At 72.4% G+C, this 57,671-nt stretch carries 45 protein-coding genes (2 of these 45 cut by a window edge); 22 read left to right on the forward strand and 23 right to left on the reverse strand.

The annotated features are described in order from the left end of the window. Positions 1–188, reverse strand: the beginning of a protein-coding gene (locus tag MILUP08_RS11920; RefSeq protein WP_007457895.1) for an ATP-grasp domain-containing protein. Its footprint begins 910 nt before the window's first position; only the first 188 of its 1,098 coding nucleotides appear in the window; its start codon is at positions 186–188; its stop codon lies beyond the left edge, outside the window. A gap of 235 nt (positions 189–423) precedes the next feature. On the opposite strand from MILUP08_RS11920, the gene MILUP08_RS11925 reads away from it, so the two are divergent. Further along, positions 424–987 (forward strand): acyltransferase, encoded by a 564-nt coding sequence (locus MILUP08_RS11925; protein WP_007457897.1) that lies wholly within the window; start codon positions 424–426, stop codon positions 985–987. 41 nt (positions 988–1,028) lie between these two features. Then, the gene (locus MILUP08_RS37095) at positions 1,029–1,679 is read left to right on the forward strand and encodes an acyltransferase (protein ID WP_272944006.1); all 651 of its coding nucleotides are present in this window, start codon (positions 1,029–1,031) and stop codon (positions 1,677–1,679) included. Here MILUP08_RS37095 and MILUP08_RS34460 read toward each other — a convergent pair. After that, positions 1,565–2,866, reverse strand: a complete 1,302-nt coding sequence (locus MILUP08_RS34460) for a glycosyltransferase (RefSeq protein WP_007457899.1) — start codon at positions 2,864–2,866, stop codon at positions 1,565–1,567. The two genes, MILUP08_RS37095 and MILUP08_RS34460, sit on opposite strands and share 115 nt — an antisense overlap. A 231-nt stretch (positions 2,867–3,097) precedes the next feature. On the opposite strand from MILUP08_RS34460, the gene MILUP08_RS11940 reads away from it, so the two are divergent. Further along, complete coding sequence (locus MILUP08_RS11940) at positions 3,098–4,201, forward strand: glycosyltransferase family 4 protein (RefSeq protein WP_007457901.1); 1,104 nt, start codon at positions 3,098–3,100, stop codon at positions 4,199–4,201. Then, positions 4,198–5,475, forward strand: coding sequence for a glycosyltransferase family 4 protein (locus MILUP08_RS11945; RefSeq protein ID WP_007457903.1), 1,278 nt, complete (start codon positions 4,198–4,200; stop codon positions 5,473–5,475). The genes MILUP08_RS11940 and MILUP08_RS11945 overlap by 4 nt, the downstream gene beginning before the upstream one ends. An 83-nt stretch (positions 5,476–5,558) precedes the next feature. On the opposite strand, the gene MILUP08_RS11950 is transcribed toward MILUP08_RS11945, so the two are convergent. Further along, positions 5,559–6,794, reverse strand: coding sequence for a glycosyltransferase family 4 protein (locus tag MILUP08_RS11950; protein WP_007457905.1), 1,236 nt, complete (start codon positions 6,792–6,794; stop codon positions 5,559–5,561). 221 nt (positions 6,795–7,015) lie between these two features. Here MILUP08_RS11950 and MILUP08_RS11955 point away from each other — a divergent pair, with 221 nt between their 5' ends. Genes MILUP08_RS11955 through MILUP08_RS11965 form a run of 3 tightly spaced genes read left to right on the forward strand, consistent with a single transcriptional unit; the run spans position 7,016 to position 10,798 of the window. After that, positions 7,016–7,948 carry an NAD-dependent epimerase/dehydratase family protein gene (locus MILUP08_RS11955; RefSeq protein ID WP_007457906.1) on the forward strand — a complete coding sequence of 311 codons (933 nt, stop codon included), beginning with the start codon at positions 7,016–7,018 and terminating at the stop codon, positions 7,946–7,948. An 8-nt stretch (positions 7,949–7,956) separates the two neighbouring features. Further along, positions 7,957–9,360 carry a lipopolysaccharide biosynthesis protein gene (locus MILUP08_RS11960; protein ID WP_007457908.1) on the forward strand — a complete coding sequence of 468 codons (1,404 nt, stop codon included), beginning with the start codon at positions 7,957–7,959 and terminating at the stop codon, positions 9,358–9,360. After that, positions 9,350–10,798, forward strand: a complete 1,449-nt coding sequence (locus tag MILUP08_RS11965; protein WP_007457910.1) for a glycosyltransferase family protein — start codon at positions 9,350–9,352, stop codon at positions 10,796–10,798. Before MILUP08_RS11960 ends, MILUP08_RS11965 begins: the two co-directional genes overlap by 11 nt. Before the next feature lie 21 nt (positions 10,799–10,819). Here MILUP08_RS11965 and MILUP08_RS11970 read toward each other — a convergent pair whose 3' ends face one another. Further along, positions 10,820–12,169 (reverse strand): O-antigen ligase family protein, encoded by a 1,350-nt coding sequence (locus MILUP08_RS11970; protein ID WP_007457912.1) that lies wholly within the window; start codon positions 12,167–12,169, stop codon positions 10,820–10,822. A gap of 409 nt (positions 12,170–12,578) precedes the next feature. Between MILUP08_RS11970 and MILUP08_RS11975 the strand changes: the two genes are divergently transcribed. Genes MILUP08_RS11975 through wecB form a run of 3 tightly spaced genes read left to right on the forward strand, consistent with a single transcriptional unit; the run spans position 12,579 to position 15,884 of the window. Beyond that, on the forward strand, positions 12,579–13,619 hold the full coding sequence (locus tag MILUP08_RS11975; RefSeq protein WP_007457918.1) for a polysaccharide biosynthesis protein: 1,041 nt from the start codon (positions 12,579–12,581) through the stop codon (positions 13,617–13,619). Next, entirely contained in the window at positions 13,613–14,737 is a 1,125-nt protein-coding gene (locus MILUP08_RS11980; protein WP_007457921.1) for a polysaccharide biosynthesis C-terminal domain-containing protein, read from the forward strand. The genes MILUP08_RS11975 and MILUP08_RS11980 overlap by 7 nt, the downstream gene beginning before the upstream one ends. Positions 14,738–14,759: 22 nt before the next feature. Continuing rightward, positions 14,760–15,884 (forward strand): non-hydrolyzing UDP-N-acetylglucosamine 2-epimerase, encoded by a 1,125-nt coding sequence (wecB, locus tag MILUP08_RS11985; protein WP_007457923.1) that lies wholly within the window; start codon positions 14,760–14,762, stop codon positions 15,882–15,884. Positions 15,885–15,948: 64 nt separating this feature from the next. On the opposite strand, the gene MILUP08_RS11990 is transcribed toward wecB, so the two are convergent. The 4 genes from MILUP08_RS11990 to MILUP08_RS12005 are packed head-to-tail and all read right to left on the reverse strand — an operon-like array spanning position 15,949 to position 19,653. Then, positions 15,949–17,169 (reverse strand): glycosyltransferase, encoded by a 1,221-nt coding sequence (locus MILUP08_RS11990; protein WP_007457925.1) that lies wholly within the window; start codon positions 17,167–17,169, stop codon positions 15,949–15,951. Then, positions 17,166–17,810 carry an acetyltransferase gene (locus MILUP08_RS11995; protein ID WP_007457929.1) on the reverse strand — a complete coding sequence of 215 codons (645 nt, stop codon included), beginning with the start codon at positions 17,808–17,810 and terminating at the stop codon, positions 17,166–17,168. Before MILUP08_RS11995 ends, MILUP08_RS11990 begins: the two co-directional genes overlap by 4 nt. Beyond that, positions 17,807–18,472, reverse strand: coding sequence for a sugar transferase (locus tag MILUP08_RS12000; RefSeq protein WP_007457931.1), 666 nt, complete (start codon positions 18,470–18,472; stop codon positions 17,807–17,809). The genes MILUP08_RS11995 and MILUP08_RS12000 overlap by 4 nt, the downstream gene beginning before the upstream one ends. Continuing rightward, positions 18,469–19,653: a DegT/DnrJ/EryC1/StrS family aminotransferase gene (locus MILUP08_RS12005; RefSeq protein ID WP_007457934.1), complete on the reverse strand. Its 1,185-nt coding sequence runs from the start codon at positions 19,651–19,653 to the stop codon at positions 18,469–18,471. Before MILUP08_RS12005 ends, MILUP08_RS12000 begins: the two co-directional genes overlap by 4 nt. A gap of 183 nt (positions 19,654–19,836) precedes the next feature. On the opposite strand from MILUP08_RS12005, the gene MILUP08_RS12010 reads away from it, so the two are divergent. After that, positions 19,837–20,784 carry a DUF389 domain-containing protein gene (locus MILUP08_RS12010; protein ID WP_007457936.1) on the forward strand — a complete coding sequence of 316 codons (948 nt, stop codon included), beginning with the start codon at positions 19,837–19,839 and terminating at the stop codon, positions 20,782–20,784. On the opposite strand, the gene MILUP08_RS12015 is transcribed toward MILUP08_RS12010, so the two are convergent. The 3 genes from MILUP08_RS12015 to MILUP08_RS12025 all read right to left on the reverse strand — a co-directional run bounded on the left by MILUP08_RS12015 (position 20,714) and on the right by MILUP08_RS12025 (position 24,277). Beyond that, entirely contained in the window at positions 20,714–21,181 is a 468-nt protein-coding gene (locus tag MILUP08_RS12015; protein ID WP_007457938.1) for a hypothetical protein, read from the reverse strand. The genes MILUP08_RS12010 and MILUP08_RS12015 overlap by 71 nt on opposite strands. Before the next feature lie 23 nt (positions 21,182–21,204). Further along, positions 21,205–21,678, reverse strand: a complete 474-nt coding sequence (locus tag MILUP08_RS12020) for a phosphotransferase (RefSeq protein WP_144056906.1) — start codon at positions 21,676–21,678, stop codon at positions 21,205–21,207. A gap of 130 nt (positions 21,679–21,808) precedes the next feature. Further along, on the reverse strand, positions 21,809–24,277 hold the full coding sequence (locus tag MILUP08_RS12025) for a Tex family protein (protein ID WP_007457943.1): 2,469 nt from the start codon (positions 24,275–24,277) through the stop codon (positions 21,809–21,811). A 189-nt stretch (positions 24,278–24,466) separates the two neighbouring features. On the opposite strand from MILUP08_RS12025, the gene MILUP08_RS12030 reads away from it, so the two are divergent. Continuing rightward, positions 24,467–25,978, forward strand: a complete 1,512-nt coding sequence (locus MILUP08_RS12030; protein WP_007457944.1) for a deoxyguanosinetriphosphate triphosphohydrolase family protein — start codon at positions 24,467–24,469, stop codon at positions 25,976–25,978. A gap of 37 nt (positions 25,979–26,015) precedes the next feature. Here MILUP08_RS12030 and MILUP08_RS12035 read toward each other — a convergent pair whose 3' ends face one another. The 7 genes from MILUP08_RS12035 to MILUP08_RS12065 form a co-directional block, all read right to left on the reverse strand. Then, a complete protein-coding gene (locus tag MILUP08_RS12035; RefSeq protein ID WP_007457945.1) occupies positions 26,016–27,167 on the reverse strand; it encodes an MBL fold metallo-hydrolase in 1,152 nt (383 codons plus the stop codon). Between the two features lie 112 nt (positions 27,168–27,279). Next, positions 27,280–28,290 carry a serine hydrolase gene (locus MILUP08_RS12040; protein WP_007457946.1) on the reverse strand — a complete coding sequence of 337 codons (1,011 nt, stop codon included), beginning with the start codon at positions 28,288–28,290 and terminating at the stop codon, positions 27,280–27,282. Positions 28,291–28,395: 105 nt separating this feature from the next. Further along, positions 28,396–29,316: an SDR family NAD(P)-dependent oxidoreductase gene (locus MILUP08_RS12045; RefSeq protein ID WP_237747252.1), complete on the reverse strand. Its 921-nt coding sequence runs from the start codon at positions 29,314–29,316 to the stop codon at positions 28,396–28,398. Between the two features lie 5 nt (positions 29,317–29,321). After that, positions 29,322–30,506: a zinc-dependent alcohol dehydrogenase gene (locus tag MILUP08_RS12050; RefSeq protein ID WP_007457950.1), complete on the reverse strand. Its 1,185-nt coding sequence runs from the start codon at positions 30,504–30,506 to the stop codon at positions 29,322–29,324. A 1,356-nt stretch (positions 30,507–31,862) separates the two neighbouring features. Continuing rightward, positions 31,863–32,627: a succinate dehydrogenase/fumarate reductase iron-sulfur subunit gene (locus MILUP08_RS12055; RefSeq protein ID WP_007457954.1), complete on the reverse strand. Its 765-nt coding sequence runs from the start codon at positions 32,625–32,627 to the stop codon at positions 31,863–31,865. Then, on the reverse strand, positions 32,624–34,561 hold the full coding sequence (locus tag MILUP08_RS12060) for a fumarate reductase/succinate dehydrogenase flavoprotein subunit (protein WP_007457956.1): 1,938 nt from the start codon (positions 34,559–34,561) through the stop codon (positions 32,624–32,626). Before MILUP08_RS12060 ends, MILUP08_RS12055 begins: the two co-directional genes overlap by 4 nt. 1 nt (position 34,562) lies before the next feature. Next, positions 34,563–35,294: a succinate dehydrogenase cytochrome b subunit gene (locus tag MILUP08_RS12065; RefSeq protein WP_193376573.1), complete on the reverse strand. Its 732-nt coding sequence runs from the start codon at positions 35,292–35,294 to the stop codon at positions 34,563–34,565. A 35-nt stretch (positions 35,295–35,329) separates the two neighbouring features. On the opposite strand from MILUP08_RS12065, the gene MILUP08_RS12070 reads away from it, so the two are divergent. Then, positions 35,330–36,259 carry a LysR family transcriptional regulator gene (locus MILUP08_RS12070; protein WP_007457960.1) on the forward strand — a complete coding sequence of 310 codons (930 nt, stop codon included), beginning with the start codon at positions 35,330–35,332 and terminating at the stop codon, positions 36,257–36,259. A 166-nt stretch (positions 36,260–36,425) separates the two neighbouring features. Then, positions 36,426–37,466 (forward strand): dTDP-glucose 4,6-dehydratase, encoded by a 1,041-nt coding sequence (gene rfbB / locus MILUP08_RS12075; protein WP_007457961.1) that lies wholly within the window; start codon positions 36,426–36,428, stop codon positions 37,464–37,466. Between the two features lie 25 nt (positions 37,467–37,491). On the opposite strand, the gene hrpA is transcribed toward rfbB, so the two are convergent. Then, positions 37,492–41,568: an ATP-dependent RNA helicase HrpA gene (gene hrpA / locus MILUP08_RS12080; RefSeq protein ID WP_007457963.1), complete on the reverse strand. Its 4,077-nt coding sequence runs from the start codon at positions 41,566–41,568 to the stop codon at positions 37,492–37,494. Positions 41,569–41,689: 121 nt separating this feature from the next. Between hrpA and MILUP08_RS12085 the strand changes: the two genes are divergently transcribed. Next, a complete protein-coding gene (locus MILUP08_RS12085; protein WP_007457965.1) occupies positions 41,690–42,058 on the forward strand; it encodes a cytidine/deoxycytidylate deaminase family protein in 369 nt (122 codons plus the stop codon). 47 nt (positions 42,059–42,105) lie between these two features. Here MILUP08_RS12085 and MILUP08_RS12090 read toward each other — a convergent pair whose 3' ends face one another. Then, positions 42,106–42,465 carry a YciI family protein gene (locus MILUP08_RS12090; RefSeq protein WP_007457966.1) on the reverse strand — a complete coding sequence of 120 codons (360 nt, stop codon included), beginning with the start codon at positions 42,463–42,465 and terminating at the stop codon, positions 42,106–42,108. A gap of 129 nt (positions 42,466–42,594) precedes the next feature. Between MILUP08_RS12090 and MILUP08_RS12095 the strand changes: the two genes are divergently transcribed. The 7 genes from MILUP08_RS12095 (at position 42,595) to MILUP08_RS12125 (ending at position 53,932) form a co-directional block, all read left to right on the forward strand. Continuing rightward, the gene (locus tag MILUP08_RS12095; protein WP_007457968.1) at positions 42,595–44,520 is read left to right on the forward strand and encodes a multicopper oxidase family protein; all 1,926 of its coding nucleotides are present in this window, start codon (positions 42,595–42,597) and stop codon (positions 44,518–44,520) included. 60 nt (positions 44,521–44,580) lie between these two features. After that, positions 44,581–45,627 carry a FecCD family ABC transporter permease gene (locus MILUP08_RS12100; RefSeq protein ID WP_007457970.1) on the forward strand — a complete coding sequence of 349 codons (1,047 nt, stop codon included), beginning with the start codon at positions 44,581–44,583 and terminating at the stop codon, positions 45,625–45,627. Further along, positions 45,624–46,721: a FecCD family ABC transporter permease gene (locus MILUP08_RS12105; protein WP_007457971.1), complete on the forward strand. Its 1,098-nt coding sequence runs from the start codon at positions 45,624–45,626 to the stop codon at positions 46,719–46,721. The genes MILUP08_RS12100 and MILUP08_RS12105 overlap by 4 nt, the downstream gene beginning before the upstream one ends. Before the next feature lie 20 nt (positions 46,722–46,741). Further along, complete coding sequence (locus tag MILUP08_RS12110) at positions 46,742–47,605, forward strand: ABC transporter ATP-binding protein (RefSeq protein WP_007457973.1); 864 nt, start codon at positions 46,742–46,744, stop codon at positions 47,603–47,605. Continuing rightward, entirely contained in the window at positions 47,605–48,549 is a 945-nt protein-coding gene (locus MILUP08_RS12115) for an ABC transporter substrate-binding protein (protein ID WP_007457974.1), read from the forward strand. Before MILUP08_RS12110 ends, MILUP08_RS12115 begins: the two co-directional genes overlap by 1 nt. 189 nt (positions 48,550–48,738) lie before the next feature. Then, the gene (locus MILUP08_RS12120; RefSeq protein ID WP_007457975.1) at positions 48,739–48,981 is read left to right on the forward strand and encodes a hypothetical protein; all 243 of its coding nucleotides are present in this window, start codon (positions 48,739–48,741) and stop codon (positions 48,979–48,981) included. A 136-nt stretch (positions 48,982–49,117) separates the two neighbouring features. Next, on the forward strand, positions 49,118–53,932 hold the full coding sequence (locus MILUP08_RS12125; protein WP_202805210.1) for an FG-GAP-like repeat-containing protein: 4,815 nt from the start codon (positions 49,118–49,120) through the stop codon (positions 53,930–53,932). 222 nt (positions 53,933–54,154) lie between these two features. Here the strand turns inward: MILUP08_RS12125 and MILUP08_RS12130 are convergent, their stop codons facing one another. The 3 genes from MILUP08_RS12130 to trmB form a co-directional block, all read right to left on the reverse strand. Next, positions 54,155–54,799 carry a hypothetical protein gene (locus MILUP08_RS12130; RefSeq protein ID WP_007457977.1) on the reverse strand — a complete coding sequence of 215 codons (645 nt, stop codon included), beginning with the start codon at positions 54,797–54,799 and terminating at the stop codon, positions 54,155–54,157. Positions 54,800–54,957: 158 nt separating this feature from the next. Continuing rightward, positions 54,958–57,471, reverse strand: coding sequence for a DEAD/DEAH box helicase (locus MILUP08_RS12135; protein WP_007457978.1), 2,514 nt, complete (start codon positions 57,469–57,471; stop codon positions 54,958–54,960). 76 nt (positions 57,472–57,547) lie between these two features. Further along, positions 57,548–57,671: the final stretch of a tRNA (guanosine(46)-N7)-methyltransferase TrmB gene (trmB, locus tag MILUP08_RS12140; RefSeq protein ID WP_039905859.1), read on the reverse strand. The gene runs 578 nt beyond the window's last position; the window shows 124 of its 702 coding nt (coding positions 579–702); its start codon lies beyond the right edge, outside the window; the stop codon is at positions 57,548–57,550.

Genomic DNA, 57,671 nt, shown 5'->3' on the forward strand with positions numbered 1-57,671 from the left:
AGCACCGGCACCCCGCGTACGTCGCCGGTCAGGTCCAGGTCGGCGAACCGGATGACCTCGGGGTCGAGGCCGGCGCGTGTCAGGTGCGCGGTGATCTTCCCGACGTCCATCGTGCACAGACCGTGCTGCGTCCGCGCGGTGGAGTAGAACGTCCCCCGGTAGTCGGTCAGGACCAGGACTCTTGTCATCTCGGTCTCTCTGCCTGCGGCGGTCCGGACGCGGTGGCGTTTGGCCCGGCGTGGCGACGAAACGGACGCCGGTCGTTGCATCACGCGACAAACGGCAGAAACGGTATAAGAATGTGTAATCCATTCAGGTCGCATCGATAAATAGGCGACTTTGAGGATATGGCCTGATCAGTCGAGTTGTCTGCCTTACCGTGGATGCGCAGTTGACCGGTGGAACCCAGGAATCGAGGGCGGAATGCTCGGTGCGCTGCGGGGTGTGCGGGTGGCACTGCGGGACCGTTGGGCCGCCGCACGGGATCCGGAGGGCTTCGCCCGGTCCCTCGGCGTCGACCTGCGTGGCCGGGTCCGGTTCTACGGCATCGACCGGGCGATGTTCGGCTCCGAGCCGTGGCTGGTCTCGCTCGGCGACAATGTCTATGTCACGGCGGGCGTCCAGTTCATCACCCACGACGGCGGCACGCTGATCCTCCGCAAGGAGGTACCCGACCTGGAGTGGACCGCGCCGATCCGCGTCGGTGACGACGTCTACCTCGGCGTACGCACGACCATCCTCGCCGGTGTGACGATCGGCAACCGGTGCGTCATCGGCGCCGGCTCGGTGGTGACCCGCGACATCCCGGACAACAGCGTCGCCGCCGGGGTGCCGGCTCGCGTCATCCGCACCGTGGACGACTATCTCGAGCGGTTGCGGGCGCGGTCGCTGGGCTGTGGGCACCTGCCGGCGGCCGAGAAGGCCGCCGTGATCCGCCGGATCTACGGGGTCCCGGAACAGGCCGGTGCCGGCCGGGCGGGCGTCTGATGCGGGTGGCGGCGCGGCGGCCGGGTGCCCTTCTCGGCCCGGTGATCGGGGCGTTGGACCGCATCCTGCGCACGACCTCCCGGGCCCGCCGTGCCGTCCGAGGTCTCGCTCTGGCCCGGCGGTTCGCTGCTCGGGGCGACAACTTCACAGTCGACCCCGACGGGGTCTACACCTGCGAGACGATCGAGGTCGGCGACAATGTGGACCTCGGCTACCGGCCCATCCTGATGGCGGCCCGGGCCCGGATCCGGATCGGCGACAACGTCATGTTCGGCCCCGAGGTGACCATCCGGGGCGGCAACCACCGCATCGACCAGGTCGGCGTGCCGATGATCGCGGTCGACAAGGCGCCCGGCGACGACACCCAGGACCGGGGTGTGACAATCGGCGACGACGTCTGGGTGGGCACCCGGGCGGTGATCCTGCACGGCGTGACAATCGGCCGGGGCGCGGTCATCGGCGCGGGCGCTGTCGTCACGCGCTCGGTGCCTCCGTACGCGGTGGCCGCCGGCAACCCGGCCCGGGTGATCCGTCTGCGCTGGCCGGTGGAGACGATCCAGGCCCACGAGCGGCGGCTCTATCCCGCGGACCGTCGACTGTCCGCCACCGAGCTGGCCGCCCTGGCCGACCTGCCGACGCCCGGACCGGCCCCGGTGACGAAGTCGCTGACCCCAGGCGTCCAGGCCCGGTAGTCGAAGCAGTGGGCCCGCTCGCGGGCCGCGCGGCTCATCGCCGCCCAGGCCGCGTCGTCGAGCCGCAGCGCCCGCTCGATTCCGCGCCGGACGTCCTCTGCCCCGCAGCCGTCCAGCACGATCCCCTCCCGGCCGTCCACGACGTAACGCCCGAGGTCACTCGTGTGGTTGAGCAGCACCGGGCAGCCGGCGGCCAGACTCTCCGGCACCTTGGACGGGAAACCCGCCTGCGCGTACCCGACCGGGGGCCGGACCAGGACCGAGAAGTGTGCCCGACGCAGCTCGGCGAGGACCTCGTCCCGCGGGATCCAGCCCAGGAAGCTCACCTGGTCGTCGAGGTCGCGGGGCCCGGCCTCGTCCAGGTCGGAGAGGCGGCCCGCCTGTTCCCGGCTGATCCCCGCGATCACCAGGCGCACCCGGCGCCGGTCGTCGGGGGCGAGGCGGCGGAGGCCCTCCAGCACCACGGCCAACTGGTCCTTGGGTCCGGCCGATCCGGCGTAGAGGAGCCGGAGCCCGCCGGTGAGCGGGGGCGACGTGTGCTCGGCGTAGTCGGCGCAGTCCACCTGCGGCGGCACCACGAGCGTCGGGCGGCCACTGTCGACGAACCGCCGCTCCAGCGTCTCGGAGATGACGATGATCCGGTCCGCCAGTCGTCCGGCCAGAAGGGACGCCCACCGGTGCCGGACGAAGTACGGCGTCAGCCACCCCCGGGGAAACTGTGCCCGGTCGTGCCGCTCCAGGACGTCCACAGTCACGGGGCAGCGCACCGTCGCCCGGAGCGCCACCCAGGTGGTCAGGGTGAACAGGCCGGCCGGAAGGTACACACCGGTCAGCTCGTCCGGGCGGACACCCGCGCGACGCAGCGCGGCCAGCACCCGCAGGGGCCACAGGCGCCGGTGCAGCCAGCGGCCCGGCATCCCGCCGCCGACTCCGCGACGGTGCAGCTCGATCAGCCGTACGCCGGGCGGCAGGACTGGCGCGACAGGCGGTCGTGATCCGTCCTGCGGCCAGTCGTTGACCACGATTGTCACGCCGCCCACCGGCGTGGCGGACCGGGCCAGGTGCAGCAGACGGTTGGACATGGCGTCGCCGTGCGGAAACCGGTAGGCGGCCAGCGCCAGCACGTGCGGCGTCGCGGCCGGCGTCGACGCGCGGACGGGTCCCGCGATGGTGGTGGGCTCGCCCACGGTCATCCCCCTCGGGAGAACTCGGGTCAATTGGCCGTTATGGCCGTTAAGTCTAGGCAGTGCTCCGTGCTCCGCGTGCCGTCACCTCGCGCGCCGCGCCGCAGTTGCCGTACATGTGCTGTCGTCGGGCCGGATCCGGCCCGACTCCGAGCCGCCGTCGGAATGAGAGGCCATGCAGCGTCGCACCGCGCCCGACCACCGGTGCCCTCCGTCGTCACGTGGAGTCGAGCCGTGACGAGGCCGGTGGTCGTGCAGCACTCGGCCGGAACCCCGGGCGCCAACGGGCCGCTGACCGCCGTGCAGCGGGTGCTCTCCTCGTCCCTGGCCGAGCGCTACGAGTTCGTCCGGATGCACCAGCACGCGGGCAACGGCAGCCTGAACGTGCCGCTGCTGCGGGAGTGGGTGCGTCTGCTGCGTCGGGTACGACCCGCACTGGTGCACGTGCGAGGGCTGCAGAACGAGGGCTTCCACGGTGTCCTCGCCGCCCGGCTCGCCGGCTGTCCCCGTGTCCTTGTCACCGTGCACGGGACCGTACGCGACCTGCGTCAGCCCGGGCCCGCCTGGAAGCGCCGGGCGCTCGTACACGGGGCCGAGCCCGCGACGCTGCGGCTGGCCAGCCACGTCGGCGCGGTCTGCGAGTACGCCGCCGGTCGGGACTTCCTGCGCCGCCTGGGCCCGAAGTTCGTCGGAGTGATCCCCAACGGGGTACCGCTGCCGGCGCACCCGCGCGCCGCGCGCGACCGCGTGCGCGCCGACCTGGGGCTGCGGCCCGACGACGTGGCCATGATCGCGGTGTCCCGGCTGACCTGGGAGAAGGGCTTCGGCGTCCTCGCCGACGCGCTGCGGCGCCTGCCACCGTCCACCGCCGGCAGGCCGCCGACGACCGCGCGCCGGGTGCTGCTTGTCGCGGGCGACGGGCCAGACCGCGACGGGGTGTCGGCCGCGCTGGCCCACTCCGGCGAGGTCGAGGTACGCCTGCTCGGCAACCGGCTCGACGTGCCCGACCTGCTCGCCGCGGCGGATCTCTTCGTCTTCCCGACCCTGCACGAGAACCTCTCCAACGCGTTGTTGGAGGCGATGGCGCACGGGCTGCCGGTGGTCGCGTCGGCGGTGGGCGGCAACGTGGAGGTGCTGCGCTCCGGCGGTGGTCGGCTGGTGCCACCGGGTGACCCGGACGCCCTCGCCGCCGCGCTGGCTCCGCTGCTCGACGACCCCGGGGAGCGCGGGCACCTGGGGGAGTTGGGCCGCAAGGTGGTCGCCGAGGGCTACAGCCTCGACGTCATGCTTGGCGCTCTGGACCGCGTCTACCAGCGGGTGCTCGGGGAGCGGGCGTGACGCCGCCGGGCGGCCCGAGCGTCACGTTCCTGGGCTTCACCGTGCCCGACGACGTGCTCGCCGAGATCATGGCCCGCGACACCATCATGCCGACGCAGACCCACACCTTCGCCTGGGGTCTGGTCCGCGCGCTGCGGGCCGCCGGTTGTCCGGTGCACCTGCTCTCGGCGGCGCCGGTCTCGGGCTGGCCCGGCAACCGGCAGGTCCGTTTCCGGGCCGGCCACTTCCGGCAGGACGACGTGGACGGTCAACTGCTGGCATTCGTCAACCTGCTCGGTCTCAAGCACCTGACCCGCTTCGTGGCCGCCTGGCGCACCGGGGGCCGGGCGCTGCGCGAGCGGGACACCGACGTGTTGCTGGTGCACGGGGTGCACTCGCCCTTCCTGTGGTTCGGCGTGCTGCGGGCCCGGCGGCGCGGCGTCCGGGTCGTGCCGGTGCTCACCGACCCGCCCGGTGTCGCGCTCCCCACCGACGGTCGCCTGGTCCGGCTGCTGCGCGGGCTCGATGTCGCGCTGGTCCGAGCCGCCCTCGCCCGCTGTTCCGGCGTGATCGCCCTGACCCCCGCGCTCGCCGACGACTTCGCCCCGGGCCGTCCCCGGCTGGTCATGGAGGGCATCTGGGCCGAACCGGCCGCCGCCGACCGGCCCGCGAGCGCCGGGTCGACGCGCGACATCGTCTACGCCGGCGGGCTCAGCCGCGCCTACGGCGTCGATCGGCTCGTCGAGGCGTTCCGCGGCCTGCCCGGGGACGACCTGCGGCTGTGCCTGTACGGGCGGGGCGAGTTGGCCGGCTGGCTGCGCGAGCAGGCGGCCGTGAACCAGCGCATCGTGCCGCCCGAGCTGCTGCCCCGGGCGGAGCTGCTGCCCCGGTTGCGCCGCGCCGCCGTGCTGGTGAATCCACGCCCCGTGGACCAGGACTTCGTCCGCTGGTCGTTCCCGTCGAAGATCATCGAGTATCTCGCCGCAGGCGTGCCGGTGGTGAGCACCCGACTGCCCGGCATCCCGCCCGCGTACGCGCCCTGGCTGTCGTACGCCGAGCCGGACACCCCCGACGGCCTGCGCGCGGCGATCGGCCGGTTGCTGGACCTGCCGGTGGCGCAGGCGCGGGCGCTGGGCGCGGGCGGGGCGCGTTTCGTGCGGGAGACCCGCAACCCGACCGCGCAGGGTAGCCGGATGCGCGACTTCCTGGCCGGGTTGACCGGGCAGACCGGGCTGACCGAGCAGCGTGGCGCCCCGGCCGTCGTCGGTGCGACGCTCCCGCAGCGGCCGGACTGACTGCTCATCGGCGTCGACGGGTCATCGGTCGCCGCGACCGCCCAGGCCGCGAGGCGTGCCCGGAGGGCTCGACGTCAGCGGGGTCAGCCCCGCCCGCTGGCGGCGGCCTTGCTGAGCAGATCCTCGATCTGGTCGACGCCGACCCGCAACGACATCCGGTCCACATAGAGCTGACGGCCCCGCTGGCCCATCACCACCCGCTGCTCGCGCGGCACCTCGGCCGCGGCGACGAACTGGTCGGCAAGCGCCCGCCAGTCGTCCGGCGGGCAGACCAGCCCCGCCCCACCGGCGCTGACCAGGCGCGCGGCGTCGCCGTCGGCCGACATCAGCACCGGCACACCGCAGGCCAGCGCGGCCTGCAACTTCGACGGAACCGTCCCGCGTAACCACGGCAGATCACGCAGCATGACCAACTGGTAGTCGGCGGCGGCGTACAGCTCGGCCATCTCGGCGGGCGGACGGCGACCGAGGAACCGGACGTTGTCCGCGCACAGCTCGCCGGCGAGCTGCCGGGCCTGTTCCGCACCCAGCCCGGTGCCGACGAAGACCAGATCCACCGCGTCCGGCACGGCCGCCGCCGCGCGGATCGCCACGTCGACGCCCTGCAACAGGCCCAGGTTGCCGGCGAACATCACTGTGGTGCGGCCGCGGTGGCCGATCGCCCGGCGGGCGGCGTCGGTGCCGGGCACCGGCCGGAACAGCGCCTCGTCGGTCCAGTTGAAGACGGTACGCACCGCACCCGGGTCCACGCCCCGCTCGACCACCTGTTCCGCCATCGCCGGCGCGATCACCGCGATGCCCGCGCAGGAGGCGTAGATCCGGCGCATGGTGGCGGTGAGCAGGCGGTCCAGCGCCCGGCCGGCCACCCCGCTCGGCGCCATCCCGGACGTCGTCACCGACTCCGGCCACAGGTCCTGCACGTGCAGCACGGTCGGTACGCCCCGCAACAGGCGCAGCAGGCCGGCGGCGGCGTACGAGGTGGGCGGCGGGTGGTAGACGTACAGCGCGTCGACGCCGTGCAGGTGTCGCGGGGCGGCCACGGTGCTGGTGGCCGCGAACGAGAGATAGCTCGCCGCCCGGCGCAGGCCGGAACGGTCGTGACTCGGGTACGCCGGAACCCGGCGTACGGTCACGCCCCGGTCGGAGGCCCGATGGTTCCACCGCTGCCGCCAGCCGGGATAGGTCCGCCCGAGCGGCAGGCTCGGGAAGGTGGTCAGCACCCGTACGTCGTGGCCGCGTCGGGCCAGCTCCGTGGCCAGTTGACCGGGCACGAACGTGCTCTCCGGCGGGTACCACTGACTGATCAGTCCGATCCGCATGCCCGGGCCCTCCCGTCGACTCGCCCACCCGGGGCACACAACGGACGGACGGCGACGAAGGACACGCGCCACCGGTCCGTTTTGCGTGACTTGCAGGAACAGCGCTCGTTGTCACACTGGTGGGCCGTCGCGCGGTCACCACCACCGTGCCGCCGGGCGGGCATCGCGTCGCCGGGCGGCCCGCCGGCCGAGTCGAAACGGGGAGATCGTTGAGAGTAGTGGTGACCGGGGGTGCCGGCTTCATCGGCGCCAACCTGGTGCGGGCGCTCGCCGACACCCCGCAGGTGACCGAGATCGTGGTCGTGGACGACCTTTCCACCGGCCTGCTCGACAACCTGGACGGCCAGCCGGTCCGGCTGCACCGGGGTACCGTGCTCGACCCGGATCTGCTCGACGAGGCGTTCGCCGGCGCGACGAGCGTCGTGCACCTGGCTGCCCTCGGCTCGGTGCCGCGCTCCATCGACCGGCCGCTGCCCAGCCACCACGCCAACGCGACCGGGACGCTCATGGTGCTGGAGGCGGCCCGCCGCCACGACGTACGCCAGGTGATCCTCTCGTCGTCCTCGTCGGTCTACGGCGCGAACCCGGTGCTGCCCCGCCAGGAGGGGCTGCGACCCGTCCCGGTCTCGCCGTACGCGGTGTCCAAGTTGGCCGCCGAGGCGTACGCGGTCGCCTACGCGGCCTGCTACGACCTGGCGGTGCTGCCGTTCCGCTTCTTCAACGTCTTCGGCCCACGGCAGGCCGCGCACCACGCGTACGCCGCGGTGCTGCCCCGCTTCATTGCCGCCGCGCTCGCCGACGAGCCGCTGCGGGTGCACGGCGACGGCCGACAGACGCGCGACTTCACCTTCGTCGGCAGTGTCACCTCGGTGCTCGTCGACGCCATCGTGCGCCGGGTGTCCACCACCGACGTGGTCAACCTGGCCTTCGGCGCGCGGGTCTCGCTGCTCGACCTGGTCGCCGACCTGGAGGACATCCTGGGCCGGCCGTTGTCAGTGGTGCACGAGCCGCCGCGCCCGGGCGACGTGCGGGACTCCCAGGCCGACTGCGCCCGCCTGCGGGAGCTGTTTCCCGCCGTACGGCCGGTGCCGCTGCGCACCGGCCTCGAGCGCACGGTGGCGTGGATGTCCGGTCACGTGCTCGCGGGCCAGTAGGGACGCCGATGTCGTCCGGGGTCGCGGAGCGGACCCGGCGCGCCCGCCCACCGGGCGCTCACCGCCGTCGCCCCGACCGTGGCCGCCGGCTGCTCTCCGGCGTCGCCACCGCGCTGCTCAGCCGGCTGGCCGGGCTGGTCGTGCCGATCGTGCTGGTGCCGGTGACGCTGCCCTACTTCGGCAACGACCTGTACGGCCTGTGGATGGCTGTCGCCGCGCTGGCCGGCATGGCGGCCTTCGCCGACCTGGGGCTGGGCAGCGGGCTGATGACCAAGCTGGCCCCCTGCTACGCCCACGGCGACACCGTCCTGGCCCGTCGCTACATCTCCAGCGCATACCTGACCCTGTCGGTGCTCGCGCTCGCTCTCACCGGTGTGCTCTGGGCCTGCTCCGGCGCTGTGCCGTGGTCGGCGCTGTTCAACGTGACAGGTCAGGTCACCCCGGAGCAGACCCGGATGATCTCGCTGATCTGCCTCACCGCGTTCGCCCTGAACGTCCCGCTCAGCCTGATCGCCCGGGTCCAGTACGCCTACCAGCAGGTCGGCCGGAGCAACGTCTGGCAGACCACCGGCAGCCTGGCCGCGCTCGGCGCGGTGCTGGGTGTGGTCGGGGCCGGCTGGTCGCCGATCCTGGTGGTGGCCGTCTCGGTCGCCACGCCGCTGCTTGTCAACCTGCTCAACACGCTGTGGTTCTTCGGCCGGCAGGAGCCGCGGATCCGGCCCGCGCCCAGTGCCGTGCGGGTCGACACCGCCGTGGAGCTGACCCGGCTCAGCGGGCTGTTCTTCGTGCTCACCGTGGTCATCTCGTTCGCCACCAACGCCGACACGCTGATCATCGCGCACGCGCTGGGCCTGTCCGCGGTGGCCGGGTACGTGGTGCCGGCCAAGCTGCTGTCCCAGCTCGGCCAGCTCGTCGTCCTGGTCAACGTGCCGCTCTGGCCGGCCAACGGCGAGGCCCTGGCGCAGGGGCAGGTGGACTGGGTGCGGCGGACCACGCGGCGGATGACAGTGCTGTCCGTGCTCGCCGCCGGCCTGCCCGCGGTGGCGCTGGTGGCCGTCGGCGACCGGCTGTTCGCCGCCTGGCTGCCGGTGCCGATGGGCGGCGACCGGTGGTTGCTCGCCGGGCTGGGCGTCTGGTGGCTGTTGCAGTCGGCGCTCTCGCCACGGTTCATGGTGCAGAACGCCGGAGGAGTCCTCGTCCCGCAGTTGTGCGGTTGGGCGGCGTTCCTGGTGCTCTCGGTGCTCGGCAAGTGGTTCGCCGCCGACCGGCTCGGCGTCGCCGCCGTGCCCTGGGTGGGCGCCGTCGGCTACGCGCTTACCGTCGCCCCGGCGGCGTTGTACGGATATCGCCGGACGCTGCGGCGCCACCGCGGCCCGGCCGTCGAGGAGGGACTGGTGGACAGTGCGCGTTGACGAGTATCCCCGCGTGCTCGTGGTGAGCGCGGCCGTGTTCGACCGCTCCACCGGCACCGGCATCACCCTGTCGAACCTGTTCACCGGCTGGCCGGCGGATCGACTCGCGCAGCTCTACGCCGAGGACCGCGCCCCGGACCCGGACGCGGTGGGCACGTTCGCGAGGTTCGCGCCGCGCAACGCCCCGGTGGAGTACCACCTGTTCCGGCAGTGGGAACGCGTCCGCCGGCCACTCCGGGCGGTCGTGAAGGGCTCGGCCGGTGTGGCGGCGCCGGTCGGCTCGACCAGCCTCACGGGCCCGGTCGGCTCGGCCGCCGGGGCGGGCCCGGTCGCCGGGGCCCGGAATCCGGCGCCCGGCGCGGTGCGCGCCCAGCTGCGCACCCAGTTGCGGGCCCTCGTCGACCTCAGCCCGGTCCGCGTCCCCGCCGACGTGCGCCGGTGGGTGCGCGACCAACGACCGGACGTGGTCTACACGACGTTGGGCAGCATCCGGATCATGCGCCTCGCGGTCGCCGCCGCGCAGGAGTGCCGGGTGCCGCTGGTCCCGCACTTCATGGACGACTGGCCCACGACGCTCTACACCGGTGGCCAGGTGCTGGGTCTGCCCCGGCTCGCCGTCCGCGCCGGGTTCCGCGACGTTCTGCGGCACTCCTCGTACGGGATGGGGATCAGCGAGGCGATGGCGCGGGAGTTCGAACGCCGCTACCGGCTGCCGTTCGCCGCCTTCGGCAACTGTGTCGACGCCGCCGACTTCGCCGACCCCGGAGGGCGTGCGCCGGACCGGTCGGCCGGCACCCCTGTCGAGCTGGTCTACGTGGGTGGGCTGCACCTGGACCGGTGGCGGTCGCTGCGCCGGGTCGGCGAGGCGGTCGGTCGGCTGGCGGCCCGGGGCACGCCGGCGCGCCTGACCGTGCACGCCCCGGCGGTCGACGTCGGGCGCTACGCCGGTGCGTTCGCCGGGATGCCCGCCGTCCACCTGGGTCGGTCGCTGGCCAGCGACGAGGTCGCCGGGGTGTTGCGCGGGGCCGATGTGCTGGTGCACGTCGAGTCGTTCGCCGCCGAGCACCGTCGGTACACCCGCTACTCGCTCTCCACCAAGATCCCGCAGTACCTGGCGGCCGGTCGTCCCGTCCTCGGGTTCGGCCCGGCCGAGTTGGCCTCGATGGCGCACCTGGCGGCGGCCGACGCCGGTGCGGTGGTCGGACACGACGATCCGGCTGCCCTCGCCGCCGCGCTCGGCCCGCTCTGCGCCGACGCGGACCTGCGGGCCCGCCTGGGCCGGCGAGGGCTGGCGTACGCGGTGCGTCACCACCGCACCGACCGGGTGGCGGCCCGCTTCGCGGAAGTGCTGCGGGAGGCGGCGGGTCGACCGGCCGGCGCGGCGCTGGCGCCCCGACCCGGGCGGGCCGTCGCGTTGGAGGGGTCGGACGTCGGTTGAGGCCGGTCCCCGCCGGCGGCGCTACCGGCCGGTCGCCACCGTCCGGCCGGCGACCGTGATCGTCGGCGCGACGGTGGTCGGGCGTCGGCGACGGGTGTGGGCGTGTCGGGGAGCGATGCCCCTGGGCCGCCGGGGGCCCCAGATTCCGGGCAGGACCGTGACCAGCGCCAGTGCCATCCAGAAGGCGAGCGACGTCTCCCACTGGCCGGTCAGGCAGATCGGCAGCATGACCCCGACGAACGCGCAGGCGGTCAGGAGCCCGGCCCGGCCGGTGCGGGCGGTGACGACGAGCGCCCCGGCCATCGTCGCGAAGTAGAGCGCGACGCCGACCAGACCCAGATCGTTGCCGACGGTGAGCAGCAGGTTGTGCGGGCCGATCTCGAAGGGGTTGGTGCCGATGAACACGCCCGCCCCGGAGCCGGCCAGCGGCGACTCGGACCAGGTGGACAGCGCGTAGGGCCAGATCGACAGGCGGCCGGAGATGTCGCCGGTGGGCCGCCCGTACAGGCCGTCGAGCCAGAGCAGCTCGGCCTTCGGCGCCAGCCCGAACGGCACCAGCGCGATGAGCGCGGCGGCGAAGCCGGCGACGGTGAGCGCGGTCAGTCGGGGCGCGATCCGGGTGGCGAGCGCGGCGACGAGGCCGAGCAGGACGCCGATGGCGGCGCCCCGCGATCCGGTGAGCAGCACGGCGTACCCGAGCAGGACGATCAACGCCAGCGGGGCCAGGCGCAGCAGCCGCCGGTGCGCGCCGGCCGCGGCGAGCACCAGGGCCAGCGCCACCCCGACGGCCAGGGTGTACGCGGTGACGTTCACCTCCTTGCCGTCGACGCCGTACCGCTCGGCGAACAGCAGCACCTGCCCCTGGGACCGGGCGCCGGTGGCCACCTCGACGGCGACCACCGCACATCCGCCCAGGTACGTCCAGCCGACCAGCAGCAGGTCCCGCCTTCCGCGGACGACGTGCCGGCAGGCCACGAAGAGCACGCAGACGGAGATGTAGCGGTAGGCGGCGGGTCCGGTGAGGTCGGTCCGGCTGCTCCAGAGCAGGCTGGCGGCGGCCCAGCCGCCGGTGAGCAGCGCGACGACGTCGAGCTTGCCCAGCCTGGGCAGGCGACCGGTCAGCACGATCGCGATCACCGCGAGGATCGCGCCGTAGTTGAACGACCACCACGGCGGGCGGGCCGCCAGGAAGGCGACCACGCACAGGGTCAGCACGGCGGGCAGGCTGCCGGCGGGTTCGGACGGCGGGGGTACGGGGTGGGCATCCGCCGCACGGCGGCGTCGACCGGCGGCCGGCACCAGCGGTTCGCCGGTGGTGGTGCGGTAGCGGGGGGTGGTCGCGGGCCCGGTCCCCGGTGGCGCGGCGGTCATCGGCGGCGCCCCGGCTCGGGTTCCGAGACCGGGCCGGACAGGTGACCGCGCGGCATGGGGCTCCTTCGGAGGACGTACCGGATGCGGCCCCACGTGGCGGTGGGCCCGGGAATGGTGTGCTCCCCCCGGTCACGCCGAGGGCGGCACGGATCCGTTTGTATCAGGTAACAGGCCGTGAAGAGGCTCATTCATCGCATAAGCGCACGGTCTTTATGGCTCTGGTGGGTAATTGCACCCCTTTGCCACCGAACACGTATCTGCTCCTCAGAGCATTCGTTGACCCGGGTGCCGTATCCGGCGCGCAGTCGAACCTGACCGCCGGAGGCCGGTGCCCCGGAACGTGGCGCGTCGTGCTCCGCCCGGGGATGGCGGGTGGAAGCCGCCCGTCGGATGACGAACGGGAGAACCAATGAGCGTGATGACCGCGGGTCGCCGGGTGTTGATCACCGGCGGGACCGGATCCTTCGGACAGACCATGGCCCGGCGGTTGCTCGACCGTGACGTCGCCGAGGTGCGGATCCTCAGTCGGGACGAGGCCAAGCAGGACGCCATGCGCCGGTCGATAGGCGACGAGCGGGTGCGCTACCACATCGGTGACGTACGCGACGTCGACACCGTGCTGCGCGCCACCCGGGGCGTCGACTTCGTCTTCCACGCGGCGGCGCTCAAGCAGGTGCCGTCCTGCGAGTTCTTCCCCCTCGAAGCGGTACGCACCAACATCCTCGGCAGCGGCAACGTGGTCGAGGCCGCCGCGCACAACGGGGTCAGCTCGGTGGTCGTCCTCAGCACCGACAAGGCCGTCTACCCGGTGAACGCCATGGGCATGAGCAAGGCGCTGATGGAGAAGGTCGCCCAGGCGTACGCCCGGAACAACCCGACCAGCTCCACCACCGTCTCCTGCGTGCGGTACGGCAACGTGATGTACTCCCGCGGCTCGGTGATCCCGCTGTTCATCGAGCAGATCAAGGCCGGCCGCGCGCCCACCGTCACCGAACCCGCCATGACCCGCTTCCTCATGTCGCTTGCCGACTCGGTCGACCTGGTCGAGCACGCGTTCCACCACGCCCGCCCCGGCGACGTGTTCATCCGCAAGGCCGCCGCCTGCACCATCGGTGACCTCGCCGAGGCGGTCTGCCAGATCTTCGACGTGCCGTTCAAGCTGGACGTGATCGGCGTGCGGCACAGCGAGAAGTGGCACGAGACCCTGGCGAGTCATGAGGAACTGGCCCAGGCGGACGACTTCGGCGACTTCTTCCGGGTGCCGCTGGACGCCCGGGACCTCAACTACGCGCTCTACGTCTCCGAGGGCGACCTGGGCGACACTCCCCGCGAGGACTTCAACTCGGCAAACGCCACCCGGCTCGGCGTACCCGAGGTGGTGGAGCTGCTCCGGACGCTGCCGGAGGTCCGGGCGGAGCTGGCGCTGCGCGATCCGGTGTTGGCGTGCTGAGGCTCGCCGTCACCGGCGCCGGCGGTTTCCTCGGCTGGCACGTGCGCGTCCTGCTGCACGCGCTCGGCTGGCCCGAGCCGATCGTGCTCACCCGCACCGACCTGGCCGACCCGGCGGTGGTCGCCCGCCGGATCGCCGGGGTGGACCGGGTACTGCACCTGGCCGGGGTCAACCGCGGCGAGCCCGCCGACGTGGCGGCCGGCAACGTGCAGCTCGCCGCGCAGCTCGCCAACGGCCTGCGGGCCTGCCCGGAACCGCCGGCCGGGGTGGTCTTCGCCAACTCGGTCCAGGCCGGCAACGGCACCCCGTACGGCGATGCCAAGGCCACCGCCGCCGGCATCCTCGCCGAAACCGGTGTGGCGCTGGACGACGTGCTGCTGCCCAACCTGTACGGCGAACACGGCCGGCCCTGGTACAACTCGGCGGTCGCCACCTTCTGCCGGGTGCTCGCCGAGGGTGGCCGGCCCGAGGTGCACGCCGACCGGGAGATGGACCTGGTGCACGTCACCGACGCGGCGGCCCGGCTGGCCGGCATGGCGGCGGGCGGCTCCTGGGACCCGGGGATGCCGGCGCTGCGCATCGGGGTCCGCGACCTCGCCGACCAGCTCACCTCGTACGCCGGCATCTACCGCACCGGCGAGATCCCGCCGCTGCGCGACAGGCACGACGTGCGGTTGTTCAACACGTACCGGTCGCACTGCTTCCCGGCGCACTACCCGCTCGCCCTGCCCAGCCGGGCCGACGCCCGGGGCGCGCTCGTCGAGACGGTCAAGACCCACGGGGGAGCGGGGCAGACGTTCTGCTCGACGACCCTCCCCGGCGTCACCCGCGGCGAGCACTTCCACCTGGCCAAGGTGGAACGGTTCGTGGTGCTGCGCGGCACCGCCGAGATCAGCCTGCGCCGGGTCGGCGACACCGACGTCGTCCGGTTCCCGGTCAGCGGCGACGAACCCGTCGTCATCGACATGCCGACCATGTGGGCGCACAACATCACCAACACCGGCCCGGACGAGCTGCTCACCCTCTTCTGGACCAACGAGCTGTTCGACCCGCAGCGACCGGACACCTGGCCGGAGCCGGTCGGCGGCGAGCAGCGCGTGCCAGCCGGCGTCCGGTGAGCGACAGGCGAAGGGAGACCCCATGACCCGCGTGATGACAGTCGTCGGCACCCGCCCGGAGATCATCCGACTGTCCCGGGTGCTCGCCCGGCTCGACGAGACGGTCGAGCACGTGCTGGTGCACACCGGGCAGAACTGGGACAGCAGCCTCTCCGACGTGTTCTTCTCCGAGCTGCGCCTGCGCGAACCGGACCGGTTCCTGCGCGTCGACACCTCCTCGCTGGGCCGGGTGCTCGGCGGGGTGCTGGTCGGCATGGAGGCGGCGATCGCCGAGGTGCGGCCGGACGCCCTGCTGGTGCTCGGCGACACCAACAGTTGCATCGCGGCCCTGATGGCCCGCCGGATGCGCGTGCCGGTCTACCATATGGAGGCCGGCAACCGCTGCTTCGACCTCAACGTGCCGGAGGAGACCAACCGCCGGCTGGTCGACCACGTGGCCGACTTCAATCTCGTCTACACCGAACACGCCAGGCGCAACCTGCTCGCCGAGGGCCTGCACCCGCGCCGGATCCTGCACACCGGCTCGCCGATGCGGGAGGTCCTGGAGCACTACCGGGCGCCCATCTCCAGCTCGACGATCCTGCGTCAGCTGGAACTCGACCGGGGTCGGTACTTCCTGGTCAGCGCGCACCGCGAGGAGAACGTGGACCGGCCCGACCGGCTCCAGCGGCTGCTCGACTGCCTCGTCGCCGTCCGCGACCGATGGGGGTTCCCGGTGCTGGTCTCCACCCACCCCCGCACCCGCAAGCGTCTGGAGGCGCTCGCCCCGGACGCCACAGCCCTGGACGGCATCGCCTTCCACGACCCGTTCGGCCTGCTCGACTACGTACACCTGCAGACCGCGGCGTACTGCACGTTGTCGGACAGCGGGACGATCAGCGAGGAGGCGGCCATCCTCGGCTTCCCCGCGGTGACCCTGCGCGAGTCGATCGAACGACCGGAGGCGCTCGACGCCGGCGGCATCATCATGACCGGCCTCGACCCGCAGGGGGTCGTCGAGGCGGTCGAGGTGACGGTGGCGCAGGTCGCCGCCCAGGGCGTGCCCTGCCCGGTCGACTACCAGGTGCCCGACACCTCCCGGCGGGTGGTCGACTTCATCCTCTCCACCGTGCGCCGGCACCACGACTGGGCCGGCATCCGGCACTGACGCACGGGGGCGGTCGGTGGTCCGGCGGGACCGGCCACCGGCCGCCCGCCGTCGTGCTCAGTGCTCAACGCCGTCGTGCGGCCACGTCCTCGACGATGTCCGCCACCTCGGCCGCCGCCCGCAGGTCGTCGAAGGACGCCAGTACGTGCCGACGGGCCAACCGGCCGCGCAGGGGCAGCGTGCCCCCGGCCCAGGCGCGGTACGCCGCGTCGAGCGCGCTCACCAGAGCCGCCGGGTCGGCCGGTGCCACCACCCAACCGGAGCGTTCGGTGACCGCCTCGGGCAGGCCGCCGACCGCGCTGACGATGCTCGGCACGCCCATCGAGCCGGCCTCCACCGCCGCCCCCGGCCCGTCGCAGAGCGACGGGGACACGCTGACGTCGGCCGCGGCGTAGCAGGGCCGCACGTCCGGGACGGACTCCACCCAGGTCACCCCGGGATCGTCGGTGACACCGAAACGTTCGGCGAGCTGCCGCCGGTAGCTCTCCCCGGCCGCCGTCCAGCCGCCCCCGACGAGCAGCAGGTGCGCGTCCGGGTGCCGACGGCGAAACGTCCGCCAGGCGGTCAGGAGCACGTCGTGCCCCTTCACCCCGCGACCGGAGTGGACCAGGCGTTTGGGCGGGTAGACGTAGGAGACCAGCACCGCCAGGAACGCGGACTGGTCGATGCCCAGCTCGGCGCGGAGCTTCGCCCGCTGGTCTCCGCCGGTGGCGTCCGGGCTGAACGCGTCGGTGTCCACCCCGTACACGGCGACCGGTCGCCGCTGCGGCGGGCAGCCCAGCTCCCCGTACCGGGCGGAGGCGTACCGGCAGCCACAGACCACCACGTCGTCGAGTCGCCACAGCACCCGCTCCACCGAGCGAACCAACCCGGACTCCAGGTACGCCGGGCCGGCGACCATGTGCACCCGGCACACCGGCAGGCCCAGTGTGGCCAGCCGCACCGCGTACGCCGAGGCGATCAGGTGGTACTGCACCACGTCGGAGCGCAGCCGGCGCAGCAGCGACCGCAGCCGCAGCAGCCCGACCGGCGCGGACCATCCCATCGTGAAGTCGTACGGGGAGGGCAACACCTCGACGCCCCGGCGCTCCAACTCGTCGGTCAGCCGGCCGGCGCCCGCGGGCAGCACGACCGTCACCTCGTGGCCCCGGTGGCGCAACTCGTCGACCTGGGGCAGCAGCCAGGTCCCGCCCGCGTTGGTCTTGACAAGCACCGCGATCCGTAGCCGGCGCACACCGTGCGGGTGGCCCACGCGCGGGCCGCCGGAGGCGCCGTTCGCGCTCACCGGGCCGGGACTCCCTTGACGACGACGCCGGCCGGCACGTCCCGGACCACGCAGGCGCCCGCACCGACGGTGGCGTCCGCGCCGACGCGCAGCCCCTGCAACACCACCGCGCCCGCGCCGATGAGCACGCCGTCGCCCAGCCGGCAGTCGCCCGAGACCGCGCCGAGCGGGTTGACCGACACGTGGTCCCCCACCTCGCAGTCGTGTGCCACGGCGCTGTTCTGGTTGAGGTGCACGTGCCGCCCGAGGGTGACGTTCGTGGTGACCCGGGCACCGGCGAACGCGATGAGACCCTCGCCGTAGACGGCGTCCGGGCCGACTGTCGCGTCCGGGTGGATCAGCACCGCCGCGGGCAGTCCGTGGGCGGACACCCGCTGGTCCACCGCCCGCCGGGCGGCGGGGTCCCCGATACCCAGCGCCAGGTACGTGCCGGCGGGCTGGTCGCCGAGACGAGCCGTGCTGCCCAGGTAGGGCACCTCCAGCCGCTGCACCCGCTTCAGGTTGACCTCGCTGGGCCGGTCGTCGACGAAGCCGCGGACCCGCCAGACCGGCTCCCCGCCGGCGGCGTTGATGGCGCGGACGATGCCCAGCACCTCCCGGCCGTGGCCGCCGCAGCCGACGACGACAATGTCCAGGCTCACCGGCGGCCCGTAGCCGGAGCGTGACCGGTGCCGGCGGTGGCCAGTTCGGACGGGCCGAGGTACTCGCGGGCGGTGGCCACGCCCGGCGCCGTGATGCCCTCGCGGCGCAGCACGATCCGTACCGTGCGGAGCAGGATGCGCAGGTCCAGCGCGAGCGAGCGGTGCCGCACGTAACGCACGTCGAGCGCGAAGCGGTCCTCCCAGCTCAACGCGTTGCGCCCGTATGCCTGCTGGAGGCCGGTGATGCCGGGCCGGACGTCGTGGCGGCGGAGCTGCTCGGGCGTGTACCGGCTCAGGTACGCCGGCAGCAGCGGACGCGGTCCGACCAGACTCATCTCGCCGCGCAGCACGTTCCACAGTTGGGGCAGCTCGTCCAGGCTGGTGGTCCGCAGCCACCGGCCGAACGGGGTGAGCCGTTCCCCGTCGTTGGCCGGCGCGCTGTCCTCGCCGCCGACGGTCATCGAGCGGAACTTCACCAGGTGGAACAACTGGCCGTGCCGGCCCGGCCGGGCCTGCCGGAACAGCACCGGCCGGCCCATGGTGACCAGCACGGCCAGTGCCACGGCGGTGAGCACCGGGGCCGCCAGCAGCAGACCGGTGGCGGCCAGGAGGACGTCCAACGCGCGTTTGACGGTGTCGTAGGGGCGAGGGCTGCTCGTCATCGGTGCTCCTGGAGGAACTCGCTGATCGTCGTCAACACCCGGTCCACCTGGTCGCCGGTGAGCGCGGAGCCGCTGGGCAGGGAGAGGCTGGAGGCGAAGAGGCGGTCGGCGACCCCGGTCAGGGCGGCCGGCTGGTCGGCGTACACCGGTTGGCGGTGCATCGGTTTCCACATGGGGCGGCTCTCCACGCCGCGGGTGACCAGGTGCTCGGCCAGTTGGCCGGCCTGCCAGCCGGCGCGCTCGGGCTCGACCACCACGGAGGTCAGCCAGCAGTTCGAGCCCTGATCGCCGGCGCCGAGGATCCGGGTGCCCGGCACGGCGGCGAAGAGTTGGGCGTACCGGTCCCGCAGCGCCCGCCGTCGGGCGATCATCGCGTCCAGCCGGCTGAGCTGCGCCCGGCCGAGGGCGGCCAGCAGCGTGCTGAGCCGGTAGTTGTAGCCGACGTCGCGGTGCTCGTAGTGCGGGACGGGCTCGCGAGCCTGGGTGGCGAGGTGGCGGGCCCGAGCCACCAGGGCGGCGTCGTCGGAGACCAGCATCCCGCCGGCCGAGGTGGTCATCACCTTGTTGTGGCTGAACGAGTAGATCCCCACCCGGCCGAGGGTGCCGGCGTGGCGGCCCCGATAGGTGGAGCCGAGGGCCTGCGCCGCGTCCTCGACGACGGGGACGCCGGTCGAGGCGCAGAGAGGCAGCAGCCGGTCGTAGTCGGCGCAGCGACCGTTGATGTCCACGCTCAGCACGGCAGCGACCCGCCGGCCGGCCTCGGCAAGTCGTCCGAGCAGGTCGGAGAGCAGGTCGACGTCGAGGTTGCCGGTAGCCGCGTCGCAGTCGACGAAGACCGGTTCGGCGCCCGTGTAGGTGACCGCGTTGGCGGTGGCGGCGAACGTCAGGGTGGGCACGACCACCACGGAACCGGGTCCGGCTCCGACGGTGAGCAGCGCCAGATGCAGCGCGGCGGTGCCGGAGGAGAGCCCCAGCGCGTGCCCGACGCCGACCCGCGCGGCGACCTCCCGCTCGAACGCGCCCAGCTCCGGGCCCTCGGGGTCGAAGCGACCGGCACGGAAGGCGCGCAGCAGATAGGACTCCTCCAATTCGCCGACGTCCGGCGGGGAGAGGAAGACCGGGTCGGTGACGGCCGGGCCGCCGCCGCGCGCCTCGGGCGGACGGTGGTGGATGAGATCCACGGACGGCGCCTCCGATCAAATGTGCTGAAAGACCACAATGGTTGTAGCAGCCGCTATAGCGGTGGATGAGTGGTTTCGCCGATTCTGCGCCGATTCCACCCGGTCGTCTTTCGCGTTCCGACCAGCCACCGCACGACCGGTAGAGTGCTGCCGGCCGCGGTACGTCCACACCAGGGAGAACGAGTGCTGCACCTGAGGGTGATCGTCCCGGCGGATCGGTCTGACGAGGTCGTCGACCTGCTGTCCGCGAACGCGGGGGTGACCCACCTGGCCGTGCTGCCCGGTGTGGCGCGGCAGCCGAAGGGCGATCTGGTCCTCTGCGACGTGGTGCGGGAGAGCGCCGACGGGGTGCTGCACGGGCTGCAGCGCATCGGCGTGGACACCAGCGGCGGCATCGCCGCCGACGACGTCGAGCTGACCATCTCCGCGGCGGCCGACCGGGCGGCCGAGCGGGCGCCGGGCAGCGGCGCGGACGCGGTCGTCTGGGACGAGATCGCCGCCAAGACCGGTGAGCAGACCGAGCTGTCCGGCACCTACCTGGTGCTGATCGTGGTGGCCACCATGATCGCGGGCATCGGTGTGCTGCTGGACCAGCCGATCCTCATCGTCGGGGCGATGGTGGTCGGGCCGGAGTTCGGCCCCCTCGCCGCGCTCTGCGTGGCGCTGCTGCGCCGCCGACTGTCGGTGATCGGCCGATCGGTGCAGGCCCTGACGGTGGGCTTCCTGGCGGCCATGGTGGCGACCGTGCTGAGCACCTGGGCGTTGACCGCCGCCGGTCTGGTGAGCAGGGAGATGCTGCTCGCCGACCGGCCGCTCACCGACTTCATCTGGCGGCCGGACGCGTTGTCCTGGGTCGTCGGCCTGCTCGCCGGGGTCGCCGGCATGCTCTCGTTGACGTCGAAGAAGTCGGGCAGCCTGGTCGGGGTGCTGATCTCGGTGACCACCGTGCCCGCCGCGGCGAACGTGGCGGTCGCCGCCGCCTACGGCGTGTGGGGCGAGGCCGGCGGTTCGGCCCTCCAATTGCTGATCAACCTGTGCGCGATAGTCCTGTCCGGGCTGCTCACGCTCCTGGTGCAGCAGCTCTGGTGGTGGAACCTGGCTCGTCGGTCCCGTCGTCCAGCAACCGGGTGAGCAGCGTCCGCAGCGGAATCGACTCGCCGTCGCGTCCGCCCGCCCCGACGACAAGCGGCGCCGGGCTGGGCTGCGGGTCGACGCCGAACAACCGGGCCCGCAGGCCGCCCGGCACGGTCAGCAGATGGAACCGGCCGGCCGTGTCCACCGCCCGGGTCCCGGCCCGGTCGACGTACCAGCCGGTCAACCGGGTCCGGTAGCGACCGCGCCCGTCGTACCCCCGGGCGACCAGCCGTGTGGTGGGCAGACCCCGCCGGGTCGCCTCGGCCACGAACCAGGCCACCAGCTCCGCCGCCTGCGCCTGCTCGGCGGCCCGCCGTCGCGCTTCCGCGTCGGCGTGCGCCCGCACCGCCCGCTGCTGCCGCTCCCGCCACTCGCGGCCGTCGTCCTCACCCACGAGCCGACGGTACGCGACCCGACTCAGCGCAGGACGGCCCGCAGGGTGTGCCGCGCGATGCCCGCCATCACCGGGTTGGTCTCGACGTAGTAGTGCAGCGCGTTGATCGCCTGCTCCAGGGCCCACCCGCGCCCCCGCTCCCAGGTGGCGTCGTCCACACCCAACGCCCGCCGGTACGTCTCCCGTGATCCCGCGTCGAGCAGGTTCCACGCCGGCATCAGGTCCACCGCGGGGTCGCCCACTCCGACCGTGTCGAGGTCGATGAACGCCACCAGGCGACCGTCGCGGACCAGCAGGTTGCCCGGCATCAGGTCGACGTGGATCCACACGTCGGGGTCGTCGCGGCGTACGTCCCGGCACCGGTCCCACACCTCGGCCAGCGCGGCGGTGTCGGTCAGTTCGCCGCTGACGGCCAGGGCTGCCCGCACGTCCGCGTCCTGGTCGGCGAGCGGCCCGCCCCGACCGGTTCCCGGCCAGGACCGCCCGCCGGTGTCGATGTCGCCGCGCCCACCCCCGCGCGACCCGTTTCCGCCGCGCCGCGCCGCTCAACTCCAGATCTTGGACAGTTTCCGTTCGCGGAACGGAAACTGTCCAAGATCTACACGGACACCGCGCGCGGTCGGCGGATCAGGCCAGTCCGGCGCGGCGCAGGGCCTCGGCCATCGCGTCGTTGGCCGGCGCCGGCGCGCCCTGGCGCTGCTGCCCGCCTCGTCCGCCCTGGCCGCCGCGTCCGCCGGACCCGCCCTGGCCGCCGGACCCGCCCTGGCTGCCGCGTCCGCCGGACCCGCCGCGTCCGCCTCGGCCGTCCTGGCCGCCGCGTCCGCCGGCCTCGCCGCGTCCGCCCTGTGGTCCGCGCTGCGCCGGGCCGCCTCGACCCTCCTGGCTCGTCCGACCACCACCGCCGGCGGCCGGCTCGTCCTCCAGGCGCAGGGTCAGCGAGATGCGCTTACGGGGTACGTCCACGTCGAGCACCCGGACCTTGACCACGTCACCGGACTTCACCACCTCGCGGGGGTCCTTCACGAACGTCCGGGACATCGCCGACACGTGCACCAGACCGTCCTGGTGCACGCCGACGTCGACGAACGCGCCGAACGCGGCCACGTTGGTGACCACGCCCTCCAGCACCATTCCGGGCGTCAGGTCGCCGATCTTCTCCACCCCCTCCACGAAGGTGGCGGTGCGGAACTCCGGCCGCGGGTCCCGGCCCGGCTTCTCCAGCTCGGCGAGGATGTCGGTGACGGTGGGCAGGCCGAACCGGTCGTCGACGAAGTCCGTGGCCCGCAGCCCCCGCAGGATCGCGCTCCTGCCGATCACCGAGCGCAGGTCCTGACCGGTGCTGGCGAGGATGCGACGCACCACCGGGTACGCCTCGGGGTGCACGCTCGACGAGTCCAGTGGGTCGTCGCCGTCGGGGATGCGCAGGAAGCCGGCGCACTGCTCGAACGCCTTCGGCCCGAGGCGGGCCACCTTCTTCAGCTCCGTACGCGAGCGGAACGGCCCGTTGGCGTCCCGGTGCAGCACGATGTTCTCCGCCAGCCCGGCCCCGATCCCGGACACCCGGGTCAGCAGCGGCGCGGAGGCGGTGTTGACGTCCACCCCTACCGCGTTGACGCAGTCCTCCACGACCGCGTCCAGCGACCGGGACAGCTTCACCTCGGAGAGGTCGTGCTGGTACTGGCCGACCCCGATCGACCGAGGGTCGATCTTGACCAGCTCCGCGAGGGGGTCCTGGAGGCGGCGGGCGATGGAGACCGCGCCGCGCAGCGACACGTCCATCCCGGGCAGCTCCTGCGAGGCGTACGCGGACGCCGAGTAGACCGACGCGCCGGCCTCGGAGACCATCACCTTGGTCAGGTTGAGCTGCGGGTGCCGCTTGATCAGGTCGCCGGCCAGCTTGTCGGTCTCGCGGGAGGCGGTGCCGTTGCCGATCGCGATCAGCTCCACCCCGTGTGCCCCGGCCAGCCGGGCGAGGGTCTCGATCGACGCGTCCCACTGCCGGCGTGGCTCGTGCGGGTAGATGGTGTCGGTGGCGAGCACCTTGCCGGTGGCGTCCACCACGGCCACCTTGACTCCGGTTCGCAGGCCGGGGTCCAGGCCCATCGTGGGCCGGGTGCCGGCCGGCGCGGCGAGCAGCAGGTCACGCAGGTTGGTGGCGAAGACCCGCACGGCCTCCTCCTCGGCCGCCTGCCACAGCCGCATCCGCAGGTCCGCGCCGAGGTGGATGAGGATCCGGGTACGCCACGCCCAGCGGACCGTGTCGACCAGCCAGCGGTCGGCCGGACGGCCCGCGTCGGACACTCCGAACCTTCCGGCGATGACCGCCTCGTACCGGGTCGGGCCGGTCGGCACGGCATCCGCCTCAGCGGCCTCCTCCGACTCCATGGTCAGGTCGAGCACGCCCTCCTTCTCGCCCCGGAACATGGCCAGGATGCGGTGCGAGGGCAGCTTCGGGTACGGCTCGGAGAAGTCGAAGTAGTCGGAGAACTTCGCGCCGGCCGTCTCCTGGCCCTCGCGTACCCGGGAAACCAGCCGGCCCCGCGACCACATCTGCTCGCGCAGCGTGCCGATCAGGTCGGCGTCCTCGGCGAAGGTCTCGATGAGGATCGCCCGCGCGCCCTCCAGCGCGGCGGCGACGTCGGCGACGCCCTTCTCCGCGTCGACGAACCCGGCGGCCGTGGCCTTCGGGTCCTGGCCGGGGTCGGCGAGCAGCGTCTCGGCCAGCGGCGCCAACCCGGCCTCGCGGGCGATCTGCGCCCGGGTCCGCCGCTTCGGCTTGTACGGCAGGTAGATGTCCTCCAGCCGCGACTTCGAGTCGGCGGCCATGATCTGCGCTTCCAGGGCGTCGTCCAGCTTGCCCTGGCCGCGGATCGACTCCAGTACGGCGGCCCGCCGCTCGTCCAGCTCGCGCAGGTAGCGCAGTCGCTCCTCCAGGGTGCGTAGCTGGGTGTCGTCGAGCAGGCCGGTGGCCTCCTTGCGGTAACGGGCGATGAACGGCACGGTGGCGCCGCCGTCGAGCAGCTCCACGGCCGCCCGCACCTGACGCTCGGCCACGCCGAGCTCGTCGGCGATCCGCTGATGAACAGACTGGGTCACGATCTCGATCCGCCTTCGACTCGATCCGCCTTCAAAGAGCGGGTACCGCCTGCATTGTGCCGGGCGTCCCCGGGCGATGTCCCCGCGCCCGGCCGGCTCGCCCGTGACGCCCGGCGGGGACGGCCCTTCCGCGCCCGGCCGGGTTGATCCGCCGACGGCCCCCGGCGGGCCTGCGCTAGCGTGGCGATCATGGAATCACCTGCGGAGCCGCGCGCCCGGCGGCTCTTCGGCGGCAGCGCCCGCGCCCTCGGCGACCTCACGGCCAACCCGTTCCGGGCCGACCGGGACCGGATCGTCGGCTCGCCGTTCTTCGCCCGCCTCGGCGGCGTCACCCAGGTGATCAGCCCGGTCGGCTCCGGGCTGCTGGTGCACAACCGGCTCACCCACAGCCTGAAGGTCGCCCAGGTGGCCCGGGCCATCGCCGAGCGCCTGACGGCCGACGACAGGTGGCGCGGGCTGCTGGACAAGCTCGGCGGCTGCGACCCGGACGTGGTGGAGGCCGCGGCGCTCGCCCACGACCTCGGCCACCCGCCGTTCGGGCACCTGGGGGAGCGCGTCCTCGACCGGCTCGCCCGCCAGCGGCTCGGCCTCGCCGACGGGTTCGAGGGCAACGCGCAGTCGTACCGGATCGTCACGAGCACCGAGATCCGGGGCGCGGCCACCACCGGGCTGGACCTGACCGCCGCGGTCCGGGCGGCGATGCTGAAGTACCCGTGGACGCGGCTGGACTACCCCGACCCGCACCCACGCCTGCTCGACCCGCCGCCCCGCGGCGCCACCCCGCCGCCGGACGACCCGGAGAGCGGCTCGTTGAAGTTCGGGGCGTACCGGACGGAGCTGGACGACCTGCGCCAGGCCCGGGAGCCGTTCGCCGGCCGCATCCCCGACTGGCAGCAGACCGTGGAGGCGTCCGTCATGGACACCGCCGACGACATCGCGTACGCCATCCACGACGTGGAGGACTTCTACCGGGTCGGGGTGCTCCAGCAGGGCGCGGTGTCGGCCGAGTTGATGGCCTGGCAGCGCGAGAGCGGGCACTTCCGGGCGATCACCGACGCGGCGCTGGCCACCGCCTCCCGGCGGCCCGGGGCGGCGATCGAGCGGCTACGTCGCCAGCTGCACCGCAAGGACGCCTGGATCGCCGACGACGACGCGTTCGCCGCCGCCGTCGAGCACGTCCGCGAGGAGCTGGTGGACGGGCTGCTGGCGATGCCGTTCGACGGCTCGATCGAGGCGGAGCAGTACGTGTCGCGGTTCTCCGCCCGCTGGTCCACCCGCTTCGTCGAGGCGATCACGATGACCGACCAGCCGTCGGTGCGCTCCGGGTACGTGCTGCTCGGCTGCGCCCAGTGGCACGAGGTGCAGGTGCTCAAGTTCGTCCACCACCGGTTCGTGCTGGCCCGCCCCGACCTGGCCCTGCACCAGCGTGGCCAGGCCCGGCTGCTGGGCACCCTGGTGGAGGCCCTGTGGGAGTGGCTGCTCGACCCGGAGGAGGAGTCGCGGCTGCCCCGTCGGCTGCACGACCTGGTCGAGCTGGCCGAGGCGGAGCTGCACCCGCGTACGCCGCACCGCATCGGCCGCGCCCGGGGCCGCGCCATCGTGGACTTCGTGGCGCAGCTCACCGACGGGCAGGCGGTGGCCATGCTGGACGCGCTCTCCGGCCGCTCCGGCGCGCTGTGGACCGACGCCTTCGTGCTGTGACCCGACCGGCGGGCCGGGCCTGCGCTGCCTGCGGACGTCAGGCGACGGACTGCCACCAACCGTCGACGGCGGGCGGATCGTCGACCACCACCCGCTCGCCCGGTCGGGGCACGGCCAGCCGGATGTCACGGGCCTTGGCCTCCGCCCAGAGCCGGTCGACCGGCTCGGACCAGTCGTGCAGCGCCAGGTTGAACGTCGCCCAGTGCACCGGGATGAACAGCCCGCCGCGCAGGTCCAGGTGGGCGTCGACCGCCTCCTCCGGGAACATGTGAATGGTCGGCCACGCCCGGTCGTACGCGCCGATCTGCATCAACGTCACGTCGAACGGCCCGTGCTCGGCGCCGATCGCCGCGTACCCGGCGAAGTAGCCGGAGTCGCCGGTGTAGAAGACCTTGCGCCGCGCCCCGGCGACCACCCAGGAGCTCCAGAGGGTGCCGTCGCGGCGCAGCCCCCGGCCGGAGAAGTGCTGGGCGGCGGTGGCGGTGATCTCCAACCCGTCGACCCGGTGGCACTCGGACCAGTCCAGCTCGATGATCCGCTCGGCGGGCACACCCCAGCGGTCCAGGTGGGCGCCCACCCCGAGCGGCACCACGAACGGCGCCGACTGCCCGGCCACCAGCGCCCGCACGGTGGGCATGTCCAGGTGGTCGTAGTGGTCGTGCGAGATCAGGATGGCGTCCAGCGGGGGGAGCTCGTCCAGGCGTACCGGAGGCTCGTGCAGTCGGCGGGGGCCGACCAGGCCGGACGGGGAGCAGCGGTCACTCCACACCGGGTCGAGCAGCACCCGCCGACCCTCGATCTCGATGAGCGCCGAGGCGTGGCCGTACCAGATGATGTTCAGCTCGTCGGCGGCGCCGGCGGTGTCGGCGGCGGCCGGCGTGCCGGGGCGCAGCAGCGGCACCGGCGCGGTCGGACGACGCTTCTGCTTACCGAAGATCAGCTCGCGGACCAGGTTGCGACCGGGCTCGGCGGTCATCGTGCGGGTGTCGGCCTGGTTGTGGAAGGTGCCGTCGCGGAACTGCGGCGAGCGGGCCGCCCGTTCGGCGCGGGCGCCGGCGAGCCGACCGCCGAGCGCCGCCGGCACGTCCCGGGCCACCCAGGCCAGGCCGGCCAGCGCGGCCAGCCCTGCCGTTCCCCGCATCCGTCGCCCGAGCGATCGTTGCCCGTCCGTGCGTTTCGCTGGCGCCATCGCCGTCCCTCCGCCGTGTCCCGCACTACACGGTAGTCCCCGTGGCGGTTCCCGCCCCGGCGGTGGCCCGCACCGGGCCGACCGTCACCCGACGACCGGCCCGGGAGCGGAGTCAGCCGCCGTTGCTGGGGCGCCGGGTGGGCGCCCGGAACGTCCTGCCCGTGCCCGCGATCCGGTCCACCGCCGCCAGGAACTTCGGACCCATGGCGGCCCGGGCCTGCACCGCCGGGTGGGTCGCGCCGAAGTTGTCCGGGTCGGCCTGTCCGTCGGCGAACAGCGCGTAGGTCAGCACCGCCGCACCGGACCGGTCGAAGATCACCCCGGCCTCGTGCCGGGCGTCGGCGAACCAGCCGGCCTTGGTGGCGACGCGGGCCCGCTCGTCCGAGGACATGGTGCGCCGGATGCCGTCGGTGAAGGCCACCGGGGACCGCAGCAGCCCGAGCAGGTGCGTCGTCGAGGCCGGCGAGAGCAGCGTGCCGGCGACCAGGGCGCGCAGCAGGTCGTGCGTCTCCCGAGGGGTGCTGGTGCCGAGGAAGAACCGGTTCGGGTTGGCCACGGGCTCGACCTGGGTGTTCGGGAAACCCTTCGCGACCAGGATCGAGTTGATCTCGGCGGCCGGTGCGACAAGCCCGCACAGCCGCACCGCCGTGTCGTCGGAGACGGTCAGCAGGTTGGCCAGCACGTGCCCGAGGGTCACGCTGCTCGGGTACGCGCCGTCCAGGCTGAAGATGCCGTCGCCGCCCGGCACGACGATCGCGGCGGTCACGTCGACCCGCTGGTCCAGCGTCAGCAGCCCTCGGTCGACCTTGTCCAGCACCGCCGTGGCCACCGCGATCTTGTTGACGCTGTACGCCTCGATCCGTCGGTCCGCGTCGGCCGCGACCGCGACGACCGGCGGGCCCGCCGGGTCGGCCACGCTGACGTACGCCTGCCAGTTACCACCGGCCTCGGTGCTGTGCCTGTCGAAGACGGCGGCGACCCGGCGGGCGGCCCGGGCCGGGGTGGTCGGGGTCTCCTCGGTGTTCTCGGCGGCGCTGGCCGGGGCGGCCGCGCCGAGCACTGTGCCGGCCGTGGCCACTGTCCCCAGCCCGAGTGCCGTCCTGCGGTTCAGTCGGATGGTCAATCGTCTCTCCCGTCGTGGGGCGCCGGAGCGCTTGCCGGCCCACCACCCTAGGCGAGTTGATCGGTCCACAGTGGCCCCCCGTTGTCCCGAACAGGCCCGAACAGTTCAGCCGAACCGTCGACGCAGCGCGGCACCCACCGCCCCGACCGGTCCGGACACGAGCTGCCGCAGGTCGGGCAGGTGGCCGCCGCGGACCGACTCACCGGCCGGGTTCGGCGCGAACACCGTGCCGTCGTGCGCCCCGACCGGCCGACCGCTCAGGCCGGCCAGGCGCATCAACGGCCCGACCAGCACGTCGTAGACGCCCGGCAGCACGGTGAAGCCGGCCCGCAGCACCACGTTCAGCCGACCCACCGACACCTCCCGGCGGGGCCGGTCCACGCAGTCGACGATGGCCCGCGCCACCCGCTGCGGGCCGGCGACCGGCGGCGGAGGCCGGCCGACCTGGCCGAGGTAGTTGGCCGCCTGCTGATACACAGGCGTGTCCACGCTGCCCGGATTGACCAGGCACAGCCGGATGTCCGGGCTGTCGCGCAACTCCTGCTGCAGCGTGCGGGCCAACCCCTGCAACCCCCACTTGCTGGCCACGTAGGCGCTCATGTACGGCGCGGTGATGTGCCCGAGCACCGATCCGGTGAGGATCAGCGTGCCGGCGCCGGTCGCCCGGAAGTGCCGCAGCGCCACCCGGGCCGCACCCGCCGCGGCCAGCAGATCCGTCCGCACCACCTGCTCGAACACCCGCTCCGGCAACTCGTCGAAACGTCCGTAGGCCATCACCGCCGCCGTGTGCACCCAGACGTCGATGCGCCCGAACCGCTCGATCGTCGCCTCCGCCAGCGCCTCCAGCGCGCCCGGCTCGGTGACGTCCGTCGGCACGGTCAGCGCCTCGACGCCCGCGCACTCCTCGCGTACCTCGGCGAGGGTCTGCGGCGCGCGGGCCGCGAGCACCAGGCGGTCGCCGCGCTCGGCGAACGCCCGGGCCGTCGCCCGGCCGATCCCGCTGGTCGCGCCGGCGACCACCACCACCCGGCTCAAGGTGCGAGCACGACCTTGATGCAGCCGTCCTCCTTCTTCTGGAACATGTCGTACGCCCGCGGCGCCTCGCTCAGCGGCAGCCGGTGCGTACGCAGGTCCTCCACGCCCAGGGGATCGTCGTCGCCGGAGAGCAGCGGCAGGATCTCGTCGGTCCACCGGCGCACGTGGCACTGCCCCATGCGCAACTGGATCCCCCGGTCGAACATCTCCATCATCGGCATCGGGTCGGCCTCGCCCCCGTACACGCCGGAGAGCGAGACGGTGCCACCACGACGGACAGCCTTCACCGCGGCGTGCAGGACGGCGAGCCGATCCGTGCCGACGCGGTCGGTCATCGTCTGGGCGAGCTTGTCCGGCAGCAGCCCGACAGCCGCGTGGGCCAGCTTGCCGACCGGCGAGCCGTGCGCCTCCATGCCCACCGCGTCGATGACGGCGTCCGGCCCCCGCCCGTCGACCAGGTCGATCAGGGCGCCCGGCACGTCGGACAACTCGCGGACGTCGAGCACCTCGATGCCGTGCCGCCGGGCCAGCTCCAGCCGCTCGGGCACCAGATCCAGACCGATGACCCGTCCCGCGCCGAGGTGGCGGCCGATCCGGGCGCAGAACTGACCGACCGGGCCCAGCCCGAAGACGGCCAGGGTGCCGCCCGGTGGCGTGTCCGCGTACTTCACCGCCTGCCAGGCGGTGGGCAGGATGTCGGAGAGATAGAGGTAGCGCTCGTCGGCGCCGGTCTCGGGAATCTTGATCGGTCCGAAGTGGGCCTGCGGCACCCGCAGGTACTCGGCCTGGCCCCCCGGCACCGACCCGTAGAGCGAGGTGTAGCCGAACAGCGCCGCGCCCTTGCCCTCGCTTGTCACCTGGGTCGTCTCACACTGGGCGTAGAGCTGACGGCGACACATCCAGCAACTGCCGCACGAGATGTTGAACGGCACCACCACCCGGTCGCCGGGCTTGAGCCCGGTCACCTCCGACCCGACCTCCTCGACGATGCCCATCGGCTCGTGGCCCAGGACGTCACCGGGCTTCAGGTACGGACCCAACACCTCGTACAGGTGCAGATCCGAGCCGCAGATCGCCGTGGACGTGATCTTGACGATCGCGTCGGTCGGCGCCTCGATCCGGGGATCCGGCACCTCCTCGACCCGTACGTCCCGCTTGCCCTGCCAGGTCAACGCCTTCATGTCCGGCTGCCCTCCCTCGGTCCTGCCTGACTTGCTACCCGGGAAGGAGCAGTTGAACCGACTCCGCTCCGATGGCGTCTGGGCCTGGTGGTGTGGGCTTGGTGGTCTGGCCTGGTGGTCTGGGCCTTGGGGTCTCGGCTCGGTGGCCTCGGTTTTGTCGGTGGTTGCGGTTGGGGCTGGGGGCGACCGTCCCCGGCTCCGGGCGGTCAGGCTTGATCCCTCCGCCGGGCACGGTCGCCCCCAGCCCGTGGTTGGTCCCTGTCCGTGGCGGCCCCTGCCCGTGGCTGCCGCCTGCCCGTGGTTGGCCCCTGCCGTGCTGGCCCCGTCCGTGCTGGCCCCGTCCGTGCTGGCCCCGTCCGTGCTGGCCCCGTCCGTGCTGGCTCCTGTCGTGGTTGGGCCCTGCCCGTGGCTGGCCCTACCCGTGTTCGCCCCCCAGCCCGTGGTCGCCTCCTGCCGCCCGGCTCCAAAGGGTGGTGCTCCCGGGCGTGGCTGGACCCCTACCCCCTGGCTGGCCCCTGTCCGTGCTGGCCCCTGCCTCTGGCTGGCCCCTGCCGTGGCTGCTCTACCCGTGCGTGCTTTCGCTGGTGTCGCTGGTGGGCGGGTGCCGTGTGGCCGCTTCCGCTTGATCGAATCGTCTTCCTTGAAGTCGCGGTATCCGGGGCGTGGGGACAGGCCGACTTCCTGGAACCCGAGTGGATCAAGCGGTTGCGACCGCCTGTGCGGAGCTCATTCGAGCGATTGGCACCTTACGACCGTTTCTCGGTGCGGCTTCTGGCCACGCGCCCGCATGATCGACTCCGTGTCGCCGACATGGCGGTTTCCCATCGACAGGATGACGCCACATCGGCGATATGAAGTCGATCATGCGACCGGCTGGGCAAGGCTGGCCTGGGCTGGGCTGGGCTGGGCTGGGTTTCGGGCTTTAGGCGGGGCTGGGATTCGGGCTTGGGCTGGGGTGGGCTGGGCCGCGTTTCGGGCTTGGCGGGTTGGGGTTCGGGCTTGGGCTGGGCTCGTGCCGGCTCGGGCTGGCGCGTAGGTCACAGGGGGACCGGGATGCGCCGGCGCGTTGGCGGCCGGAAACTACCGGCGTACCCCAGCAGCAGCGCAACGGGCGGACGCACGGCGACCAGGGTCAGGGTTGGGGCGACCGTCCCCGGCGCAGGGATCAAGCCTGACCGCCCGGGGCCGGGGACCTTCGCCCCAACCCGCCATGGCGGCCACAGACCGGACCGCCCGGCGCCAGGGGACGGTCGGGCTGCCTGAAGCCAGGACGGTCGTCCCGACCCACCGCCGCGGCAGAAAGACCAGACCGCCGTGACCCGAGGCGGGTACGGCGGTCTGGATGGAGCTGTCGTGTCAGGCGCCGGGAGTGTTGCCGGCGCCCTTCGTGGTGGCCGCGAGGTAGTCGCGGTTGAGGCGGCCGATGGTGTTCAGCGGGATGCCCTTCGGGCAGGCCGGGGTGCATTCGCCGGCGTTCGTGCAGCCGCCGAAGCCGGCCTCGTCGTGCGCGTCGACCATGCCGATCACCCGGGTGTAGCGCTCCGGCTGGCCCTGCGGCAGCAGCGAGAGCTGGGTGAGCTTGGCGGCGGTGAAGAGCATGCCGGAGCCGTTCGGGCAGGCCGCCACGCAGGCGCCGCAGCCGATGCAGGCCGCCGACTCGAAGGCGGCGTCCGCGTTGGCCTTGGCGACCGGGGTGGAGTGCGCCTCGGGCGCGCTGCCGGTCGGCGCGGTGATGTAGCCGCCGGCAGCGATGATCTTGTCGAAGGCGCCCCGGTTGACCACGAGGTCCTTGATGACCGGGAAGGCGCTGGCCCGCCACGGTTCGATGTCGATCGTCTCGCCGTCGGTGAACTGCCGCATGTGCAGTTGGCACGCGGTGGTGCCGCGCTGCGGCCCGTGCGCGTCACCGTTGATCATCAGGCCGCACATGCCGCAGATGCCCTCGCGGCAGTCGTGGTCGAACGCCACCGGGTCCTCGCCGGCGAGGATCAGCCGCTCGTTGAGCACGTCGAGCATCTCCAGGAACGACATGTCCGGGGACACGTCGTCGACCGGGTAGGTCACCATCCGACCCTTGTCCTCAGGGCCCTTCTGGCGCCAGATGCGCAGGGTCAGGTTCACTTGTAGCTCCGCTGCGTGGGGTGGACGTATTCGAACTTCAGGTCTTCCTTGTGCAGCACCGAGGGCTCACCGGTGGCGGTGAACTCCCAGGCCGCCACGTACGCGAACCGGTCGTCGTCGCGCTGCGCCTCGCCGTCGGGGGTCTGGTGCTCGGCCCGGAAGTGGCCGCCGCAGGACTCCTCGCGGTGCAGGGCGTCGATGCACATCAGCTCGGCCAGCTCGAAGAAGTCGGCCACCCGGCCGGCCTTCTCCAGCGACTGGTTGAGCTCCTCGCCGGTGCCGGACACCTTGACCCGCTGCCAGAACTGCTCGCGCAGGGCACGGATCTCGTCGATCGCCTTGCGCAGCCCGGCCTCGCTGCGCTCCATGCCGCAGTGCTCCCACATGATCTGGCCCAGCTCGCGGTGGAACGAGTCCACGGTCCGGTCGCCGTTGACCGCCAGCAGCCGCTGGATCCGGTCCTCGACGTCGGTACGCGCCTCGACCGCCGCCGGGTGGCTGGCGTCGACCTTTTCCAACCCGCCCGAGGCCAGGTAGTTGGCGATCGTGGTGGGCAGCACGAAGTAGCCGTCGGCCAGGCCCTGCATCAGCGCCGAGGCACCGAGCCGGTTCGCGCCGTGGTCGGAGAAGTTCGCCTCGCCGATCACGAACAGGCCGGGGATGCTCGACTGGAGGTCGTAGTCGACCCAGAGGCCGCCCATCGTGTAGTGCACGGCGGGGTAGATGCGCATCGGCACCTCGTACGGGTCCTCGCCGGTGATGCGCTCGTACATCTCGAAGAGGTTGCCGTACTTGGCCTCGATGGCCTTGCGGCCCAGCCGGTCGATCGCGTCGGCGAAGTCGAGGTAGACGCCGAGCTTGGTCGGCCCGACGCCCCGACCCTCGTCGCACACGTTCTTCGCCGCGCGGGAGGCGATGTCGCGGGGGACCAGGTTGCCGAAGGACGGGTAGATCCGCTCCAGGTAGTAGTCCCGCTCGTCCTCGGGAATGTCGCGCGGGTTGCGGTCGTCGCCCTTGGTCTTCGGCACCCAGACCCGGCCGTCGTTGCGCAGCGACTCGCTCATCAGGGTCAGCTTCGACTGGTGGTCGCCGGAGACGGGGATGCAGGTCGGGTGGATCTGCGTGTAGCAGGGGTTGGCGAAGTACGCGCCCTTGCGGTGCGCCCGCCAGGTGGCGGTGACGTTGCAGCCCTTGGCGTTTGTGGAGAGGTAGAAGACGTTGCCGTAGCCGCCGGAGGCGAGCACGACCGCGTCGGCCATCTCGGTGCTGATCTCGCCGGTGACGAGGTCCCGGACGACGATGCCGCGGGCCTTGCCGTCGACGATGACCAGCTCCAGCATCTCGTGCCGGGCGTTCATCTCGACGTTGCCCAGGCCGATCTGCCGCTCCAGGGCCTGGTACGCGCCGAGCAGCAGCTGCTGGCCCGTCTGGCCCCGGGCGTAGAAGGTGCGCTGCACCTGGGCGCCACCGAAGGAGCGGGTGTCCAGCAGACCGCCGTACTCGCGGGCGAACGGCACGCCCTGGGCGACGCACTGGTCGATGATGTTCACCGACACCTCGGCCAGGCGGTGCACGTTCGACTCGCGGGAGCGGAAGTCGCCGCCCTTGACGGTGTCGTAGAACAGCCGGTGCACCGAGTCGCCGTCGTTGCGGTAGTTCTTCGCCGCGTTGATGCCGCCCTGCGCCGCGATGGAGTGCGCGCGGCGCGGGCTGTCCTGGTAGCAGTAGGACTTGACGTGGTAGCCCTGCTCGGCAAGCGTCGCCGCGGCCGAACCACCGGCCAGGCCGGTGCCGACCACGATCACCGTCATCTTGCGGCGGTTGGCCGGGTTGACCAGCTTGGCCTCGAAGCGGCGGGTCTCCCAGCGCTTCTCGACCGGGCCGGTGGGAGCCTTCGTGTCGGCGATCGGGTCGCCCTCGGTGAAGAGTTCCATGTCAGGACACCAATCCGGTGAGAACGGCGAACGGGACCACCAGGTATCCGGCGCAGAGCGCCACGGCGAGGACGAGCGCGCCGGCGCGCGCCCGGCGCTCGCCGCGGGGCGTCTGCTGGCCGAGGCTGCGGAACGCGCTGAACGCGCCGTGGCGCAGGTGGAAGCCCACCGTGACGATCGCCAGGGTGTAGAAGAGCGTGACGTACCAGCGCTCCGGCGCGAAGTCGGCGACGACGTTGCCGTACGGGTTGCTGGCGTCGCCCTGCGGGTTCAGGTGACCGGTGGTCAGGTCCAGGATGTGGTAGATCACGAAGAGCAGGATGATCACGCCACCCCAGCGCATGGTGCGGGCCGCGTAGCTGCCCCGGACCTTCTTGCGGTGGGCGTACTTCACCGGGCGGGCGGCGCGTGCGCGCCGGGCCAGCACGGTGGCGGCGACGATGTGGGCCACCACGGCGACGGTGAGCACGGTGCGCTGGATCCACAGGTACCAGGTGTGGGGCAGCAGCGGCGTGCCGATGTCGCGCAGCCAGTGCGCGTAGTGGTCGAACGAGGTCTCCCCCGTGAAGATCTTCAGGTTCCCCAGCATGTGCACGATGAGGAACAGCACCAGCAGAATGCCCGTCACCGCCATGACGGCCTTGAGGCCGACGTTCGAGCGGATGGGCGACCGAGTTTTCGTGATTACCACGGGACCGACGCTAGGAGCACTTCGATCAGTCGTCCAATGCATCAAACTCGTAGTGTTGATAGCCGTAGGCTATGTAGATGCAGCTCCATCAGCTCCGGTACTTCGTTGCGGTGGCCGAAGTACGACATTTCACCCAAGCCGCCGACATCGTGGGCATCACGCAGCCCTCGCTGAGTAAGCAAATTCACGCCCTGGAGACCGACCTCGGCGCTCCGCTGTTCGAGCGGGTAAGGGGCAACATCGCTCTCACCGCGGCCGGCGAGGTGCTCCTGCCGTTGGCGACCCGGATCCTCGCCGACGTGGAGACCGCGACGCGGGAGGTGCAGGAGCTGGTCGGGCTGCGGCGGGGGCGCGTCCGGCTCGGCGCGACCCCGAGCCTGGCCACCTCGCTCGCCCCACCGGTGCTGCGCCGGTTCCGCGACGCGCACCCCACCGTCGACCTGCGGGTCGAGGAGGGTGGTTCCCAGGATCTCGTCCGGAACCTGCTCCGCGGGGACCTCGATCTGGCTCTGATCATCATGCCGGCCCAGGGCGCGGACCCGGGTCTGCGGGTCGACCCGATCCTGCGCGAGAGCCTGGTGGTGGCCTCGGTGGGGGAGGTGCCGACCGCCTCGCCCACCGGCGAGTTGCGCATCACCGACCTGCGCGACCAGCCGATGGTCATGTTCCGGGAAGGCTACGACCTGCGCGACGCCACCATCCAGGCGTGCCGCGAGGCGGGCTTCGAACCCACCTTCGCGGTGGACGGCGGTGAGATGGACGCGGTGCTCAGCTTCGTCGAGGCGGGGCTCGGCATCGCGCTGGTGCCCGGCATCGTGCTGGCCCGCAGGCCCGGGGTGCGCATCACGCCGCTGGCGCCCCCCGGGGTGCGGCGGACCATCGCCGTGGCCCGCCGCCGCGACGTCGTGCCGACGCACGCCGGCCGCGAGCTGCGGCGGATCCTGCTCGACTACGTGCAGTCCGCGATCGACAGCGACGACCTCCCTCCGGGTGTGGATCCCCGCTGATCGGGCCCCGGTTTCCGACCCGCTGGGTCAAATCGCGCGCAACGTCGGAATATCACCCTCAGTGTCCATGGCGATCACCTAAGGTGGGTTCTTGCGCGGGCAAAAGCCCCATTCAACTCAGCAGAGTTTGTCGGTGGGCGCTTCGCGCCGGGCAGGAGGGCCACACATGAGGATCCTGGTTACCGGCGGTGCCGGCTTCATCGGTTCACACTTCGCACGCAGTCTGCTCGGTGGCGGTTACACCGGGTTCGAGCACTGCGACGTCACGGTGATCGACAAGCTGACGTACGCCAGTGATCGGGCCAACCTGCCGGCCGTGCACCCCCGCCTGACCTTCGTCCGCGGGGACATCTGCGATGCACAGTTGCTCGCGGAGCTGGTTCCCGGCCACGACGCGGTGGTGCACTTCGCCGCCGAGTCGCACGTCGACAGGTCCATCGACGACCCCGCGCCGTTCTTCGAGACCAACGTGATGGGCTCCCACCTGCTGCTGGCCGCGTGCGCGCGCAGTGGCGTCGGCCGGGTCGTGCACGTCTCCACCGACGAGGTGTACGGCTCGATCAGCGAGGGCTCCTGGAACGAGACCTGCGTTCTCGAACCCAACTCCCCGTACGCGGCGTCCAAGGCGGCCAGCGACTGCGTGGTCCGCTCGTACTGGCGCACCTACGACGTGGACGTCTCCATCACGCGTTGCGCCAACAACTACGGGCCGTACCAGCACGTGGAGAAGGTCATCCCCCGCTTCGTCACCAGCCTGCTCACCGGCCAGGACATCACCCTGCACGGCGACGGCAGCGCCGTGCGCGAGTGGCTGCACGTCGACGACCACTGCCGGGCCATCGCGCTGGTGCTGGCCAAGGGCCGCGCCGGCGAGGTCTACAACATCGGCGGCGACGTCGAGCTGACCAACCGGGCGCTCGCCGAGCGGATCCTGCAGCTGGCCGGCGCCGGCTGGGAACGGGTCCGGCACGTGTCGGACCGCAAGGTGCAGGACCAGCGGTACTCGTTGGACTACCGCAAGATCTCCGAGGAGCTCGGCTTCGAGCCGCGGATCCGGTTCTCCGACGGGCTCAGCGAGGTCTTCGACTGGTACCGGGAGAACCAGGCCTGGTGGACGCCCACCGCCACGGAGGCCCGCGGCGCGGCGCTGACCACGTCGGTGCGCGGCGTCCCGGTCGCCCGAGGGCTCTCGGTCCCGGCGCGCTGACGCCTCCCGCCCGCCGGCCGGCGGGTCAACGGCCCTCCGCGTCGTCCATCGCCCGGTAGATCCGCTGCTCGGAGACGGGGTACGGGGTGCCCAGCGCCTGGGCGAAGACGTTCACCCGCAACTCCTCGATCATCCAGCGGATCTGCCGGACGGCCGTCTGCTGCCGGCGTGCCGGCGGCAGGGCGGCGAGCAGGTCGTCGTACTCCTTCTGCACGACCGCGATCCGGTCCTGCTGCTGGCGGTCCCGCTGCGGGTTGCCGCCCAGGCGGTCCAGTCGGCGCTCGATGGCGGTGAGGTAGCGCAGCAGGTCGGGCAGGCGGGCGTACCCGGTCTCGGTGATGAAACCGGCGTGCACCAGCCCGGCGAGCTGCTTGCGGATGTCGGCGAGCGCCGCCATCACGGCGAGGTTGCGGGTGGCGCCGAGCCGCTGCTCCACGGCGTACGCGGCGGCGAGCACCCGGCGGACCCGGTCCATCACCTCGACGACTGTGTCGACCAGGTCGGCGCGGACCTTCTCCCGCAGCGCCGCGAAGCCCTCGGCGTCCCAGGCCGGCCCGCCGGCGTCGCCGATCAGCCGGTCGATGGCCGCGCCGGCCGCGTCCTCGATCAGCTCCTGCACGCCGCCGTGCGGGTTGCGACTCAGCGCCAGCTTCGCCTCGTTGCTGAGCCGCCCCTGCAGGAACCGCGCCGGGGACGGGACGGTGAGCCGCAGCAGCCGGCGGGTGCCGGCCCAGTGCGCCGCCTCCGCCTCGGCGGGGGAGTCGAACACCTTCACCCCGACCGTGGCGCCCTCGTCGACGAGCGCCGGGTACGCGGTCACCGCGTAGCCGGCGCGCACCTGCTCGATGGTTCGCGGCAGCGTGCCGATGCTCCACTCCCGCAGCCCGGTACGGGCGATCTCCGGCGCGGCGGCCGCCACCACCTGGCGTACCTCCTGGCGGAGTTGACGTTGCAGGGTCGGCAGGTCCTTGCCCTCGGCGACCGGCTTCTCGTCGTCGCCGAGGACCCGGAAGGTCACCCGCAGGTGCGCCGGCAGCTTGGCCGGCTCCCAGGCGTCGCGGGGCACTGTGACACCTGTCATCCGCCGCAGTTGGCGGGTGAGCGCGTCCAGCAGCGCCTCCTCGCCCGGGGTGATCGCGGCGAGCGCGGCGCGGGCGTAGTCCGGCACCGGGACGAAGTTGCGGCGGATCGCCTTGGGCAGCGAGCGGATCAGCGCGATCACCGTCTCCTCGCGCAGCCCGGGCACCTGCCAGTCGAAGCTCTCCGCCGGCACCTGGTTGAGCAGCGGCAGCGGGATGTCCACTGTGACGCCGTCGTCCGGCGTGCCCGGCTCGAAGCGGTAGGTAAGCGGCAGACTCACCCCGTCGGCCTGCCACTCGTCCGGGTAGTCGTTCTCGTCCACCCCGGGCCGGCCGTCGTTCACCAGCACGTCGCGGGTGAAGGTGAGCAGGTCGGGCTGCTCCCGGCGGGTCTTCTTCCACCAGCTGTCGAAGTGCCGCCCCGAGGAGACGTCGGCGGGGATCCGCTGGTCGTAGAAGCCGAAGATGGTCTCGTCGTCGACCAGGATGTCCCGGCGGCGGGCCCTGCTCTCCAGCTCCTCGATCTCGGCGAGCAGCCGCTTGTTGTCCGCCCAGAACTGGTGGTGGGTCTGCCAGTCGCCCTCGACGAGGGCGTGCCTGATGAACAGCTCCCGGCTCAGCGCCGGGTCGATCCGCCCGAAGTTGACCTTGCGGGAGGTGACCAGGGGAATGCCGTACAGGGTGACCTTCTCGTAGGCCATCACCGCGGCCTGCTTCTTCTCCCAGTGCGGCTCGCTGTAGCTGCGCTTGACCAGGTGCTGCGCGAGGGGCTCGACCCACTCCGGCTCGACCCGACCGGCGATGCGGCCCCACAGCCGGGAGGTCTCCACCAGCTCGGCGGCCATCACCCAGCGCGGCGGCTTCTTGAACAGCGCCGACCCGGGGAAGATCCCGAACTTCGCGCCCCGCGCCCCCAGGTACTCGTGTTTCTGGGCGTCCTTCAGGCCGATGTGCGACAGCAGGCCCGGCAGCAGCGACTGGTGCACCTTCGGGGTGTCGATCTCCTCCGGCAGGTCCGCGCCGCCGCGGCGGCCCGCACCCCGGCCGGCGTCCGCGTCGTCCGCGGTGTCGCGCGCCGGCCGCCCACCCCGCCGGTCGCCCTCCTGCTGTGGGGTACGCAGCACCTGGCGCAACTGGCTGACGATGTCCTGCCACTCGCGGATCCGCAGGTAGTTCAGGTACTCCGCCTTGCACATCCGGCGGAACGCGCTTGACGACAGCTCCCGCTGCTGCTCGCGCAGGTAGCGCCACAGGTTGAGGTACGCGACGAAGTCCGACTCCTTGTCGGCGAACCGGGCGTGCGCCTGGTCGGCCTGGGCCTGCTTCTCGGCAGGCCGCTCGCGCGGGTCCTGGATGGAGAGCGCGGCGGCGATCACCAGCACCTCGGTGGCGCAGCCGTTGCGTTCGCCCTCGACGACCATCCGGGCCAGGCGTGGGTCGACAGGCAACTGGGCCAGCCGACGGCCCAGCGCGGTGAGCCGCTTCGCCGGGTCGGCCTCGGTCGGGTCCAACGCGCCCAGCTCGTGCAGCAGGTTGACGCCGTCGGTGATGTTGCGCTTGTCCGGCGGGTCGATGAACGGGAACGCGGCCAGGTCGCCGAGCCCGATCGCGGTCATCTGGAGGATGACCGACGCCAGGTTGGTGCGGAGGATCTCCGGGTCGGTGAACTCGGGGCGGGACAGGAAGTCCTGCTCGTCGTAGAGGCGGATGCAGATGCCGTCCGACGTACGGCCGCAGCGGCCCTTGCGCTGGTTTGCCGATGCCTGGGAGACCGGCTCGATCGGCAGCCGCTGCACCTTGAGCCGGCTGGAGTAGCGGGAGATCCGCGCGGTGCCCGGGTCCACCACGTACTTGATGCCGGGCACGGTCAGCGAGGTCTCCGCGACGTTTGTGGCGAGCACCACCCGACGCGAGGAGTGCGCGGCGAAGACCCGGTGCTGTTCGGCGCTGGACAGCCGCGCGTACAGCGGCAGGATCTCGGTGCCGAGCAGCGAGCGCTTGGACTGCACCAGCTTGCCCAGCGCGTCGGCGGTGTCGCGGATCTCCCGTTCGCCGCTGAGGAAGACCAGGATGTCGCCGGGACCCTCGGCGGCCAGCTCCTCGACGGCGTCGCCGATCGCCTGGATCTGGTCGCGGACGTTCTCCTCGTCGGCGGCGTCGCCGTCCTCCTCGCCCTCGGCGAGCTCGACCAGCGGCCGGTAGCGCACCTCCACCGGGTAGGTGCGCCCGGAGACCTCCACCACCGGGGCGGGCACGCCCTGCGGCTCGTCGGCGGTGGGTGGACCGGCGAAGTGCCGGGCGAAGCGGTCGGTCTCGATGGTCGCCGACGTGATGATCACCTTGAGGTCGGGTCGTCGGGGCAGCAGCTCCCGCAGGTACCCGAGGATGAAGTCGATGTTGAGGCTGCGCTCGTGCGCCTCGTCGATGATCAGCGTGTCGTACTGGCGCAGCATCCGGTCGGTCTGCAACTCGGCCAGCAGGATGCCGTCGGTCATCAGCTTGACCAGGCTGCGCTCGCTGACCTGGTCGGTGAAGCGCACCTTGTAGCCGACCACGTCGCCCAGCTCGGTGCCCAGCTCGTCGGCGATGCGGTCGGCCACCGTCCGGGCCGCCAACCGTCGGGGCTGGGTGTGCCCGATCAGGCCGTGCACGCCGCGCCCCAGCTCCAGGCAGATCTTGGGGATCTGGGTGGTCTTGCCGGAGCCGGTCTCGCCGGCCACGATCACCACCTGGTGATCACGGATGGCGGCGGCGATGTCGTCCTTGCGGTCGCTGACCGGCAACCCGGCCGGGTACGTGATGACCGGCACCGCCGCCCGTCGGGCGGCCAGCCGTTGCTCGGCCCGGGCCAGCTCGGCGGTGATCTCGGTCAGCGCCGCCTCCCGGCGCTGCGGGTCGCGCAGCCTGCGGGCACCGTCGAGGCGCCGCTGGAGCCGGCGTTGGTCGCGGAACATCAGGGGATCGAGGCGGCGGTGCAGCTCGCGGACGGGATCGGTCGCGGCGGAGGCGGCTGGATTCTGCATGTCGTGCCCAAGGATAGGCAGCGCGGCGGCGGACCGCCCCTGGGTTACCCGCGTGAGGGGTCCGTCGGCGCTCGGACGGCGGTCTAGAGTTGCGGCCGACGTCGAGCGCTGGGGGGCCGGGATGGAGCTGCGGGACACCGACCGGGCGTTGGTGCAGGCCGCCTCGGCGGTCGCCAAACTGCGGTGCCGCAGCCAGCGCCACACCGGCGCGTCGGCCGCCCGGACCACCGACGGTCGGGTCTTCTCCGGCGTGAACGTCCGGCACGACAGCGGGGAAACCTGCGCGGAACTGGTAGTGATCGGCGCCGCCGCCACCCAGGGCGTGACCGACCTGGAGACGATCGTCACGGTCACCGACCGGGGACGCGAGGTCGTCGAGCCCTGCGACAGGTGCGGGCACGTGCTCGGTGCCTACTTCCCGTCGCTGCGGGTGATCGTCGGCACGGTGAAAGATCTGCGGGTGGTCCCGATCGAGGGTCTGCGCGGCTGACCCCGAGGGCCTGCGCGCCTGACCGTCGAGGGCCTGCGCGGCTGGCCTCAGTCGCCCGCGGCCGCCTCCAGCATCGACTTGGGCATCGCCACGCTCTCGAACCGCACGTTGCCCTCCGGCACCATCCAACTCGTCACCCGTGCGACGAGCAGGCCGGCGCGGACGGCCGGATCGTCGGCGTAGAGCCCGCGCACCTCCTCCGGGGAGATCGAGAACACGACGAAGCCCCGCAGTTGGCCGTCGTCGCCGTCCAGCAGCGGCCCGGCCGCCAGCACCAGCCCCTGCTCCACGAATCCGGCCTGATGGGCCAGGTGGGCGCTCTGCACCCGGTCGAGCGCCTCCGGTGGCAGGTCCGGCGGATCCGACGGCCGGACCAGGAGGACGACCGTGTGCCTGTCGAATCGCATGGTCACACCCTATGGCGGGAGTGAAGGGGAATGTTCCTCTTACGGGTGTCATCGGCGTTCTGTCGCACTTGTTCCCGTCCGCGAAACTCATTCTCTTATCGAGGATCCAACGCGAATGGGAGGTGTGGCATGGTCACCAGACGAGGGTTGCTCGCCGCCGGTGCCGCAGGAGGCGCCGCGATGCTGGTCCCGGCGGGCTCCACGGCCGCGGGCCGAGCGCTCGCCGGGCCGGCGCTGCACGCCGCCGACATCCCGAAGTACGTCGCGCCGCTGCGGATCCCACCGGCCATGCCGGCGGTGTCGACCGGCCCGGAGCGGGACACGTACGTCATCGCGGTGCGGCAGTTCCGCCAGCAGATCCTGCCGCCGTCCTGGCCGCGTACGACGGTGTGGGGTTACGGCTCCACCGCCCACCCCGGCAGCTTCGGCTACCCGGCGCCGAGCATCGTGGCGCGGGTGGACCACCCGGTGCGCGTGACCTGGGTCAACCAGCTCGTCGACGACCGGGGCGACTTCCTGCCGCACCTGCTGCCGATCGACCCCACCCTGCACTGGGCCAACCCGGCCGGCGGAAACGCGGAACGGGACCAGCACGGCCACCGCGACGGCGACCGGCGGGGCTACCGCGGGCCGGTGCCCCAGGTGGTGCACCTGCACGGCGGGCACAGCCCGCAGGAGAGCGACGGCCACGCCGAGGCGTGGTACCTCCCGGTCGCCCGTGACCTGCCGTCCGACTTCGCCGTCTGCGGCAGCGCGTACGACGAGTTCCGGTCCCGCTTCACCGAGCGTTCCAGCCTGCGCTGGTCCGCGGGCTCGGCCACCTTCGAGTACGCCAACGACCAGGCGCCCGCCACCCTCTGGTACCACGACCACACGTTGGGGGCCACCGCCCAGAACGTCTACGCCGGACCGGCCGGGTTCTACCTGCTCGGCGGCACCGGCGACCTGCCGGACGGGGTGCTGCCCGGCCCCGGCCCGGCGCAGGACGACCCGCCGGACACCCGCTACCACGACATTCCGCTGATGATCCAGGACCGCAGCTTCACCGCCGGCGGTGACCTGCTCTACCCGGGCGGGCACTCGTCGCCCGGCACCGGCTCCACAATCGTGGTCAACGGCCGCACCTGGCCCAGCCTGACGGTGCAGCGGCGGCGCTACCGGTTCCGCCTGCTCAACGGCTGCAACAACCGCTTCCTGCTGCTGAGCGTGGCCGCCCACGCCACCGCGCGGCCGGCCCGCCCGGTGCTGCCGATCTGGCAGATCGGCAGCGACGGCGGCTTCCTGCCCGAGCCGGTGTCACACGAACGCGTGACCCTCGGCCCCGCCCAGCGGGCCGACGTCATCGTCGACTTCACCGACGTGCCCGTCGGTACCGAGCTGTACCTCGTCAACGAGGGGCCCGACTGGGCGTACCGCGGTGGCCGGCCCGGGGTGGACTTCCCGCCGGCCGACCCGCGCACCACCGGGCAGGTGCTGCGCTTCGTGGTCACCGAGGCCACCGGCTCGGACCCGAGCGTGCCGCCGGAGCAGCTGCGGCTGCCGGCACCTCCTCGGTTGCCGACGGCCGACCGGGTCCGGCGGTTGTCGCTCAACGAGCGGATGTCCGGCCCGTCGGGGTCGATGACGATGCTGCTCGGCACCCTCGACGAGCATGGCCGGGGCCGGCCGATGCGCTGGAGCGACCCCGTGACCGAGCAGCCCATCGTGGGCGCCACCGAGGTGTGGGAGGTGCGCAACTTCACCCGGCTCGTCCATCCGGTCCACCTGCACCAGGCCCAGTTCGAGGTGCTCGGCCGTGGGCACTCGGGCCAGGTGCAGCCGTCGCCGGGGGAGCGGGGGCGGATGGACACGGTGCTCGCGTACCCCTGGGAGGTGACCCGGATCAAGGCGCGCTTCGACCTGCCGGGCCGCTATGCCTGGCACTGTCACCTGCTGGAGCACGAGGACAACGAGATGATGCGGCCACTGAACGTGCTGCCCGGCGGCGGCGCGGCGGCCGGGGACGGTGCGGCGGCGGGCGTACCGGAGGCGTCGGTATCGACAGACGCCGGTTAGGTCGCTTTCCGCAGGTCGGCTAAGGTTAGGCGAACCTAAGCTCGAACGTGCAGGAGACTCGTGACCACCCTCGCCGCCCGGCCGACGCCGGCCCGCAACCGGTCCGGTGCCCGTACCGGCCGACGGGTGGCCGTCACCGCCGGAGCCGCGCTGGTGCTGCTCCTCGCCGTGCTGGCGAGCTTCGCGCTGGGCAGTCGGCAACTCGGTGTCGGTGCGGTCTGGCACGCCCTCGTCGCGCCGGACGGCAGCGACGCGAGCACGATCGTCCGGGAACTGCGCATGCCGCGTACCGCCCTGGGCCTCGCCGTCGGGCTCGCGCTCGCCGTGGCCGGAGTGCTGTTCCAGGCGCTCACCCGCAACCCCCTCGCCGAGCCCCGCATCCTCGGCATCAGCGCCGGCGCGTCGTTCGGCGTGGTGCTCGCCATCTCGGTCTTCGGCGTCGGCACGCTCGCCGGCTACGTGTGGTTCGGCATCGCCGGGGCGCTTGTCGCCGGGCTGCTGGTCTTCGCCATCGCCAGCCGGGCCCGCGAGGGCGCCAGCCCGGTCACCCTCGCGCTTGTCGGCGCGGCGCTCGACGCCAGCCTCGCCTCCGGGGTGTACGCGCTGCTCAGCATCGACGCCCGCACCTTCGAGGAGTACCGGTTCTGGGTGGTCGGCGGGTTGGCCGGCCGGGACCTCGGCGTCACCGCCCAGGTGCTGCCGTTCGTCCTCGTCGGCCTGCTGCTCGCGGCCCTGGTGGCCCGCGGTCTGGACGCGCTGGCCCTCGGCGACGACGTGGCCCGCGGCCTGGGCCACCGCATCGGGCTGGTCCGCCTCGGTGGCGGCCTCGCCGCGGTGCTGCTGACCGGTGCCGCGGTGGCCGCAGCCGGGCCGGTCGCGTTCGTCGGGCTGGCCGTGCCGCACCTGGCCCGCGCCCTGGTCGGCGCGGACCACCGCTGGACCCTCGCCGTCTCCGCGCTGCTCGGGCCCGCGCTGCTGCTCGGCGCCGACGTCGTCGGCCGGCTGGTCGCCCCGCCCGGCGAGATACCGGCCGGGATCATCACCGCCCTGATCGGCGCGCCGCTGTTGGCCGTGCTGGTCCGCCGCGCCCGGGTGGTGACCGCGTGACGACCACCCAGCGCCCCGTCCCCGGCCCGGCAGGCACCGCCGGCTCGGCCGGTGTCGACAGTGCCCGGCTGCCGGGGCGGTCGCTGCTGCGGGTCGGCCCGGTCAGCCTGCAGATCCGCCGCCGGGCGGTGCTGGTCGCCGCCGTGCTGACCGTGCTGCTCCTGCTCGCGATGCTGCTCAGCCTCTGCCTCGGCACCCCGTACGTCGCCCCGGCCGACGTGCTGCGCGCCCTCTCCGGCGCCGGGACCCCGTACGACCTCGTCGTCTTTGATCTGCGGTTGCCCCGGATCGTGCTGGCCGCGGTGGCCGGGGCGGCCTTCGGCGTGGCCGGCACGCTGATCCAGAGTGTGGCGCGCAACCCCCTCGCCAGCCCGGACGTCATCGGCATCACCCAGGGCGCCGGCCTCGCCGCGACAGTGGCCCTGACCAGCGGCGCGGCGGCGGTGCTGGTGGCGCCCAGCGCGCTGGTCGGCGGCCTGCTGGCGGCGGTGCTGCTGTTCGCCCTCGGCGCCCGGCACGGACTGGCCGCGCAGCGGTTCGTCCTCGCCGGCGTGGCGGTCGCGTTCGCCTTCCGGGCGCTCACCGAGGTGGTCATGCTCACCGCCGACCCGATCGACGGCCTGCGGGCACAGATCTGGCTGATCGGCACCCTGGCCGGCAAGGGTTGGACCGAGGCCGCCTGGATCGCCGGCACCCTGCTGGTGCTGCTGCCGGTGCTGGCCTGGGCTGGCTGGGCCCTGAACAGCACCGCCCTGGACGACGACACCGCGCGCGGTGTCGGGCTGCGTCCGGTGGCCCGCCGGATCGGGCTCGCCGGCACCGGCGTGCTCGTCGCCGCGATGGCCACCGCCCAGGTCGGCGCCGTCGACTTCGTGGCGCTTGTCGCGCCGCAGCTGGCCCGCCGGCTGGTCCGCGCCGAACGGCCCCCGCTGGTCTGCGCCGCGCTGCTCGGCGCGCTGCTGCTGGTGCTTGCCGACCTGGCCGGCCGGCGGCTGCTCGCACCCACCCAACTGCCGGCCGGTGTGCTGACCGCCGCGATCGGCGGCCCGTACCTGATCTTCCTGTTGCTCCGTGGACGACGGCGGTCGTCGTGACGCCTGCGAGGAGTCGTGTGATGCTCTCCACCCGGGACCTGGTCGTCGGCTACGACGAGAGGACCGTGCTCGACGGGCTCACCCTGGACCTGCCGACCGACGCGTTCACCGTCATCGTCGGGCCCAACGCCTGCGGCAAGTCCACCCTGCTGCGCACGATGGCCCGGCTGCTGACCCCACGGCGCGGCACGGTCCTGCTGGACGGCACGGCCATCCGCGATCTGCCCACCCGCGACGTGGCCCGCCGGCTCGGCGTCCTGCCGCAGAGCCCGCTGGTGCCCGAGGGCGTCACGGTGGCCGACCTGGTCGGGCGCGGCCGGCAGCCGTACCAGCGGTGGTGGCGGCAGTGGTCGTCCGACGACGGCGCGGCCGTGGACGAGGCGATGAACCTGGCCGACGTGGCCGACCTGGCCGACCGGCCGGTGGACAGCCTCTCCGGCGGCCAGCGGCAACGCGTGTGGATCGCCATGACCCTGGCCCAGGACACCGACGCCCTGCTGCTGGACGAGCCGACCACCTTCCTCGACCTGGCCCACCAGGTAGAGGTGCTGGATCTGCTGCACCGGCTGCGCGTCGAGCGCGGCCGCACAGTGGTCGCCGTCCTGCACGACCTCAACCAGGCCGCCCGCTACGCCGACCACCTGATCGCGATGCGCGCCGGCGCGGTGGTGGCCGCCGGGCCACCCCGGGAGATCCTCACCGCCGACCTGGTCCGTGACGTGTTCGGGCTGGCCTGCGTCGTCGTGCCCTGCCCGGTGACCGGCGCGCCGCTGGTGGTGCCCGCGCACACCAATTCGTCGACGGCGTCCGTGCCGGACGCCCGACCCGCCACGGGCGACGCGGCCAACCCGCTCGCCGGCACGTACCCCTCGAAAGGACTCTGATGCGTCGTCTCGTCGCCGCTCTCGCCGCGGCCGTCGCCCTCGGGGCCGGCCTCACCGCCTGCGGTGAGAGCGACCCGGTCGCCGGCTCCGCCACCGGGGAGACCCGGGAGATCACCCACGCCATGGGCACCACCAAGGTCCCGGCCGCGCCGAAGCGCGTCGTCGTGCTCGACACCGACAAGATCGACACGGCGCTGTCGCTGGGCATCACACCCGTCGGCGCCGCTACCGCCGGCGAGGCGAAGAGCTGGCCGACGTACTTCGGCGCGGACAAGCTCGCCGGCATCAAGGAGGTCGGTGTGCTCGCCGAGCCCGACCTGGAGGCGATCAACGCCCTCAAGCCGGACCTCATCCTCGGCAGCAAGTTCCGCCAGGAGAAGTTCTACGACGAGCTGGCCGCCATCGCGCCCACCGTGTTCACCGACAAGGTGGGCATCACCTGGAAGGACAACTTCCTCCTCGACGGCAGGGCGCTCGGCCGCGAGCAGCAGGCCAAGGACCTGCTCGGGGCGTACGAGAAGCGGGCCAAGGACTTCGGCGCCACGCTCGGCGACCCGGCCGCCCGCAAGGTGTCGATCGTGCGGTTCATCCCGGGCAACATCCGGGTGTACGGCCCGGAATCCTTCTCCGGCATCGTCATCGGCGACACCGGCCTCGGCCGCCCCGAGCGGCAGATGCTCGCCAACAAGGAGGACAAGCGCTTCGACCTCGTCAGCCCCGAGCGGATCAACGAGGTCGACGGCGACGTCATCTTCGTGACCGCGTACGGCGACAAGGCCGCCGCCGAGCAGGCCAAGGTGGCCGGTGGGACCCTGTGGAAGGGCCTCGGCGCGGTCAAGGCCGGCAAGGCGTACCCGGTCTCGGACGAGGTCTGGATGACAGGCATCGGCGTCGGCGCCGCCAACAAGATCCTCGACGACCTCGCGAAGTATCTCGCCGGCTGATCTCGACGTGAACGGCAAAGGAGTGGCTGTCCGTGTCGGACAGCCACTCCTTCTCGTTGCGCTCCAGCCCGCCGGGTTTGCTGATGGCGCATCATCGGGTGCGCTGTCGCCTACCGGACGCCCACTGCCTGCGGATCGGCCTACGCTGCGGCAATAGAAACTCATGGTTCTCCTGGCGAGGAGCGGGACGTGAATCCTCCACGGCGCACGGTTCGGACCCGCTTCTGGGTCGAGATCGCGTCAGCGGCCCTTTTCGGAGTGCTGTTCGTGCTGACCCTCCTCTGGAAGGACTGGCTCGAGGCGTTCGGTTTCGAGCCCGACAACCACGACGGCACGGTCGAGTGGCTGATGGTCGCGGGACTCTTCGTCCTGTCCGCGGTGTTCGCCGTGTCCGCCCGCTTCGAGTGGCGGCGGACCGCACTCGCGCAGTAGGGACTGACCCGGGAGGGCCCTCGTGCCAACGATCAAGGATGTCAGCCCGACCCGGTCCAACACGCCGAACCGGAAGTCGGGACAGTTCACGACGGGGCGGATGTTGTCCCTCGACAGCTCCGATGATGGTCAGTTGGTGTTCGCCGGCTCATTCTCGAGCAACCTCTGGGTCTCGGAGGACGGCGGTGAGTCGTGGTCACAGGTCGAGCGGCCAGAGCCGGGTGCGGGTCAGTTCGGCGTGCCGGGCGCGATGGGCGGCTACTGCGTGACGTCGATCGCCGTCGCGCCGGACTCGGCGCGCTGGGCCGTCGAGCGCAACCCGCGCCTGCTGGGCGAGATCTCCGCGGACCCCGGCGCCGGCATCGTCGGCTTCGGGGACACCGGCTTGTGGACCGCGACGACCAGATCGGACGGTACGTTCACCGCGCCCCGGCTGCTGTCTGCGGACTTCGGGACGCAGGCCGGCGGTTGGCAGGTGGACAGGCACCCGCGCTTCGTGGCCGACCTGACCGGTGACGGCCGCGCCGACATCGTCGGTTTCGGGGACGCGGGTGTCTGGGTCGCCCGCAACAACGGTGACGGCACGTTCGGGGCGGTGCAGTTCGTGTTGGCGGATCTGGGTTATGAGTCTGGTTGGCGGGTGGAGAAGCATGTTCGGGTGTTGGCGGATCTGACCGGTGATGGTTGTGCCGACATCGTGGCGTTCGGCGATGACGGCGTGTACGTGGCTCTCAGCCAGGGCGATGGCACGTTCGCGTTCACTCCGGTGCCGGCGATTCCTGATTTCGGGTATGACGCTGGTGGTTGGCGGGTGGAGAAGCATGTTCGGGTGTTGGCGGATCTGACCGGTGATGGTTGCGCCGACATCGTGGCGTTCGGCGACGACGGTGTGTGGGTCGCGTTGAACAACGGTGATGGCACGTTCGCGGGGCCGCGCTTCGTGTTGGCGGATCTGGGTTACGACTCTGGCTGGCGGGTCGAGAAGCACGTCCGGACGCTGGCGAACCTGACCGACGGCGGTGGCGCGGACATCGTCGCCTTCGGCAACGACGGGGTCTACGTCGCACTCGGACAGGGCGACGGCACGTTCGCGTTCACGCCCACACCCGCCCTCGCCGAGTTCGGTAACAACGCCGGGGGCTGGCGGGCCCTCCGGCACCCGCGCCTCGTGGCCGACGTGACCACCCTCGGTCACGCGGACATCGTCGGCTTCGGCAATGCGGGTGTCCACCTCGCCCGCAACAACGGGGACGGCACCTTCCAGCCGTCGCAGCTCGTGGTGCGCGACTTCGGCTACGACTCGGGCTGGCGGGTGGACAAGCATCCCCGGTTCCTCGTCGACGTGACCGGCGACGGCCACGCCGACATCGTCGGCTTCGGCGACGCCGGCGTCTACGTCAGCCGCGCCAGCGGGACCTCCTTCGAGCCACCGCGGCTCGTGCTGCCCAACTTCGGTGCCGGGGCGGTCGTGCTCGCCCTGGCCCAGTGCGACCGCGAGTCACAGGATGCCGGCGTGTGGCGTTCGAGCGACCGAGGGGCGAACTGGACGCGCGTACACGGCTTCCCCCGCTCCACCGGCCAGGCACGGCTGCCCGGGGCCGGGCAGCTCGTCTGGGCGCCGGGCACCGCGAACCTGGTCTACGCCGCCGGCGGCAGCTCCCTCGCGGTCAGCACCGACGGCGGCGCCACCTTCGCCGACGTCATGCCCGTGCCGGGCGGCGGTTTCCAACCGGTCAACCACGTCGCGGTCGCCGCCACGCCTCCGGGCGCTCTCCAACCCGCGATCGTGTACGCGCTCGCCAGCCGGAAGGTCTTCGTCTCCGTCGACGCCGGCCTGACCTGGGTCCCCGACCTCGGGCCGGTCCCGGCCACCATCGGCGGCGCGACGGGGCTCGCGAACGCGCCGAACGAGCGGGTCATGGTGGTCTCACCCCGCTCGCCTCTGGAGGTCTTCGCGACTGCCGACGCCAACCTGGTCCCGCCCGAGCTGTGGCGCGGCGACTACACGCAGTTCGGCCAGACCAACGCGTCGCGGTGGACCCCGGTGCCGCTGCCTGACCTGCGGAATCAGAAACAGTTCAGCGGTAACGTCTTCGTCGCCGCCACCCAACCGGGTCACGGCGAGGTGCTGTTCTACGGCCCGCAACGCGCGAAGGTCTTCGCGGCCCCGCTCGATCCCGCGTCCGCGGCGGACTGGCACGAACTCGACGACGGTCAACACGCCCATGTCGACCTGCACGGGATCTTCCTGTCGCCCGACTTCGCGGCAACGGTCCAGGACGGGTCGTACGCGTCGACCTCCGGCACCGTCTGGATGGCCAGCGACGGAGGCATCTTCCGCAGCACCGACGGCGGTCGGAACTTCCACGCCGCGGGCAGCATCAGCACCCTCTCCGTCGTGAACATCGCCGGCGTGGCGATCCCGGGTCGTGGCCCGGTCATCTCGCTCAACACCGGCGACAACGACGGCTTCGCCTCAGCCGACGGCGGGCGGACGTGGCGGCCGCAGGACTACGGCGGCGGCGACAACGACTGCTCCTTCGCCGATCCGCTGCGGCCGTCCTCGATGTTGGTCTTCACGCCGCGCTGGGATGCCCAGGGTCGGTTCGCCACCGGGGGAACGGGCCAGACGCTCGCCGTCTACGGTGCCCCACCCGGCGAGCTGCCGGACGTCACCAGCAGCACGCGACGGCAGATGATTCCGGGGCCGTCCCTGCGCCCCGGTTCGACGATCTGGAACGCGACGAGCGGGTTCGTCATCCGCGGCTACCGCCCCCTCGTGCACGACCTGCCGGGCGACGCCCCGCAGCCCGACGACCAGGTCTTCATCCGCTTCTTCGGCAACTTCTCGTCCCGGGACCTGGGGACGTTCCCCAACAACCTGGCCGTGCTGCTGCGCGCCCGCAACCTGCGCGACGTCACCAAGCGCACGGACTGGGACACCCCCGGCGGCTGGCGGGTGGACAGGCACCTCCGCCTGCTCGCGGACGTCACGGGAGAAGGTCACGCGGACGTCGTCGGCTTCGGCGACGCGGGCGTGTGGACGGCGTTGAGCACGTCCCGCGGCTCGTTCGCCGACCCGCGGCTGGTCCTGGCGGACCTGGGTTACGAGTCCGGCTGGCGGGTCGAGAAGCACCCACGGCTGCTCGCCGATCTGACCAACTCCGGTGGCGCCGACATCGTCGCCTTCGGCAACGCGGGCGTCTATGTGGCGCTGAGCAACTCCGACGGCACCTTCAGCTTCACGCCGGTGCCCGTGGTCACCGACTTCGGGCACGATGCGGGCAGCTGGCGGGTCGAGAAGCACCTCCGGTTCGCGGTGGACCTGACCGGTGACGGCTGCGCCGACATCGTCGGTTTCGGTGACGCCGGCGTCTCCGTCGCGCTGAACAACGGTGACGGCACGTTCGGGGCGGTGCAGTTCGTGTTGGCGGATCTGGGTTATGAGTCTGGTTGGCGGGTGGAGAAGCATGTTCGGGTGTTGGCGGATCTGACCGGTGATGGTTGTGCCGACATCGTGGCGTTCGGCGATGACGGCGTGTACGTGGCTCTCAGCCAGGGCGATGGCACGTTCGCGTTCACTCCGGTGCCGGCGATTCCTGATTTCGGGTATGACGCTGGTGGTTGGCGGGTGGAGAAGCATGTTCGGGTGTTGGCGGATCTGACCGGTGATGGTTGCGCCGACATCGTGGCGTTCGGCGACGACGGTGTGTGGGTCGCGTTGAACAACGGTGATGGCACGTTCGCGGGGCCGCGCTTCGTGTTGGCGGATCTGGGTTACGACTCTGGCTGGCGGGTCGAGAAGCACGTCCGGACGCTGGCGAACCTGACCGACGGCGGTGGCGCGGACATCGTCGCCTTCGGCAACGCCGGCGTCTACACCGCCCTCGGCAACGGCGACGGCACGTTCGCCTTCACCCCCGTTCCCGCCGTCCCCGACTTTGGCTACGACTCCGACTGGCGGGTCGAGCAGCACCCGCGATTTCTTGCCGACGTGACAAGCGCCGGTCACGCCGACATCGTCGGTTTCGGCGACGCGGGCGTCCTCATCGCCGTCAACCGGGGCGACGGCACCTTCCCGCCGCGGCCACTGTTCGTCATTCCCAACTTCGGCGCGGGCGAGGGTGGGCCGTTCGAACAACAGGGGCCGTTCCTGCCCGACCCGAACGTCGGCATCGTCCAGGCGTCCGGGGGGCACAGCGGCACCGTGTTCGTCGTCGGCGGAGATGACGCGCGTCGGCTCTGGAAGTGGACCGACGGGATGCCCGCGTGGCAGCAGTTGGTGCCTGGTGGGGGAGCGGGGCAGGCTCGCCGGTTCTTCGTCGACCCGTACCGGCCCAGCCTGCTGTACGTGTTGGACCGCGAGCACGTCATCCGCTCCGACGACGGTGGCGTCACGTGGCGTGTCGACGCCAGCCTGGAACAGATGCTCACCTGTGGCGGCCGCATCGGCGCCGACCGTGACGAGGATGCCGACGGTCAGGGCGACCACTACGGCTCCATCCTCAGCGACATGCAGTTCGATCCCGTCAACCCGGGGCGTCGCTTCGCCGTCGGTCTCGCCGGTGCGTTCATGACCACCGACGGCGTGGTCTGGACTCGTCTGCTCGACACGGGTGCCGTCCGTGGCCGGCCCGCCAACTGCTACTTCGACTGCGTCTCGAACCCTGCGGACCCGGCGCTGTACGTGTCGTTCGCGGGGCGGAGCATCATGCGGATCAGCGGCTTCGCGGTGACCGGCGCCGCGGCGGCGACAAGCGCGGCTCCCGCGGTTTTCGAGGACCATCAGCCGACTTCGTCTGACCTGCGACGGTCGTTGTTCCGCACGAGGGACGGGCAGATCGGCACGGCGCAGGCCATGCCGGACGAGCGCGTGCTGCTCACCTTCGACGACGGCCGGTCGATCGTCGTCGACGCGGACGAGATCACGCCGCACGACGACCGGCTCTGACGCCCGACGGGCTCTGGCGACCGGCTCTGACCACCGGCCGGCTCTGGCGACCCGCTCTGACGCCCGGCCCGGAATCGACCGTCACGGCGGGCGGGCGTGACTTCGTGGATGGCCGAAGCGCCCGTCTCTGCCCCCGCCGTGGAGGGCGGGGGCAGAGACGGCGATGGGCTGTGGCGAGCCGCCCGTCCGGGTCGCTGGCTGGACCCGGACGGGAGGCGGCGATCAGGCGGCGGTGGACCAGATCGCGCGGAAGGCGGCGGCCTCGCCGGAGAGCCAGCGTTCGATGTGCTCGGGCTTGGCGTCGGTGGGCATGCGGTGGGCCTGGCCACGTCGGACGTCGACCAGGACGGGTTCGGCGTGCGGGAGCACCGCGTCCATGTGTCGGGCCATCAGGTGCAGGGTGGCGAGCACCGACTCCTCGCTCGGTGGGGCCTCGTCGAAGTGCAGGCGGACCGCGTCGGCGTGGCCGTCGGCGTGGCGTACCCCGAAGTGAGGGTTGATCTTGACGGGTAGGTCGCCCAGCATGGCCAGGGCGTCGCGGGTCTGGGCGAGGTCGACGGCGGCCGGGTCGCCGAGGGAGTGCAGCCAGGCCGTGGCGCCGGGCACCAGCGCCTGGTAGAGCGGACGCCAGCGCGGCTTGACGATGTCGACCACCCCGGTCAGGTGGGTGCCGCCGGTGTGGAAGGCGATGTCGGCCTTGAGTGCCTTGACGAACTGGCCGTGCGGGTTGAAGCCGGAGCGGCTGGCCCGCTGCTTGCGCAGGCCACCCACGAAGGTCGCCTTGGTGGGGCCGGTGCGGTCGACGTAGCGGGTGAAACCGAGCAGCGTTGCGTAGGGGGTGAGAGGCGTGGAGGCGGGAGCGGTCACGGGCGTCCTCCCTAGTCGTAATCCTGCAGGTCAGGAACTCGATTAGTACATACATTCTAATCGACACCTCTGACATCGCCCAGCGAAAACGGGGGTGCGGAAAAGGCGACAAAGGGGGCCGTCCGCAGTGCGGACGACCCCCTTTGTCGGGAGGACTGTCAGAGCTGGCCGACGTCCGTGATCCGGACGACCGCCGCCCCGACCTCGTCCGAGGCGACGAGGTCGATCTCGGCGCTGATGCCCCAGTCGTGGTCGCCGTCCGGGTCGTCGAAGATCTGCCGGACCGTCCACCGCTCCCGGCCCTGCTCGATCATCAGCAGCGCCGGGCCGCGGGCGTCGGGACCAACCCCGATCGAGTCGTACGCCTCGAAGTACGGCGCGAGGGCGTCGGCCCACGCGTCGTAGTCCCAGCCGTCCTCGGCGTCCAACTCGGCGAGCAGGTCCCAGCGGCGCAGCGCGGCCAGCTCGACGCGGCGGAACAGCGCGTTGCGCACCAGCACCCGGAACGCCCGCGCGTTGCGGGTCACCGCCGGCGGTCGGTCGGTCAGCGCGGCGTGCGCCTGGGCCACCTCGGCCACGTCGGACGGGTTGCGCAGCCGCTCCCACTCGTCGATGAGGCTGGAGTCGACCTGGCGGACCAGCTCGCCGAGCCACTCGATGAGGTCGATCAGCTCCTCGGTCTTGGCGTCCTCGGGCACGGTCTGGCGCAGCGTCTTGTACGCGTCGGCCAGATAGCGCAGGACCAGGCCCTCCGAGCGGGTCAGCCCGTAGAACTGCACGTACTCGGTGAAGGTCATGGCCCGCTCGTACATGTCGCGGACGACGGCCTTGGGGGAGAGCTGGTGGTCGGCGACCCACGGGTGGCCCTGCCGGTACATCTCGTACGCGGCCTCCAGCAGCTCCGCGAGGGGCTTCGGGTGGGTCACCTCGTCGAGCAGCTCGAGGCGGGCCTCGTACTCGATGCCCTCTGCCTTCATCGCGGCGACCGCCTCGCCGCGGGCCTTGAACTGCTGCGCGGACAGGATCTGCCGGGGGTCGTCGAGGATCGACTCGATCACGCTCAGCACGTCGAGGGCGTACGACGGGGACTCGGCGTCGAGCAGTTCGATGGTGGCCAGGGCGAGGGGGGAGAGTGGCTGGTTGAGCGCGAAGTCGAGCTGGAGGTCGACGGTGAGCCGGATCCGCCGGCCCGTCTCGTCCGGCTCGGGCAGCTCCTCGACGACCCCGCCGGCCCGCAGCGCCCGGTAGATGGCGATGGCCCGGCGGATGTGCCGGCGCTGGGCGGCCGGCTCCTCGTGGTTGTCGGTGAGCAGGTGCCGCATCGCGGTGAACGCGTCCCCGGGCCGGCCGATGACGTTGAGCAGCATCGAGTGGCTGACCTGGAAGCTGGAGGTCAGCGGCTCCGGCTCGGCGTCGACGAGTCGGTCGAAGGTGGGCTGGCCCCAGCCGATCGAGCCCTCCGGCGGCTTCTTGCGGACCACCTTGCGCCGCTTCTTCGGGTCGTCGCCGGCCTTGGCGAGGGCCTTCTCGTTGTCGATGACGTGCTCGGGTGCCTGCACCACGACCCGGCCGATGGTGTCGTAGCCGGCCCGACCGGCCCGCCCGGCGATCTGGTGGAACTCCCGGTTCTTGAGCAGCCGGGTACGGACCCCGTCGTACTTGGACAGGCCGGTGAACAGCACCGTCCGGATCGGCACGTTGATGCCGACGCCGAGGGTGTCGGTGCCGCAGATGACCTTGAGCAGGCCAGCCTGGGCGAGGGTCTCCACCAGGCGGCGGTACTTGGGCAGCATGCCGGCGTGGTGCACGCCGATGCCGTGGCGGACCAGCCGGGACAGCGTCTTGCCGAAGCCGGAGGTGAATCGGAAGCCGCCGATCGCCTGGGCGATCATGTCCTTCTCGGCCCGGGTGCAGACGTTGACGCTCATCAGCGCCTGGGCGCGTTCCAGCGCGGCGGCCTGGGTGAAGTGCACGACGTACACCGGGGCCTGCTTGGTCTCCAGCAGCTCTTCCAGGGTCTCGTGCAGCGGCGTCATGGCGTACGAGAAGATGAGCGGGACCGGCCGCTCCGCCGTGCGCACGACGGCGGTGGGCCGTCCGGTGCGTCGGGTCAGGTCGTCGACGAACCGGGTGGTGTCCCCCAGGGTGGCGGACATCAGGATGAACTGGGCCTGCGGCAGCTCGATGATCGGCACCTGCCAGGCCCAGCCCCGGTCGGGCTCGGCGTAGAAGTGGAACTCGTCCATGATCACCTGGCCGACGTCGGCCTTCGTGCCCTCGCGCAGCGCCAGGTTGGCCAGGATCTCCGCCGTGCAGCAGATGATCGGGGCGTCGGCGTTGACGCTGGCGTCGCCGGTGAGCATGCCGACGTTCTCGGCGCCGAAGACCTCGCAGAGCGCGAAGAACTTCTCCGACACCAGGGCCTTGATCGGCGCGGTGTAGAAGGTCGTCCGGCTGTCCGCGAGGGCGGCGAAGTGCGCAGCGATCGCCACCAGGCTCTTGCCGGAGCCGGTGGGCGTGTTCATGATCAGGTTGGCGCCGGAGACGATCTCGATGACCGCCTCCTCCTGATGGGGATAGAGGTCGAGGCCGCGCTCCTTCGCCCAACCGGCGAACGCGTCGAAGAGGGTGTCGGGGTCGGCGCTTGTCGGCAGCGCGGCGGTGAGCGTCATATCCCGTCCATGGTGCCTGGATCATGCCCCCGCGCGCCAACCCGGCCTCCGCCGGGCACCCGTCCGGGCCGGCTCGTCACCGTCGGCGGTAGATCAGGTCGGCGACCGGCCGGCCGGCGGTGATCGCCCGCCGCTCGAACTTCGTCACCGGGCGGTGCGCCGGACGCGGCGCGATACCGCCGTACGCGTCGACCAGCCCC

This window comes from Micromonospora lupini str. Lupac 08 (assembly GCF_000297395.2).
Lineage (GTDB): Bacteria > Actinomycetota > Actinomycetes > Mycobacteriales > Micromonosporaceae > Micromonospora > Micromonospora lupini.

Bases quoted from the DNA above. Each gene is read 5' to 3' on its own strand.
- MILUP08_RS11925 (WP_007457897.1), top strand. From the start codon at position 424: ATGCTCGGTGCGCTGCGGGGTGTGCGGGTGGCACTGCGGGACCGTTGG.
- MILUP08_RS11950 (WP_007457905.1), bottom strand. From the start codon at position 6,794: ATGCGGATCGGACTGATCAGTCAGTGGTACCCGCCGGAGAGCACGTTC.
- MILUP08_RS11960 (WP_007457908.1), top strand. From the start codon at position 7,957: ATGTCGTCCGGGGTCGCGGAGCGGACCCGGCGCGCCCGCCCACCGGGC.
- MILUP08_RS11970 (WP_007457912.1), bottom strand. From the start codon at position 12,169: ATGACCGCCGCGCCACCGGGGACCGGGCCCGCGACCACCCCCCGCTAC.
- MILUP08_RS11975 (WP_007457918.1), top strand. From the start codon at position 12,579: ATGAGCGTGATGACCGCGGGTCGCCGGGTGTTGATCACCGGCGGGACC.
- wecB (WP_007457923.1), top strand. From the start codon at position 14,760: ATGACCCGCGTGATGACAGTCGTCGGCACCCGCCCGGAGATCATCCGA.
- MILUP08_RS12000 (WP_007457931.1), bottom strand. From the start codon at position 18,472: ATGACGAGCAGCCCTCGCCCCTACGACACCGTCAAACGCGCGTTGGAC.
- MILUP08_RS12030 (WP_007457944.1), top strand. From the start codon at position 24,467: ATGGAATCACCTGCGGAGCCGCGCGCCCGGCGGCTCTTCGGCGGCAGC.
- MILUP08_RS12035 (WP_007457945.1), bottom strand. From the start codon at position 27,167: ATGGCGCCAGCGAAACGCACGGACGGGCAACGATCGCTCGGGCGACGG.
- MILUP08_RS12050 (WP_007457950.1), bottom strand. From the start codon at position 30,506: ATGAAGGCGTTGACCTGGCAGGGCAAGCGGGACGTACGGGTCGAGGAG.
- MILUP08_RS12060 (WP_007457956.1), bottom strand. From the start codon at position 34,561: ATGGAACTCTTCACCGAGGGCGACCCGATCGCCGACACGAAGGCTCCC.
- MILUP08_RS12065 (WP_193376573.1), bottom strand. From the start codon at position 35,294: ATGCATTGGACGACTGATCGAAGTGCTCCTAGCGTCGGTCCCGTGGTA.
- MILUP08_RS12070 (WP_007457960.1), top strand. From the start codon at position 35,330: ATGCAGCTCCATCAGCTCCGGTACTTCGTTGCGGTGGCCGAAGTACGA.
- rfbB (WP_007457961.1), top strand. From the start codon at position 36,426: ATGAGGATCCTGGTTACCGGCGGTGCCGGCTTCATCGGTTCACACTTC.
- hrpA (WP_007457963.1), bottom strand. From the start codon at position 41,568: ATGCAGAATCCAGCCGCCTCCGCCGCGACCGATCCCGTCCGCGAGCTG.
- MILUP08_RS12085 (WP_007457965.1), top strand. From the start codon at position 41,690: ATGGAGCTGCGGGACACCGACCGGGCGTTGGTGCAGGCCGCCTCGGCG.
- MILUP08_RS12090 (WP_007457966.1), bottom strand. From the start codon at position 42,465: ATGCGATTCGACAGGCACACGGTCGTCCTCCTGGTCCGGCCGTCGGAT.
- MILUP08_RS12095 (WP_007457968.1), top strand. From the start codon at position 42,595: ATGGTCACCAGACGAGGGTTGCTCGCCGCCGGTGCCGCAGGAGGCGCC.
- MILUP08_RS12110 (WP_007457973.1), top strand. From the start codon at position 46,742: ATGCTCTCCACCCGGGACCTGGTCGTCGGCTACGACGAGAGGACCGTG.
- MILUP08_RS12115 (WP_007457974.1), top strand. From the start codon at position 47,605: ATGCGTCGTCTCGTCGCCGCTCTCGCCGCGGCCGTCGCCCTCGGGGCC.
- MILUP08_RS12135 (WP_007457978.1), bottom strand. From the start codon at position 57,471: ATGACGCTCACCGCCGCGCTGCCGACAAGCGCCGACCCCGACACCCTC.